Origin of the sequence: Segetibacter koreensis DSM 18137 (genome assembly GCF_000374045.1) — a bacterium.
GTDB lineage: Bacteria > Bacteroidota > Bacteroidia > Chitinophagales > Chitinophagaceae > Segetibacter > Segetibacter koreensis.
The window spans coordinates 1-57671 of record NZ_KB893386.1 but is presented as its reverse complement, the minus strand read 5'-3'; the positions used below and the strand labels follow the sequence as shown (position 1 = coordinate 57671).

Here is a 57671-nt window from a genome sequence, read left to right as displayed (position 1 = left end):
AAAGCAGAGTTTGGTACAGAAAATATACCAAAACCTCCGCACTGGGGCGGATATATAGTGAAACCAGTAAAAATTGAATTTTGGCAAGGACGAAGAAGTCGTCTGCATGACAGGATACAATACACCAAACAAAAAGAAAACTGGAAAATAGAAAGGATAGCTCCCTAAACGTATCAATGTAAATACAATTTAGTAAGGGGTTGATTGAGCATTTCAAGTTAAACTGTACTCAATCAACCTTCCATTCAAATTAAGCTTCTTTCTTTTCTTCAACAGGTTTAGCTGCCTTTGTTACTCTTGCCGGACGGCTTTTACCAAAAGAACCTTTAAAAATTTTACCTTTTTTAGTTTTTTTATCACCTCTGCCCATAATATTTATTTTAATTTTTTTATTTAAAACGTACAAACCTACACCAAGAAGTGTAATCTGCCAAGCCTCATATTAATTTCAGTTCAAATATTTAGAATATCCGATAGCTGTATATAAAAATTTCTTGATCGATTTTATACTTATATTCTTGCAGAAAGTTCTTTGCCCGCTTTGAACTTAGCTACTTTTTTAGCTTTGATTTTGATTGTCTCTCCCGTCTGTGGGTTACGACCATTACGTTCGATTCTTTTTGATACAGAAAAGGTTCCAAAACCTACTAAAGTAACTTTGCCACCTTCTTTTAAAGTTTTAGTAACATTATCAACAAAAGCATCTAATACAGCATTTGCCTGTGTCTTTGTTACTTCTGTGTCTTCTGAAATCTTTGCAACCAGTTCAGCTTTATTCATTTTATTATTTTTAATTAGAAATATTCCGCGGCAAATTTATTAGCTTTTAACCATCCGAAAAATTTTTCTAAGATTCTGATGAAGCCGGTGTAGAGATGTTAATTAAAAAATTATTTGCATTCTGACAATTTTTATAAGTGTTCACTCAACTACCTGCATTAAAGTAGGAAAATCAATATATTTTTCACCCCATTTATCTTTTATTTGTTTTTTAAACGATGCTGCGTGGTGCTGCAAATAATAATCATATTTACTTAAGGCCGATGTATAGTACTGCGATGCATAGGTAGGGCCTTCTGTTTCATCAACCTGAACCAGCCGCACAAACTGGTGTTTTTCAAAACATCCGGTATGTAAAACACCTGGTACATAAACCTCCTGCATCCATTGAAGCCACTCTTCTGCAACCGACCATTCTATTTTTATTGTTATATTATAAATAATCATTTCTTTGTTTTTATAAGCAATTTAATGCTTAATATTATTTAAGATTGATTTAAAAGCGACCGAGACATTTTAATAGAAATGAGTAAGATGTTCAAAAGTTTTATATGAATTATACAATTCCGTATGATTACGTACTTAGGTTCCTATATCCGGTAAGGCCGCAAATTAAAAAAATGCTCGGCTGTTATGGCCTTTTTGCCAATAAAAAACTGCTGATGCTACTGCGTGAAAGGGAAAATCAACCTGAGTTTAACGGGGTTTTTGTTGCTACCCAACCTCAGTTTTTTGATGCTTTACAAAATGAGATTCATACATCCAATATGATCTTTGATATTGATGGAGCAGCACACACATGGATTTTTTTAAGTGAAGACCTGGAAGATTTTGAAGATAAAATTAAAAAAACGTGTGAAATGATTAAAACAGGTGACGAAAGAATTGGGAAGTTCACCGTTTTATAAAATGAGGCAATTCTTTTATAAAAATTATCGAAAGCAATTGGTTGAATTGCTTTCGATAATAAAGAAACATATTTATCTGATATAAGGTATTCTTTAAAAGTTATTCCTTGTTTTTATTTTGACGTTTTATTATTTACTACAAATTTTGTAGTTGCAAAATTATTACCTTGTTTCACTCTTATAATATATATCCCGGCAGGAAGATCTCTCACAGAAAAATTAAAACTATTTAAACCGTTATTTGCCAACTTCATATTTTTAAAAGTTTTGCCTGACATATCCATTAGTTCCATATTTATAGGAGCAGTAGACGAAGTGGTCATTAACAACCTGACATTTCCGGAAGCGGGGTTTGGCGAAACATAAGCTTTTAAAGAATTAGATCCATTAAGAATAATGCTTTTATCGGCTGGAGTCCTGTTAGCCATTTGAATAGTAGTGTCGCTGATGGTAAGACAATCAATATTTGGCCCACTAGACCAAGTAGCTGTAAGTTTTACTGTATTGATGCCTGTATTTAAGTTAACTGCAGTTGTAACAGAAGACCATTTTGACCATGAACCAGTCGAAGGAAATGAAAGACCAGAAGAGACAAGAACTCCATTTACTTCTAATTTTAATGGTCGGTCAGTTGTCGCACCATTTGCGTATCGAAAGTTAAGTAAAGTTGCACCAGCCATTAGTTTATTTAAAGACCATTGAACATAGTCTCCTGTTGAATTTATATAATCAGCAAAGCCGGTTCCGGTAAAGCCCGGATTATTAGAGGCAACCCTAGCGCCATATAAAGTAGCTGATTCTGCCTGTAAAGTATTGTCGGTGGTGATAAGATAATCAATATTTGGTCCACTAGACCCCATAGCCGTTAGCTTAATTGTATTTATGCCTGTATTTAAGTTAACTGTAGCTGTGACAAAGGACCATTTTGACCAGGAACCTGTAGAAGGAAATGCAAGGCTGGAAGATAAGACAACTCCATTTACTTCTAGTTGCAAAGGTCGGTTAGTTGTTGCGCCATTTGCATACCGGAAGTTAAGTAAAGTTGAGCCACCAACAGGCTTATTAAGAGACCATTGAATATAATCAGCGGATGAATTTATATAATCGGCAAACCCGGTTCCGGTAAAGCCGGAATTATTAGAGGCAACCTTTACACCGGATAATGTAGCTGTTTCCGCTTGCAGGGTATCTGAGGAAGAATTAATACTATTAATCGTTTTAACTGTTAGATTAACACAATAAGTGGCTGCAGTATAAGCCTGGCCAGCACCTGTACCGGTTGCTGTAATCGTACCATTATAAGTACCGGGAGCAAGGCCGGAAGTATTAGCGGTAACTTCAACATCAACTGCATTTGGAATTGCTAGACCAGATGCATTTTTAGTGACTGTTAACCATGCTGCATTTGAAGAAGTTGTGTAACTTTTGCTGCTATCAATTGTAAAAAGAAGAGTTTTCCCTTTAACTATTTGTTCGGTATCTGTAGTTAAATTTAAGCAACCTGAAGAAAAACCAAGTTTATATACAGGATTGCGCGCTATTGTTCTGCTATAAGTTTCTTTCCTTGTGTTTGCGCTCGAGCCTTCTCCGCCATGAGAATAAATAAAAGTATTATTAATTACTTTAGATGAAACCCCCTCATAGCTTTGACCCAGGGTCAAAGAAAGATCATCGTGCCAGCTTCCTGCTCCATTATTTGCAGCAGGATCAAATATGGTTACTTTATTTGTAGAAGCCCCATTTGTTCCTTGTCCTGCAACTACATATATTTTTCCGTCCATAGCAAATGTGCCTCCTTCTATATGAGATCTGGGTGTTGGTAACAGGGGCAGCTCTGTCCAAGTATCAGTAGCTGGATTATAGACATGTGAGTATGGTTTATCTTGTCCACCGCCACAATCATGACCAAATTGTCCACCTATAACGTATATTTTTCCTCCAAGTACTACTGTTCCAAAATGATTTCTTTTAACTGGAAGCGGAGCAAGAGTATTCATCCATTTGGCAGGCTTGGATGTATCGGCAAGCCAGGAGTCGACATCAAGGGTAAGATGATAAGTAGATTGATCATTATTACATGCGTTAATAATAAAACCGCCAATAATGTGTAGTGTTCGCCCTAATAAAGCAGCTCCTCCAGCTGCCCAAGGTATAGGTTCGCCCGTGGCCGGATCTGTTATTTGAGGACCACGATACCAAATGTTCTTACTAATATTATAGATCCATATACTGCTTGTAAGAGGCCCGGGGTTTTTACCTACTCGTCCACCGATATGCCACACAGTGCTGTCTACTAAAACTACTCCCTGGTGGGTCCTTGATTCATTGGTAGGAATAGAAGTAAGCAATTTCCATGTATTTGTTGCGGGATCATAGACTTCTGAACTTGGCTCAGTTTCAAGACTAGAGTTGCTAAATCCAAGAAAGGTGTAAAGCTTAGAATTATAAACTGTACTTGGAACCTCAGACCTTGTTTTAAAAGCATCCGGTTTTTGTATCCACTGGCTATAAGATGAAATTGAGATCAGAAGAGTAATTGAAATAAATACAGTAGCGGGTAAGCGATGAGTATATCGAGTTTCTTTCATAACATTTATATATAAGAATAGTAAAAAAACAATAACATAAAAGATTGAATGTTAATTGAGCTTTATATCTCATATAATTGAGAAATCGATAGAAGATTGGAAGTTTCGGAAGAAACAAAACAAAAAAATAAGATATTTTCTATTTACAGATTCATGCCAGTTGATGTCTAACACAAAGAGTGCAGTACGACATAACAGGTAACGTAAATTTATTTAATTATAAAAGTTTTTTAAAATTTATTTTGCACAGCGCACAATTGTAGATCCTTGTAATTTATTTGTTGATTGTGCCACTCGATAAGTCTGTTGATGTAGACACAAGACGAAAGATGAATGAAGATGGTTGCAGATAAAATTATTTTCTGAAAATCTTGGTTTATTACTAAAGGGTTTGGAACCCTTATCTTTTAATGAAAAGCCCTGAAAAGCAGTAGCTCTTCAGGACTTTTTTATTAACTTTTTTTAAAAAATGATACTAATTCTTAATAATTAATTTAGTTGAATTATAGTTATTTCCCTGCTTTACTTTGATAATATACATGCCAGTCTGAAGACCTTTGACTGAAAAGTCAAAAGAGTTTGAACCGTTGTTTACAAATTTTCTTTTTTGATAAGTTTTCCCTAGCATATCCATTAATTCCATCTCAACAGGAAGTTTTGAAGAGGTAGTTAATATAAGTTTTGCATTTTCTGAAACTGGATTCGGTGTAATAAAGGCTTTTAATACATTATTTGTTTGCACCAAGTTTTTGTCTGCCGAACGTTTAGCCTCTTGTGTATTATTATTACTAATTGCCACGTAGTCAATATTTGGACCACTCGAACCTACAGCAGTTAGTTTGATTGTGTTCATTCCTGCGTTTAAATTTACGGTAGCTTCCGCTATCCTCCAGTCTGTCCAGGAATTGGTAGATAGAAACGATATGTTTGTACCTACGTCAACTCCATTAACTTCCAGCTTTAAAGGTCTATCATTTTCTCTGCCATTAGAATACCGGAATTGAAGAAGAACGGAACCTGCTTCGGATCTGTTAACCGACCATTCGATAAAATCATCATAAGGTTGTTGATAATCGACAAAGCCAGTACCAGCGTAATTAACATGATTTGAGGCCACTACTCCTCCATATATTGTTGCTTCTTCTGCCTGTAAGGTGTCAGTTGTAGAAGGAGCTGTTCCGGTAACTGTTAGATTTACACAATAGGTTGTCTCTGTATATTCGGGACCATCTCCCGCTCCGGTGGCAGTAACAGTGGCATTATAATTTCCCGGAGCAAGGCCTGTGGTATTGGCAGTAAGTTCAATATCTACGGCACTTGGAACTGCGGTGCCAGTAGCATTTTTACTAACTGTTAACCAGCTTGCGTTTGTAGAAGTTGTATAATTCTTGCTACCGTCGATAGTAAAAAGCAGCGTTTTACCTTTAACAGAAGTGCCGGCAGCAGCACTTAGGTTTAAACAACCTGAAGAAAATCCCAGTTTATATACAGGATTTCGGTCGATATACCTTGTATAGGTAAATCTTCTTCCCATATAACTCGAGCCCTCGCCGCCATGAGAGATAATAAAAGTATTGCCAATTACTTTAGCTGATACGCCTTCATAACTTCTGGGCAGAGTTAATGACGGTTCATCTTCCCAAATGCCCGCACCACCATTGCCCGCAGGATCAAATACTGTTACAGCATCGCTGGATCGACCGCCATTTCCCTGCCCTGCAACTACGTATATTTTTCCATCCATCGCAAATGTTCCGCCTTCTATATGAGATCGGTCAGTTGGCAATAAAGGCAGCTCAGTCCATGTATCAGTAGCAGGATCATAAACATGGGAAAACCTTTGATCTTGTCCTCCGCCGCAATCATGACCAAATTGTCCTCCAATTGCATAAATTTTGCCACCTAAAGTTATTGTACCAAAATGATTTCGTTTTATTGGAAGTGGGGCAAGATTATTTTCCCATTTAGCAGGCTTTGATGGATCTGCAAGCCAGCTATCGACATCGAGAGTCAAATGATATGTTGACTGATCGTTATTACATGCAGTTTGTACGAAGCCGCCGATGATATGAAGGGTCCGACCTAACAGCACTGCGCCCCCTGCTGCCCAAAGCAAAGGTTGTCCTGTCGCCGGGTCTGTGATTTCAGGTCCGCGAGACCATGAGTCTGTACTGATATTGTAAATCCATATATCACTGCCTAAAGGACCGGGATTTTGGCCAACACGGCCACCTATATGCCAAACAGTATTGTCTATTAAAGCTACACCCTGGTGAGTTCTGGCCGAAGCCTCTGGTATAGAAGCAAGCAATGTCCAAGTGTCGGATGCCGGATCATACACTTCAGCGCTTGGCTCTGGTTCCAGCCTGGAATTACCGAATCCAAGAAAAGTATATACTTTGGAGTCATATACAACCCCCGCTACCTCAGACCTTGCTTTAAAAGCTTTTGTTTTTTCAATCCATTGCGCAGAAGCGAAAGTGGAAATTAAGATAATACATGTTAAAACAAGAGTAAACTTTTGTTTAAGAAAAAGTCGATTTCTTTTCATAGTGTAGTTTTAATTTATATGTAAAGCGCTGTAAGAAATTTAAAATGAATAGTTAAACCATTTGATAAGGTATAGAAATAACCAAAATAAATCTTTTTGCGCTGAGGCAAAATTATTATTTTTTTAGCAAGCTCTTTATATTGCCTTTACTAATGCCAAATGCTTCTCAAATTGCTATAATTTAATTTTTTTAGCTGAGTGCTTGCAGGGGCCTGTAAATTGATATGGTTAAAGGGCTGACTGGGAAAGTATATTTCACTCATAACTGTTTTCCCGTTGTCTGCAAATAACTCGACGGAGCTAACATCAATAATAAGCGACATATTCATTGTACTGCTATCACTAAAGCGAGGTGCAAAATGCGTGGCAGCAAAATCTTTGTAGAAGTCAGTTTTACCAGAATGTGTTCTGTCTATAAAAAAGTGCTTTTTACTATTATCAAATCCGATTATTACTTCTTCATTCAAGTCATTAGATAAGATAATTGAAAAATCAACGGGTTTATCAAAATTGAGCTCGATTTTGCAAGGGAAACTTACCTGGCCAACCTTTGAGGATATATCTAATTTTTTGTTTACTTCAACATTATCTAGACTAACAGAGTTTAAACGAATATTATCTAATTCTGCTACAGGCAGAGATGTTACCAGCAGATCATTCTGCACGTGTGAAAGTTTTAATTCCCGTGGTATGGTCATTGCGTTTCTCCATGCAACTGTAGGAACAAGATTAGCGTACAGCCAGTTACTCATCCAACCTAAAAATATTTTTCGGTCTCCTGTGTTAGACCATGTTACACCTGCATATTCATCCGGTCCGTAATCTAACCATCTTGTTTTTGTGTCATAAGAAGTGAAATTTTTACCATCAAAATCTCCTAAAAAATATTGCGTGGCAGAGCCTCCGTTTGGTCCACCCGGATTTAAATTTACTATCAGTACCCACACTTTTTTTCCATTGTCTTCTAACGCAAATAAATCTGGACATTCCCATACGCCGCCATGCGCCCCAACCTCTTTTCCAAATTCACTCTCTTTTGTCCAGCTTTTTAAATCGGGGGACGAGTAAAATGTTATTCTGTCTTTTGTAGCAAGAGTCATAATCCATTTTTTTTGAGCTTCGTACCAAAAAACTTTAGGATCACGAAAATCAGTTATTCCTGGATTTTTTAAAACCGGGTTTTTTGCATATTTTATCCATGTTTTTCCCTCATCGAGGCTATAGGCAAGGCTTTGATTTTGAAAATCATTTCTTTTTTGTTTTTCGCCGGCAGGGTCATGATGTGTAAAAATGGCTACTAAAGGCGCCACTCCGTTTTTACCAAAACCTGACGTATTATTATCATCGACTACTGCGCTTCCTGAAAAAATATAACCTAAACTATCAGGATATAATGCAATCGGTTGCTGTTGCCAATGTATCAAATCTTTGCTGGTTGCGTGGCCCCAATGCATGGGGCCCCACACAGTACTATCAGGATAATATTGAAAAAATAAATGATAAATACCATTAGAGTAAACCATACCATTAGGATCATTTACCCATTTTTCTTTGGGAGAAAAATGAATCTGCGGCCGATATGGTTCGTTATAACTGTCGGAATTTCGTTGCTTTTTTATACTGCTGCAGGAAAAAAGAAGAATAATAAGCGAAAAATAGGAGAGTTTAAGCATTGAATTTTCTTTTAATAGGCAATGTATTATTCTTTTTGCTTATTAATGATAAATTTATTTTTACCATTGGCAATTTTTAAAAATATAATTAAACTGCCTTGCAGAAGTTTCAGAAAGCAGCGGTAGAATTATCAGAAAAAATCGTGGCTGCGAATTCTAATGTAACAACAGATAAAGTGATTTTTGAAAAAAAAGAATTTTTATTAAAAAAAATAAAAAATAAGTTTTTCCCAAGTCATTTTGAGTATTAATGTAATCAATCCCTTATTTTTAATAATGAAAATTTTTTTTAAGCTATTTCTTTTAATCTTATTTATATCCACAGGGGCAAATGCACAACATCCTGCGCAAACAATTCCGAATTTTACTTTTTATAAACTAGATAAAACCGTATTCACAAATAAAAGCCTGCAGCCGGGTAAATTATTGCTTATCGTTTTTTTTGATGTTAGTTGTGACCATTGCCAGCATGCAATGGAAGCCTATAACCAGCATTACCAGGAATTGAATAAAGCAGCTATTTATTTAGTTACTCTCGACAACGAGGCAAATATTAATTACTTTATGACAAAGTATGGTAATAATTTATACGGCAGTAAAAATGTAACGATCGTGCAGGACCTGAAGAATGAATTCATTAGCAAATTCGGACCCCGGAAGTATCCGTCGATGTTCCTGTATTCGCCACAAAAAAAATTGTTGATGTATGATGATGAACCAAAAAATGTTGGAAATTTTTTGCAAAAAATAAAGTCATATTCAAAATGATAAATCCTGCGTCTTCCTCCATACTTCAGCAGGCTCAGGAAGTTATGCAGCTTTTTCAAGCAAAAGATATTGATTAATAAATTTAGGGAAAGCTAAGTTTGTCAAATCTTCTTTTTTTACGGCTTGTAAATGTTTCAGCCCGACAGGTATTTTATCTATACTTACAGTTACGAAACGACCTTTTAAAGTTTGGTGTGTTAACTGTTGGCTAAACGTTTTAGAGATATTATCTATTTTAAATGTTGTGACGCCTAATTGACCGTACAGCCATTTTTGTATTTCGTCAGATTTGCATTCCCATTCGTTTTCTGTTTCTAATAAATAAAATTCATACAGGTTTTCCCATATGTCTTTTTGCAACCTTTTATTCACTAAAACCTCATTTTTTAATGAAAATATAAAATACGTAAACCAGCGCTTTTTTTTCACGAGCTGTTTTTCTTTTATCGGCAACATATTTACCATCCCGTTATTATAGGCACGGCAGGATTTATGAAGAATACAATGCTCACACTCGGGAATTTGAGGTTTGCAAACAGTTGCGCCAAAATCCATTATTGCCTGGTTATAGACTGCTGAATCTTTTTTAAACAATAACTCGTTTGCCAGTAATGTAAAATATTCCTTTCCCTTTGTGGAATCGATAGGAAGCTCTTCCCCAAAATATCTGGCCAGCACCCTAAAAACATTGCCATCTACCACAGCATGTGGAAGTCCGTACGCAAAAGAAGAAATTGCCGCAGCAGTGTACGGGCCAATTCCTTTTAGCGCAATAATATTATTATAAGTAGAGGGAAAGTGCCCATTTTGATTGTTAACAATATTTCTGGCAGTAACTAAAAGATTTTTGCACCTGGTATAATATCCCAATCCTTCCCACGCCTTAAAAACCATCTCATCTGGCGCTACAGCGAGACTTTTTATAGTTGGAAATTTCTCAATAAAATTATTGTAATATGAAAGGCCCTGCTTTACACGTGTTTGTTGAAGAATAATTTCACTTATCCAAATTTTATATGGCTCTTTTTCTCCCTTCCATGGCATGGTTCTTTTATTATCTTTAACATGCCATTCCATTATTTTTTGGGTAAATAATTTTTTCATTTTTACTTATAATATAGAATGTGGAGCGCAAATAACATTAATTAACAGTTGTTTTATATAAAACCTATATGTAAAACCCGATTTGCTACTGTGAAAAATTAAATGAATACAAAAAAATCAGCTAAATTCATAAGTTCTATAAAATCATTTAGATAAGTGTGCAGAAACGAAAATACAAATACCCATGAGAAAGTCAGACTTAATAAATCAAATATCAGAAAAAACAGGCATACCGAAAGTTGATGTATTGGTAACACTAGAAACCATGTTTAAAGAGGTAAAAGACAGTCTTTCACACGGGGAAAATATTTATATACGTGGTTTTGGAAGTTTCATTACCAAGAAGAGGGCAGCCAAAATTGGAAGAAACATTAAGAGAAATGTCGCGGTAGAGATACCAGAGCATTTTATACCTGCTTTTAAACCGGCAAAAGAATTTGTAATAGAAGTAAAAAGCAAAAGAAAAGGAGAAGGTACAGCAGATGAAGGACAATTAGATGAAGAATGATGGTTGTGTGAAAAATACAATTTATACTTCTTACTGCTTTTTAACTAACTTACTTATTATCCTCAATGCCAATGTATTACTTTTGCGGGATAATAAGTAATTGTGAGAAAACAACAACTAATATTGGTCGGCGGTGCGTTTATACTGCTCATTTTATTATTCTTTTTCGGAAATACAATTCCTCCTAAAAAAACTGAAGCTGTTGCGGCCGATGCGCCACACGTACAAAAAAAGATAGATACAGAAAAATTACTGACACACGCAAAAGAAAGATTAAACGCGCAGCAATTAGAGAAAGTAACATCTTTAGAAAACAGCGTTAAAAGAGGAGACGTTAAAAATCAGCAACTTAGTGTATACAAACAGCTGGCTTCCTTTTGGGGAGACACTATAAAATTGTTTGAACCTTACGCATTTTATACTGCCCAGGCAGCTAAGTTGGAAAATTCTGAAAAAAACCTCACCTTTGCAGCCCATTTGTTTTTAAACAATTTAAAAACGGAGACAGATCCTCCGATGCAAAATTGGTTAGCTACGAATGCAAAAGATCTTTTTCAACAGGCCTTAAAGGTTAATCCGTCTAACGATAGCAGCAAAATAGGACTGGGTGCATGTTACATTTTTGGTAATATCTCAGATAATCCTATGGAAGGGATAGCTGCCATAAGAGAAGTGGTACAACGAGACCCTGGTAATGTGTTTGGCCAGATGATACTGGGATTAGGCGGTGTTAAAAGCGGGCAATATGACAAAGCAATTGAACATTTTGCAATTGTAGTTGAAAAACAGCCTGATAATCTTGAAGCAATTTTAAACCTGGCCGAAGCATATGACCAAAAAGGTGATAAAGCAAATGCTACAAAATGGTATAAAGTTGTAAAAGAGAAAATAACCAATCCTGAAGCACAGAAAGAATTAGATGCGAGAATAAAAGCTTTACAATAACATTGATTTCATAAACTAAATTTATTAGAACATGCCTTGCGGAAAGAAAAGAAAACGACATAAAATAGCTACACACAAACGTAAAAAGAGATTGAGAAAAAATCGTCATAAAAAGAAGAAATAGGCTTTATCGTCTTATCCTGTCATTATAGGCAATGCCGGAAAATTTAAAAATTGTCCGGCATTTGCAACTTTCTACTGGTCTGCCAACCATCTGTTTTGCAACTTTTACCTTTACCTTATCAATAAAAAAAGTGGCAGGATAAATCTGTGTTGGTTCAACACGGTTTAAGTGATATGCTCCGTTTTTGGAGTATTGTATGAATTTTTTAAAAGTTGCAATTTTGAACAAAGAATTGATTATAAATTCTACCCCACAGGGGGTAGAGATAGCCTTACTGGAAGATAAAAAACTCGTAGAGCTACATAACGAAAAAACTGATGCTACTTTCGGAGTAGGGGATCTGTATCTGGGGAAAGTTAAAAAATTAATCCCAGGTTTAAATGCTGCATTTATAGACGTAGGTTTTGAAAAAGATGCTTTTTTGCATTACACTGATTTAAGTCCTTACGTCAAATCCATTTTAAAATTTACTCAATTAAGTATTGCGGATAGATCAGAAAAAGGTCTTGATTTTACCAAGTTTGAAGTTGAACCAGAAATTGTAAAAACAGGTAAAATAAACGAGGTACTAAATGGTAAGCCAAATGTTTTAGTACAAATCTTAAAAGAGCCGATTGCGGCTAAGGGCCCAAGACTGAGTTGCGAAATTTCATTGCCTGGTCGTTTTGTTGTACTTACTCCTTTTAATAATATAGTTGCAGTCTCAAAGAAGATTCATAGCGGCGATGAACGAAGGAGGTTGCAAAAAATAGTTGAATCTATAAAAGAGAAAAACTTTGGTGTAATTGTACGTACCGCTGCGGAAGGAAAAAATACTGCTGAGTTACACGAAGATCTTACAGCTCTCATAAACACTTGGAAATTAATTCAGAAAAATCTTAGGGGAGCCGAAGCGCCGGCACGAATATTAAGCGAGCAAACAAAGGCAACAAGTATGTTGAGAGATCTTCTTACAGAGGACTTTAACAAAATTGTTGTTAACGATAAAAATATTTACGATGAAACAAAGGGTTACATCGAAAAAATTGCTCCTGAGAAAGCAGGAATTGTAGGAATGTACCAAAATGGTGTATCTATATTTGACCATTTTGGAATTACAAAACAAGTAAAAAGTGCATTTGGCAAAACCGTTAACCTTTCCAGCGGAGCCTATTTAATTATTGAGCATACAGAAGCATTACATGTAATAGACGTCAATAGTGGATACAAAAGTGTAAGTAATAACCAGGAAGAGAACGCAGTGCAAACCAACCTGGAAGCGGCAGAAGAAATTGCCCGGCAATTGAGGCTGCGGGATATTGGAGGTATTATTGTTGTTGATTTCATCGATATGAAACTTCCTGAAAATAAGAAGAAGCTACAGGAAGCAATGGATGAGTTTATGCGGACAGACAGGGCAAGACATGCGGTTCTTCCTGTTTCAAAGTTTGGGTTGATGCAAATAACACGGCAACGCATGAGACCCGAGGTGAATATTAATACTTCTGAAGTTTGTCCCGCATGTAACGGTACTGGTAAAATCACTTCAACAGTTTTGCTGGTAGATGAGATAGAGAAAAAACTATCATACCTCGTTACTAATCAACATAAGAATCTTACTTTATTTGTAAATCCGATTGTTCATTCGCACCTTACAAAGGGGTGGTTTTTTAACTCTATTAAATATAAATGGAACAAAAAGTTTCAAACCAAAATAAAGATCTTACCTAATACCAATTATCACCTTATTGAATTTCACTTTTTTGACCAGAATGAAGAGGAAATTAAAATTTGATTAGATGCCCGGCTAAAAGCCGGGTATTTCTTTAAACGGTATTTCTTTAAATAGGATATATTGAATAAAGTCTTTTTATCATATCTCTATAGCTGTTGTGAACAATTTTAAAGCCTTCTAAATTTCCGCATATTTTTTTCATCTCTGCTTAGTGGATCAACATTTAATGATTTATAATTCAACCTTTTGCTATTAGAAGTTGTTTCATAAGAAAAAATACGAAAATTTAATTATTTTCACTTAACGCTTATTGCCTCAACAAATCTTTGTTTATTTAACCATACTTATGTTTCTGATAATTATCAGCCGTTATTTTTTAATAGCTGGTATGTTTCATCTTTGGTTTTATGTCTGGAAAAAAGACAAGTGGGTAAAAAGAAGCTTAAGCAGGAAAGTCACAGATAAAAAGCAATTTTATACAGAGGTTAAATGGTCGATGGTCACTTCCATTATTTTTGCGGTTGCAGCTTCCTTTACTTTCGTTCTTTGGCAAAAAGGCTACACGCGTTTGTATGTAGATGTAAATAAATATTCCCTATGGTACTTACCTGTAAGTTTATTAATATCTGTGCTTATTCACGAGACGTACTATTACTGGCTTCATCGCTGGATGCATAAACCAAAAGTTTTTAGAGTATTACACAAAGTGCATCACGACAGTAACATAACAAGTCCATGGACAGCTTTTTCATTTCATCCGCTCGAAGGGTTGCTTCAGGCAATCATCTTGCCGCTGACGATCATTATTATTCCAATCCATGTTTTTGTGCTGTTGTTTCAGTTAACTATTATGACCTTTAGCAGTGTTATCAATCATCTTGAAATAGAAACGTATCCTGCTAATTTTTATAAACATTTTATTGGTAAGTGGATAATCGGAGCGACCCATCACTCTTTGCATCACAAACAATTTAGGTACAATTTTGGATTATACTTTACTTTTTGGGATAAACTGAAAAAAACAGAAAGCCCAAGATTTCTATCTCTTTTCGAGGAAAAAACGGCCAAGTCACTCAGGACAGAAGCCAAAAGAGACCAGGAGTGAGCCGGTCTCTTTTGGTTGCAATAACCGTAATATTAGTGCTTAAAAAGTTTTTACTTCCTTTTGTAACGTTTATCGTTTAATTCCTGTTTCTATGACCTAAGAAGATGAATATGTATTGTATCAGGATAACAAGGGAGGCAATTGCAGCTACCACATATGTCATTGCACCCCATTTTAAAGCATCTTTTGCTTTATCGTGTTGTTCTCCATAAGCAATATTAGTAGTGTTTAGCCAAGCCAAAGCTCTTTTGCTCGCGTCAAGTTCTACAGGCAAAGTAATGAAAGCAAAAAGCGTAGTCATTGCAAACAAAGCAATCCCTAACAACAATAATGCGGGGAATACATTTATCAGCAGGATGCCTGCAAGCAAAACCCATTGAACAATATTACTGCTAAATTGAACTACAGGTACAATTGCGCTTCGCATTGTTAACCATTGATATGCTTTTGCATGTTGCACTGCGTGCCCACATTCATGAGCAGCTACGGCGGCGGAAGCAATGCTTCTACCACTATATACCCCTTCACTTAAATTTACAGTTTTGTTTGCCGGGTTATAATGGTCGCTTAACTGGCCGTCAACAGAAGTTACTTTTACATCATAAATTCCATTGTCTCTTAGCATCTTCTCAGCTACTTCGCTACCCGACATTCCGTTTCTTAATGGAATGCGACTGTATTCAGCAAACTTTCCTTTTAACGTTGAAGAAACCAAAAAGCTTATTCCTACAAAAATTAGTGATATTAAAAATATAGAAGACATTTTTTATTCTTTTATGTATATATTATCAAATTATCATCCAAAGCCTCACCAATCAAACCGAGTGTCTGGAAGACTTGCGGCTTTAGGACATGTTGGCTGATTTGCTGAGGTGGGGAGACATTCTGTCCTAAAAGGACTATTTTTATGTGTAGAATTTAGCAATTTTGTTGATTTTAAGCGAATAAAAGCAAGTAAAAGTTATTCACACGGTCAAAAATTATTTTTGAAATGTGAGTCATATTTGTAATTTAGTGTCAGAATTTAATGGGTTAGTAAGTAACAGGGTTGGTATTCTTACCGACCCTTTTGTGTTTTTTATACGTTTTATCTATTTCTCTTTTGTTAAAGCTTATTCTTTACATCGTTCAAAACTACCTTTAGGGCATGAGCAAAGTTAAGACAGCTTATTTCTGCAGTAGTTGTGGGTATGAAAGTGCAAAGTGGCTTGGAAAATGCCCATCATGTAATTCCTGGAACACGTTTGTTGAAGAAGTTATAACAAAAGGAACAGAAAAAAATGACAATGATTGGAAGGATTATACTGGTGGCAAACGTACCTCAAAAACGATTTTATTAAACAATGTAAGTGCTAAAGAAGAAGACCGTATTTTAACCACTGATACAGAATTGAATCGTGTTTTGGGAGGTGGCATTGTTCCCGGTAGTATTGTATTGGTCGCAGGTGAACCGGGTATCGGAAAAAGCACTCTTTTTTTACAAATCGGCCTTCACCTTAAAAATATAAGCACATTATATATAAGTGGGGAAGAAAGTGAGCAGCAAATAAAAATGCGGGCAGACAGGCTAAAAAGTTCAAACCATGATTTTTACCTTCTTACCGAGACAAATACAAATGTTTTATTCCAGGAAATTAAAAAACTAAGACCACAACTGGTCATTGTAGATTCTATTCAGACGTTGCAATCTAACTTTATAGAGTCATCACCGGGAAGCGTTTCACAAATAAGGGAGTGTGCTGCAGAGTTTCAAAGATTTGCCAAAGAAACAAATACCCCGGTTTTTTTAATAGGGCATATAACTAAAGACGGAAGCATTGCCGGGCCAAAAATACTTGAGCACATGGTTGATACAGTTTTGCAGTTTGAAGGAGACAGGCATTACGCATATAGAATTTTAAGGACTATAAAGAACCGCTTTGGAAGTACAGCTGAGTTAGGTATTTATGAAATGACAGGCGATGGAATGAGAAGCGTAACTAATCCTTCCGAAATTTTAATTACTCAAAAAGAAGAACAGTTAAGCGGAAGTGCCATTGCAGCAACGCTTGAAGGCATAAGACCTTTATTAATAGAAGTGCAGGCCTTGGTAACCCAAAGTGTTTACGGTACCCCACAGCGAACAGTAAGTGGATTTGATCTGCGCAGGTTGCAGTTATTACTGGCAGTTTTAGAGAAACGTGGAGGTTTTCATTTTGGTATAAAAGATGTCTTTGTAAATATAGCGGGTGGGCTTAAAGTGGAGGACCCCTCGATCGACTTATCAGTTATCTGCGCGTTATTAAGCAGTTTCGAAGACGTGCCTCTACCTCAAAAGATTTGTTTTACAGGAGAAGTCGGATTAAATGGAGAAATAAGAGCTGTTAATAGAATTGAACAAAGAATAGCAGAAGCAGAAAAACTTGGATTTGAAAAAATTGTCGTTTCGAAATATAATAAAAAAGGATTTGATAAATTAAAATTTGGGATACAGGTATTGCCCGTAGGCGAAGTGCAGGAAGTCTATAGGATATTGTTTTAAAAACAGAGGCAGGAATGTAAATTAAAGCATAACAAATTCTGCCTTTTCACAATAAAGCTTGAATTAAACTTCTCATGCTAAATCTTAAATCATCTATACCTGATTTTGTTCATCTATTCTTCCCGCATGTGTGCATTGGTTGCGGTACTGATATTTTAGATGATCAGCATCAGTTGTGTTTAAGATGTCTATCTGATTTGCCAGTCACTAATTTTTTTTCACAACCTAATAATCCGGTCGAAAAAAAATTTTATGGAAGAATGCCGGTAAAAAACGGCGGGGCAGGGTATTTTTTCACAAAAGACTCTTTGCTGGAAACACTTATTTATGAATTGAAATACAAAGGCAATAAAGATATAGGAATTTACCTTGGCCAAATCCTTGCAAAGTTTCTTACCGCAAGTAGCCGTTTTGATGAAGTAGACGTTTTGGTGCCCCTGCCATTAAATCCTAAGCGTGAAAAGAAAAGAGGATATAACCAGGCATCTGCTATATGTACCGGAATCTCATCAGCCTGGAAAAAACCGGTAATTGACAAAGCGGTAATAAGAAAAGTTTATACAGAAACACAAACGCAACGGGGGAGAGTTACAAGGTGGGAAAATATGGAAGGTGTGTTTGCCATATCAGATTCGTCTGCAATCAAAAACAAACATATTTTATTGGTCGACGATGTAATAACTACTGGCGCATCACTGGAAGCGTGTGGTTCAGAAATATTAAAAGTTGCAGGTACTACACTTAGCATTGCCACTTTGGCCGCGACCGTATAAATGTTTTTAATTTACTTTTGAAAGAATGAAATACATGCAAAAAAGCATTGTTGTCGTTTTACTTATTCTTATTGTATTTTCTTGTAGAAAAATATCTTTTATTAACAGCCCCAATGCATCCCTTAGCTTTTCAACAGATACGTTGCATTTTGATACCGCTTTTACAACAACAGGTTCGGTTACACAATCGTTCAAAATATTTAATCAGAACGATCAAAAGCTGCGTCTGTCTCAAATACAGTTGATAGGAGGCTCTGCATCTCCTTTTAAAATAAACGTAGATGGAACTGCCGGTGTAAACTTTTCGGGTGTAGAACTTGAACCCGGCGATAGTATTTATGTTTTTGTTTCAGTAACAATCAATCCAAATACATCCAACTTACCTTTTGTTGTTACTGACAGTATTTTAGTTAGTTATAATGGCAATAATAAATATTTACAATTGCAGGCGTATGGACAAAATGCGCACTTCTTTCGTAATAAAAGAATAACTGCTGACACCATTTGGAACAATAATTTGCCTTTTGTAATTCTTGGTGGCCTATCAGTTGACAGCAATGTTACACTAACGATTAATAAAGGATGTAAAATTTATACTCATGCCGATGCTCCTTTAGTTATAAATGGATCTTTAAAGGTAAATGGAGGAGTCGACGACAGCACCCGAGTCGTTTTTAGCGGAGATCGTTTAGACCCTGTTTACCGTGACCTTCCTGCTGGGTGGCCAGGTATTACTTTCACTACCTCCAGCATAAATAATGTGCTTACTTATGTAATTATTAAAAATGCTTACCAGGGCATAGTAACTCAATCGTCTGTTGGTGACTCCCCGAAAATTACCTTAAACCAATGCATTATAGATAATATTTACGATGCAGGAATCGTAAGCGTGGCCAGCAGCATCAAAGCTGTTAATTGTTTAATCAGCAATTGTGGAAATAATATTTCAATTGCAGGCGGAGGCCTTTATTCTTTTGATTTTTGCACTGTCGCAAGCTATGCAACAGATTATATTGACCATAAAAAACCTGTACTTTTCCTGAGTAATAGTTACAATGAAAATCTTGTATTTGCTTTAATTGCGCATTTTCGCAACTGCATTTTTTATGGAGATGGAGGGATTGTGCCTAATGAATTAATCGTGGATAAGAAAGCCACTGCAGCGCCTTTTGATGTAGCCTTTGAAAATGTTCTTTATAAAAATAAAGATGACACAATAGATTCTCTTTTTACGAATAGCATAAAGAACCAGCTGCCTGAGTTTGACAGTATTGATGCAGGAAGAAGAATTTTTAACTTTCGCCTTAAACCAACGTCTCCCGCTATCAATAAAGGTGTTTTTACCGGTAATACCATTGATCTTGATGGCAAAATGCGGGGAACGTTAAACTTACCGGACTTAGGTTGTTATGAACAATAAAATAGTAGATTTGATTAAACTTTAATAATTATTTGTTGTTAAATACATAAACCTACCTTTTATGAACAAATTTCTTCTGCTTGCAGCATTATTTATCGCCTGCACCTCAGGAACACCAAAAGATAAACCAATGGAAACAAAAGCTTACCCAAAAAGTATATATGAATTTAAAGTTCCGTCAATAGAAGGAGGTACAATAGATTTTTCAAAATATAAAGGGAAGAAAATTTTAGTAGTAAACACTGCAAGCAAATGTGGTTTTACACCACAATATGAAGGCCTTGAAAAACTATATAAAGATTACCAGGACAAATTAGTTATTGTTGGTTTTCCGGCAAATAATTTTGGCCAACAGGAGCCTGGTACAAATGAAGAAATTCAAAAGTTTTGCAAAGTAAGATATGGAGTAACATTTCCATTGGCAAGCAAAGTTGATGTAGTAGGAGAAAGTGCTGATCCGTTGTTTAAATGGCTTACAAGCAAAGAAGAAAATGGTGTTTTAGATGCGACCATTGCCTGGAATTTTACAAAGTTTCTTTTAGATGAAAATGGAAAATTGATAGCTTCATTCCCAAGTAAGGTAACGCCTGATTCGGAAGAAATTTTAAAATATCTCAAATAATAAAAAGCCTCTCAGGATATTTTTATCATCAAATCCTTTTAGTCAAATTTGTCTGAAAGGATTTTTTTTATGTCCTCAGCCAAAATAACTTTTTAGTATTTTTTATAGCACAATATTCTCTACCAGCGCACTCTTTTCAGGATAGTCAGTATTGAAATGCAAACCGCGGCTTTCTTTTCTAAAAGATGCGCCTTTTACAATAAGGTAACCAACGGTTATCAGGTTTCGCAGTTCGCACAATTGCGGAGAAACCTTTGTAGAGCGATATAATTCTTCTGTTTCTTCAAATAGCAAATCTAGTCTTTTAGATGCCCGGGCTAAACGTACGTTTGTGCGTACGATACCAACGTAATCACTCATTATTTGTTGCAGTTCTTTCAGGCTCTGGGTTATCAAAATCATTTCTTTTGGCTCCCTGGTACCCTCCGCATTCCAGTCAGGAATATTATTGCCAGCCCAGTTATTACCTAACGACAAATAATCATCTACCTCTTCAAACCTTTTTATTGAATCAAGATAAGCACGATGACCAAAAACCATTGCCTCAAGCAGGCTGTTACTGGCTAAGCGATTCGCTCCGTGTAATCCTGTACTTGCACATTCGCCGCAGGCGTACAAATTTCTTATTGAGGTTCTCGCATGCTCATCAGTTTTAATGCCACCGCAACTGTAGTGCGCAGCAGGAGCTACGGGTATCATATCTTTTGTAACATCAATTCCTATGCTTAAGCATTTTTCATAAATGTTTGGAAAATGATGAATGAACTTTTCTTGTGACATATGCCGGCAATCGAGGTAAACATGTTCGGTACCATTTTTTTTCATCTCACTATCAATAGCGCGGGCAACAATATCGCGGGGAGCAAGATCTTTACGGGCATCATACTTCTCCATAAAAGCCTCGCCGGTTTTATTTCTCAATATGCCACCATCCCCTCTAACAGCCTCTGTAATTAAAAAAGAAGGAGAAACACCAGGTTGATATAAAGCTGTAGGATGAAATTGGATAAACTCCATATTCTCGATCCTGCCTTTTGCACGGTACACCATCGCAACTCCATCGCCGGTTGCAATGATAGGATTGGTCGTAGTTCTATATGCCTGTCCATTTCCGCCTGTTGCCAATACGGTAACTTTTGCAGTTATTTTTTCAATTTCATTGTTTACAAGATTTAAAACATATACGCCATAACATTCTATATCTAAAGTTGATTTAGTTACGAGATATCCCAGGTGATGCTGGGTTAGCAGGTCTATTACAAAGCAATGAGTAATTAATTGAATGTTTGGCAGAGCCTGAATGGTTTGCAGCATAGCTCTTTCCATTTCCTTGCCGGTCACGTCTTTATGGTGCAAGATGCGGTTTACACTGTGGCCGCCTTCTTTACCCAGTGAATAATCTCCTGTTGCATCTTTGTCAAACTCGGCTCCCCATTTGATTATTTCCCGTATTCGTTCAGGGCCTTCCTTTACCACTATTTCAACAATCTTTTCATTACACAGGCCGTCGCCTGCTATTAATGTATCTTCTATATGTTTTTGATAGCTGTCATTTACGTCATCCCAAACTCCCGCTATGCCACCCTGTGCATACTTTGTATTTGTTTCATCAGATTGGGCTTTTGTTATTACAACAACCTTTTTATCAGGTTTTGCTTGTGCTACCTTGAGTGCATAAGTAAGACCTGCTATTCCAGAGCCAATGACAAGAAAATCAGTTTGCATGAAATGTCTTTTTATAAAAAACGATGCGTAAAGATATAAAGTACAAGAGTGCGACGCAACGTCAGTATTATAGAATTACGAAATGCCAGGTTCCAAAAATAAAAAAGCACCCTTGATAGAGTGCCTGAAGAAATAGTATTGAAAACCATTTTACGATTCCTCATCTTTTGCCTGCGCTTCAAGGCCTTTATTCAGTTCAATATCTCCATATGCTTTTCGCTCTGCTGTGCCCGCTCTGTCAGTTCCTGCAGCACCATCACTGTTAGATTGCAAATCATCAATACCTGATGAAGTTACTTTATTGTCTTCCTTTGTGTGATCGCTCTTTTTGTTTTGCTCAAACTCCGACTTCGTTTGCAATCTGCTATCTCCAAGGTAAAGTGCACTCGTATCAAGGTTTTCATTTTTATCTTTCTCTTCTTGCCCTTGCTGGTTTAGATTGTTTTGTTGTTCGTCATTCATTTCAGATAATTTATACTAATACTGCTAATGTTGTGCCAACAAGACATATAACAGGGAATAATGATTTGGTTTGCTTATAACCCCGGTTCTTTTCTTTTTACAACTAAAAGCCAGTCGCCTTCAAGTATTAAATAACCAAATTCGTAGCAGAAATAATAAATATTTCCTTTTTTATTTGTGTATGTGTGCGTAAAATATTTGAACTGAAATCCTTTTTCCAGCATTTTCTGCTTTGTAATTTTTGCCATTTCTTCTGGTCCCGCAAGTGCTTCTTCTAAAATTCTCCTGTTGCGCCTAAGTATATTATTTATATTTCTGACGTAGGCATTTGAGTCGCTGTTTAATTTATTGTTGTAGCTGTTGCGGCACAAGTCATCGCAAAACTTTTTATCGGCCCTGCCTTTTAATGGTTTGCTGCATTCCATGCATTTTTTGTCAATGCTATCCATAAACAATACTTATGGTTTTTAAACTATTCAATTTCTTATTATCCGTTTATAAATGCTTAAAAGTAACTATATACGAATATAAGTGGGCAACTACCAATTGTCTCTTTTGCACGCATTCATATTTGCATCATTATAAAATAGAATTTGGTAACAGAAAATAATCAAAAACATTACAATTAAAAAAAATGAAGAACAAAGTACAACTGATTGGTCATTTAGGTGCAAATCCTGAAATTAAAACATTAGAAGGGGGCAAAAAAGTTGCGAGAATTAATATTGCAACAAATGAAGTTTATACAAATGCAAAAGGAGAAAAGGTAACAGAAACTCAATGGCATAACGTGGTTGCATGGGGAAAAACGGCTGAAATTGCAGAAAGAATTTTTAGCAAAGGTTTGGAAGTTCTGATTGATGGTAAACTTGTTAACCGAAGCTATACTGATAAAGATGGCCATAAGAGATTTGTAACAGAAGTACAGGCTAATGAGTTATTGGTGTTTTCGAAAAAATAAATGTATCCAAATGCCGCTGATGATTTTACCAACGGCGGCATTTATTTTAAATCGATACTTTCAGCATAAATACCTAAATCCGATATGCAAGTATAATTTACACTCATTTGATTTTTACTATAAACGAATAAATTGCAATACTCGATGTTTTTATTTGATTAAAAATGCGCTGTTCGGCAATTTAGCATTATGCTTTTATCTTTGCGGCCATGGATAAAAAACCTACGTTGTTCACTTGTCTTTCACCCGCATTGCTTCATTTGTTTGATTTGCACAACGCAGTAGTGGTAATAATAGATGTTTTTCGTGCCACTACAACAATTGCAACTGCTTTGTACAATGGCGCAGCAAGGGTAATACCTGTTGCCGAAGTTGAAGAATGCAAAAGACTTGGAAATGTAATTAGTGGCTCTATTACCGCGGGTGAACGTGATGGAAAGGTAATTGAAGGATTACAATATGGAAATTCACCTACAGAATATCCTCGTGAATTCATTGAAAATAAAACACTTGTTTTAACCACTACAAATGGTACAAAGCTTTTACATATGGCTTTTGCAAAAGGCTGTTCTGAAGTAATCACAGGTGCCTTTGCTAATTTAAGCTCAGTTTGCGATTACCTCGTCAGCCAGGAAAAAAATGTAATACTAGGCTGTTCCGGCTGGAAAGATAAATTTAATCTCGAGGACACCTTGTTCGCAGGCGCTGTTATTGACAAGGTAAAGGAACAATTTGTTATACACGACGACTCGAGTCTTATGGCCAGAGAAATCTTTAGGCAGCAGCGGAATGATCTGTATAGTTTTATTCAGCACACAACACATTGGCACCGGTTGGCAGCTTATGGATTGCATAAAGATCTGGAGTATTGTGTTTCTACCGATGTTGCAAACGTGCTGCCTATTTATAGAAACGGTGAACTGGTTGTAGCGTAGTGTTCAATCTCTTTACCTGGAAAAAGAATTGAAAGTTAAAATTTAGCACGTGTTACCTAAAGTGGAAATACTTATAAAGGAATTTCCATTGTAATGCCAGTTTATAGTTTACATGTGCCGGAGATACTTTTATCATTTCATATTGAGAAACATGGCGCAAAATTATTTTTACTCCCCTATTTTAATAAGAAGTTTTGCCTTTTTAGAAACATGTCATCCGTCTTGTGCAATCAAAAATTTAAATATTTCTAATAGCTATTTGTAAAAGCTTCTTTTTATTTGAACTACCCAGTCTTAACAAGATTTTATTACATCTTTTTCATTCCATTTCTTAACTGGGTGGTTTTTGTTTACTTTTGCAAATTGCCCTTTTCGGTAACGATGGCTACCGGTAACAACCAGGGTGATAGTATTTTTAAAGATAGAAAAACTATTAAATTCATTAATACTGTTATTTGTCATCGGTCAACAACAAAGAATATACATGGCTTTACCGCATCTAATAAAACATATTTACAATAACGGCACAGACGAAGTTATACGTCGGGGAAAGAAGATTCACGCAATTGGCAATGTAGAGTTAATGGAATATGATGACCTTATGTCCTCCGTTACATTTCGTGTAAAAGATGACATTTATTCTACCTATTATAAAGTTCTGATAAATAAGTTTAAAGAATCTTCTACTTTATCTCTCAGGTGCAGTTGTCCTTACAATCTTGGTGAGATATGTCGTCATGAATCTGCTGCATTGTTTCAATTGCAGGAATTGCTTGATCGCAATATGCTTAATGAAAAAGACCTTGTATATGACCAGAAGCATACGGTTGTAAAAATGAAGCAGCTTGACCTGAAGATGATACGGGTTCTTACTTCTCCCCAATCTTATACAGAAGCTGAAGAATACCTGCGAAGCAATAAAGCAACCATTATTGAGGCTAAGGACGAAAGGGTTAAAGCGGAGGTCGAGTTCGATCAGGTAACTTATAAGGTAGTTATTCAAAAGAATGAGGAAAGAAATTTCGATACAAGTTGTAATTGCGACAGCGATGACAAACACCCTCTATGTGTACATAAAACGATCGTGCTTGTCCAGTTACTTTCAAGGTATGGTGTAAATTATTTTGACAGTATTCGTAACTGGGATAAAGAAAAAAATAAACTTCTCGAGGCATACGGCTACTCATTGACCGATAACCTGAAAGGAAAGTTTGAATTTGCGTATAAAGACGGAAAACCCTTTTTAAGGGTGCTTGATTCTTCTATTAAACGGATAGCTCCCTCGGGAATTGGTTTACAGAAAAAGCCTGCTTACGAATCTCCTGTTGCAGAAGTTGAAGTGGCAGAAGAGTTGGCAAAACCGGCAGAAATGCAATTAGGACTCGTTTTTATTCAGAATAATGATCAATATCCTTTTGTACAAGTGGAAGGTGTGCAGGGTGAAGTGAATGAAGAGAGAAATGCTTTTACAGGAAAGACTGAAAAGCTAGACCTTAATAAATATATCAATACGGAAGTTTTTAGCGACGACGATAAAATGCTTGTACAGCAATTAAGAAAGCTGCAGTCTACAGAAATAACCCGTCACTTAAACCGAAATTCCCCTTTTAGTGGCATTTGGGAAAATATTGTACAACAGCACAATGATGAACTACCTGAAGAAACACGAAATCTTATTATTGAATTTTTGCTTCCCCGGTATAAAAAGATTTTTTCCGATGCAAGTCCATACTTCTCTTTTCGTTTGCCCGATAGAAAAGCTTTCAATACTGCCAATCTAAAAAAGATTCACTTAAGTGAAGAAGCCGCAGTTCTCAGTTTCAATATTACTTATATTAAACCTTTCTATGAAGTTCAATGCTTCGTAAAGCTTAATCATATTGAAGTTCCGGTAACAGAAAGTGAGATGACTTCTCCGCTCCTTTTCTGCTACAACGATACTTTATTCCTCTTTGAAAAACCAAAGGATTCCCTTTTAGTTGAAAAGTTTTTGCCCTCAGGTAAAATAGTGATTGAAGAACGTGAGTGGAGCCGGCAATTGCAGGAAATGATTTTACCATTGGCAAAAGAATACAATGTACAGTTTAACAATGTTAAGCGGGAAGATATAAAGGATTTGAAGCCTGAGGTCAAACTATTGTTGAAAGAAAAAGGTGATTATCTTTTGTTTCAACCGGTTTTTATGTACAAAGGCTATGAAGTAAAACCGCAGGATAAAGAAAAAATCATTATTCCTCAGCAAGATCGTTTACTGGTGATTCAACGGCAGACGGAAGAAGAGAAGGCTATTGTAAAGAAAATAGAAAGTCTTCATTCACAATTCATTCGCCCTGATGAGTCTGATAATTTGGTTTTGAAAGGTGCAGAAGTGCTGAAAAACAATTGGTTTTTTCTTTTTATAGATGCAATGAAGGAAATGGAAATCCCGGTTTTTGGATTTGAAGCATTAAAAAACTTTCGTTTCAATACTGCCAAGCCTTCTACAAAAATTTATATCAGTAGCCATACCGATTGGTTCGATGCGAAAGTGGAAATATATTTCGGCGAGCAAAAGATCACTGTGGCTGATGTAAAAAAAGCCTTCGCAAACAAGCAACAGTTTGTGCAGTTGCAGGATGGATCTTTGGGTATTTTGCCAGAAGAGTGGATTAAGAAATACTCTTTGTTATTTAGGGTAGGCGAGGGCAAAAGCGAAAAGATGAAGCTAAGCCGCTATCATTTTAGCGTCATTGAAGAATTGTACGAAAACCGTAACGAAGAAGAATTGTTTTTTCAGCTGGAAGAGCGTTATGATAAGCTGAAAGACTTTAAAAATATTGATCCCATTGAAGCTCCGGAACATCTTAAACCGATCCTCCGTCCTTATCAGGAGTCTGGATTCCAATGGCTGAATTATTTGCATGAAGTAAATTGGGGTGGCATACTTGCTGATGATATGGGTCTTGGTAAAACTATCCAGGCACTTTCGTTTATTCAGCATGTAAAAGAAACAAAAGGTTCTTTAAAAGCACTTGTTGTTTGCCCAACAACGTTGATGTATAACTGGGAAAATGAGATAAAAAAGTTTACTGATTCTCTTAGTTATTATATACATCACGGGTCAGTAAGGGATAAAAAACTGGTATCACATCCACAGGCCGATATTATTATTACCACATACGGAACATTAAGAAGTGATATAAAATCTTTTGTAGAACCAGAGTTTGATTATATAATTCTTGATGAGAGCCAGGCAATTAAAAATCCTTCAAGCAAGGTAACAAAAGCAGCGAGCCTGCTAAAAGCCAAAAGCCGTCTTTGCCTAAGTGGTACTCCGTTACAAAACAACACTTTCGACATTTTTGCCCAAATGAATTTTCTTAATCCCGGAATGTTGGGGACCATGGAATTTTTCAAGCAAGAGTTTGCAGTTCCTATTGATAAGTTTGGCGAGCAGGAGCAAAAAGAGCATCTTAGAAAACTGCTTTACCCGTTTATTCTGCGTAGAACCAAAGAGCAGGTTGCGAAAGATCTTCCGGATAAAACAGAGATGATACTCTTCTGTGAAATGGGTGATGAGCAACGCAAGATTTACGATGCGTTCCGAAATGACTTCCGCGATAAAATTCTGGGTGTGGTAGAAAGTCAGGGAATAGGAAGGTCTCAGTTAACTATTTTACAGGGCTTAATGAAACTGAGGCAGATTTGCGACAGTCCTGCGATTATGAAAGATGAGGAAAAATTTCCGAACGTTTCCATCAAATTAGATGAGCTGGTACGTGAGATCACAGAAAACATAAGTGACCACAAAGCATTAATATTTTCTCAGTTTCTTGGTATGCTAGCTTTAATTCGTGAAAGGCTTGACGAGATGGGCGTAAAGTATGAATACTTTGATGGAAGCACTTCTGCCCCCGATCGGGAAAAGGCAATCCAGGGTTTTCAGAATGATGAAGATACCAGGGTGTTCCTGATTTCTTTAAAAGCAGGTGGAGTAGGTCTTAACCTGACTGCAGCAGATTATGTTTACATAGTTGACCCCTGGTGGAACCCTGCCGTGGAGCAGCAAGCCATTGACCGTACTCACCGCATAGGTCAGACAAAAAATATTTTTGCCTACCGTATGATTTGTAAAGACACAGTGGAAGATAAGATACTTAAACTACAGGAAAAGAAAAAAGCACTGGCTGCAGATCTTATAACTGATGATGCGGGTTTTGTTAAGAATTTAACAAGAGAAGACCTGGAGTATTTATTCAGCTAATAAAAGAAAAAAGTAGAGAGATTTTGTAAGATTAAAAATTCGGATGTTTTGTAATAATACTGTGTCAGATTCGTTATAATTAAAGCAATTTGACTAAATAAAAAAATTTTACAAAAAAATATTGCTGAAAAAATTCAAAGTATTATACTTTTACATCTTTAAATCATTATTTCACTTTTGATTGTATAAGGAAGTTGGAAAATTTTACCACCCATACACACATTTCTGCAAGGCATCCCTTACTAAAGGGTACTGTAAATATTTTGGGTTCTGATAACTTCTTATTTTTAATCCGACGACCACGCATCTGATTCTGCCTATCACAACACGTATAGGTACAGGTACGACGCGTACCTGTTTTGGCACGATCTTCTTTACAATACTCTTTTAATTTTTATCATAGTGGATCAGCAAATTATCATTAGGGTAGCCAATAGTGGCGATGTTCATTATTCTACAATTATCACAGACGAAATGGAAGCTTCGGCTAAAGCCAGGGGTACTGGCATAGCTAAGCGAAGTCCGGACTATATAGCCCAGAAAATGCAAGAGGGAAAGGCCGTGATAGCGCATTTGCCTGATGGAACCTGGGTAGGATTTTGTTATATAGAGGCGTGGGGACATGATCAGTTCGTAGCAAATAGTGGTTTAATAGTAGCTCCGGCATTTAGAAAAAGCGGCGTAGCAAAGCAGATAAAGAAAAGAGTTTTTGATTTGTCGAGAGAAAAATATCCTCATGCAAAAATATTTGGATTAACCACTGGTCTCGCTGTTATGAAAATAAACAGCGAACTGGGATATGAGCCTGTGACTTATTCTGAATTAACAGATGATGACCAGTTCTGGGCGGGATGTAAGTCATGTGTAAACTACGAGACTCTTATGAGCAAAGACAGAAAGAATTGTTTTTGTACTGCTATGCTTTATGACCCTGCCGATCATTATGAACCGGAGGAGACAGCAGCGGATTTTAAAGCTCATTCCAAGCTTTACGAAAGATTTATGAACGTTAAAAAAAGCCGTTTATTAAAGCTTTTAAAGAAAAAAGAATCGCAGTCAAAATCTAAATCGAGCCTGTTGTTAAGTCCTTTTATCATCCTGTAATTCTCTCTAAAAAACTTTTTAAACCTAATTGTGAAATGTCAAAAAAAGTAGTTCTTGGCTTTAGTGGCGGATTAGATACCTCGTTCTGTGTGAAATACTTTACCGAAGAATTGGGGTACGAGGTGCACAGTATTATTGTAAATACCGGCGGATTTACCAAAGATGAATTAAAGCATATTGAGCATCATGCATATGCTTTAGGGGTAAAAACACATAAGGCGGTCGAAGCTGAAGAAAGTTATTATAATACAATCATTAAATATTTGATTTTTGGAAATGTCTTAAAAAACAATACCTATCCGTTAAGTGTAAGCGCAGAGCGCCTTATCCAAGCGCTTCATATTTCTGATTATGTAGAAGAAATAAATGCTGATGCTGTTGCTCACGGCAGTACTGGTGCCGGCAACGACCAGGTAAGATTCGACATGATTTTCAATATTATGATCCCCGGCATAGAGATAATTACTCCCATTCGTGATCTTAAACTTAGTCGTGAACAAGAAATCGAATATCTCAAGAGTAAGAATGTAGATATGAATTTTGAAAAGTCAGTCTACTCAATCAATAAGGGCCTGTGGGGAACAAGTGTAGGAGGCAGAGAGACCCTTAACTCCTATGGAATGCTACCCGAAGAAGCATGGCCAACCCAGGTAACAGAAGCAGGGTCAGAAGAAATAAAGCTGCATTTTGAAGAAGGCGAGCTGACTGAGGTAAATGGTGAAACTTTTGAAACACCGGTAAAGGCCATTAAATACTTACAGGAAGTAGCAGGACCTTACGGAATAGGAAGAGATATACACGTAGGTGATACCATTATAGGCATAAAAGGTCGTGTAGGTTTTGAAGCAGCGGCACCAATGGTTATTTTAAAAGCGCATCATGCTCTCGAGAAGCATGTGCTTACTAAATGGCAGCTTAGCTGGAAAGACCAGCTTAGCTCATTTTATGGTAACTGGTTGCATGAAGGCCAAATTCTTGACCCTGTAATGCGCGACATAGAAGCTTTTCTTAGAAACAGTCAAAAGCACGTAACAGGAGATGTTTTTATACTATTAAAACCATATCATTTTCAAATAATGGGAATTGAATCAAAATTTGATTTAATGAGTAGCCGGTTTGGTAAATATGGAGAAATGAACAATGGCTGGACGGGTGAAGATGTAAGAGGTTTTAGCAAGATTTTCGGTAATCAGACTATGATCTGGCACCAGGTAAAAGATAGTGCAACTAACAGTTAGACTTTTTTGTAGCCAGCTGCAGATCTCAGTTCTGCTTCTGTTGCGTCGCACTCTTGTACTGGGTTCATTTATTTCAGCAAACAAGTCTTTTGAAATAAAGTATGTTTTTTCTTTTAAACCATAATCTACAACAATGAGTACTCCTTTGGTTGTTTCAAAATTTCATCCGTTACAACAGTACAAGTGGGGTAATAATTGTGAAGCCTGGAGCTTTGTTGACAATACAGACATCAGTATAAAGCTTGAAAGCATGTCTGCCGGTGCTGAGGAAGTTTTACACTATCATAAGCAGGCGCAGCAATTTTTTTATATAATCGAAGGCAAAGCCGTTTTTGAAGTAGATGACGTTATATTAATTGTTCATCAAAATGAGGGATTGCATATTAAAGCAGGTCAAAAGCACAGGATAATGAATAAAGAAGAAAAAAGCCTTGAATTCCTTGTTTATTCACAACCATCTACGCAAGATGACCGGTATAATCTAGTGTAAATGCAGCGGTAAAAGGAAGAAGAGAGATCTTAAGAGATACAAATTCGAAGAATGATGCTTAAAAATAACAAGTTTTAATGACAAATTTTGATACTTCCCTTTCTGAGGTTGGGGTCTCAAGCTCTTCTTTAGGGGCGGCGGGGCTTAAAGTTGGAATAATTGGCGGTGCAGGTTATACAGGCGGAGAGCTAACAAGAATTCTGATCAATCATCCTGCTGCCGAAATTGTTTTTATACATAGTAAAAGCAATGCCGGTAAGCCTGTAAGTTCTGTTCATGCAGATTTGCTTGGAGATACTGACATTACTTTTGCTGCTGACCTTCGTAGTGACGTTGACGTTTTGTTTTTGTGTGTTGGCCATGGAGATGCTAAAAAGTTTTTAGAGCAGGAAGCGGAAAAATTTAAGGGTGTAAAAATAATTGACCTAAGCCAGGATTTTCGTCTTGCCAAAAATGCAAACTTTAATGATCTAAATTTCGTTTATGGCTTACCTGAATTGAATAAAGAAGAAATAAGGTCAGCCACAAATATTGCCAACCCTGGATGCTTTGCTTCGGCGATTCAACTTGGATTATTGCCATTGGCAAAAGCCGGATTACTAAAAGATATTTATACAACCGGCATTACTGGTTCTACCGGGGCTGGGCAAAGTTTATCTGCAACGACTCATTTTAGCTGGAGAGCAAATAATATATCAGCTTATAAAACCCTAACGCATCAACACTTAAAGGAGATAACTCAATCATTACGGCAATTACAACCTTCTTTTGCCACTCAAGATGCGGGAAGCGGAGATATCTATTTTGTTCCCTGGCGCGGTGATTTTCCCCGAGGTATTTATATAAGCTCAACTATAGACTGCAATCTAACTTTGGAAGAGGTGAACAAGTTGTACCAGGATTTTTTTGCTGGGCAGCCATTTACCCATGTAAGTGATAAAATGATTGATTTAAAGCAGGTAGTAAACACAAACAAATGCTTAATTCATATTGAAAAAGCAGAAGATAAAATTGTTGTTCATTCAGCAATTGACAATTTACTAAAGGGCGCAAGCGGGCAAGCAGTTCAAAATATGAATTTAATGTTTGGTCTGGAAGAGACTGCAGGATTAAAATTAAAGGCGGGTTATTTTTAAGGTGGAAGGAGTAGGGTTAAGGGTATAAGGAGAAAACAGCACGGTTTATAAGAGAGGTATTATAAATGAGAGATTATAAGAAGTTGGATGTTTGGAAGAAATCACACGAGATGTATATGTTCATTAAAAAGGAAATTGCACCTAAGTTTCCGAGAGAAGAACGATACGAAACAACGTCGCAATTATTAAGAGCAGCTTTATCTGTTCCTTTAAATATTGTGGAAGGTTGCGGAAGATTTACAGATAAAGATTTTGCTCATTTTCTTGATAATGCTCTTGGCTCAATTAATGAAACTGATTATTGCTGTTATGCTGCCTCTGAGTTAGGATTTATAACCATTGAACAATATGAGTTGATAAATCAACTCGTTAATGAAGTACGAGCTATGCTCATTTCATTTATAAAATTTTTAAGACTTAAGAAATAATTAAAGTATTGGTATAAGTCCTTAAACCTTATGCCTTAAATCTTAAAACTAATGAATCTATTCGACGTTTATCCCCTCAATAACATTACCATCACCAGAGCCAAAGGTTCTTATGTATGGGATGAAAATGAAACGAAATACCTGGATATGTATGGAGGGCATGCCGTAATCAGCATTGGTCATACTCATCCTTACTGGGTTAAAAGAATTGAAGAGCAATTACATAAAATAGCTTTTTATTCTAATTCAATTAAAATTCCAATCCAGCAACAGTTGGCTGAAAAGCTTGGAAAAGTAAGTGAAAAAGAAGATTACCAGTTATTTCTTTGTAACAGCGGGGCTGAAGCAAATGAAAACGCTTTAAAACTTGCCTCTTTTCATAATGGTAAAAAGAAAGTTATCGCGTTCAGCAAAGCTTTTCATGGAAGAACTTCTTTGGCTGTAGCTGTTACAGACAATCCTGCTATTGTTGCACCTGTTAATGAGAACGGCAATGTAATTTTCCTCCCTTTTAATGATGAAAATGCTTTAGAAGAATATTTTGCAGCGTATGGAAATGAAATATCTTCTGTTATAATAGAAGCCATACAGGGTGTCGGAGGAATTATAGAGGCTACGGAAAGTTTTCTTCAAAAAATTCGCTCTTTGTGTGATAAGTATAATGCTGTTTATATTGCCGACAGTGTACAGGATGGATATGGCAGAACCGGACAATTTTTTGCTCATGATTATTCCGGCGTACGGGCAGATATTTATACTATGGCTAAAGGCATGGGTAATGGTTTTCCTATAGGTGGCATTATAATAGCTCCTCACATTAAACCAAAACACGGTATGTTGGGAACAACCTTTGGCGGAAATCATTTAGCATGTGCAGCGGCGCTTGCAGTGCTTGAAGTAATAGAACAGGAAGGCCTTATAGAAAATGCAAAGGATACAGGTGAATACTTATTAAATTGTTTGTCACGGATAAGTGGAATTGAAAACGTTCGCGGGCGTGGATTGATGATTGGTTTTGATGTTCCTGAAGAATTGAAGAACCTTAAAAAAAACCTGTTATATAATCATCATATCTTTACAGGAGAAGCAAAGCCAAATATCATAAGATTATTGCCATCACTTGCATTAACACGTGAGCAGGCCGACATCTTCATTGATGCATTACAACAAGAAATTGAAGCCCTTACGGTAAAGGGAGAAGAGAGCAACGCAAGCGGCATAAGGTAGTGACCCGATGAATAAGTGATAGCATATGATTTTGTGGTGAGAAGAGAAAAAGAAGTACAAGAGTGCGACGCAAGAGAAGGATAATAGTAGCAGGAAAGCTGATAACAAAAAAAGAATCAATTGATGAATGAAACTTCACAAACTATCTTAAAGCCTTCAGGAGGCTCAGCCAATTTTATTTCCGTTTCAGATGTCAGTGATATTAATGCCCTTGTTGATAAGGCGCTTACATACAAAACAAATCCTTACAAGGACAAGCATTTAGGTACAAATAAAAGAATTGGTTTATTATTTCTAAACCCCAGTCTACGCACAAGACTGAGTACGCAAGTGGCAGCACAAAACCTGGGAATGGAGACTATTGTTTTTAATGTTGATAAGGAGGGTTGGGCTCTCGAATTTGGAGAAGGTGCAATAATGAATGGTGCTACTGTTGAACATGTGAAAGATGCTGCCCCTATTCTTGGTAATTACTTTGATATTTTATGCATTCGCACATTTCCCGCCCTAAAAAACAGGGAGGATGATTACAGCGAGATGTACATTAACCAATTTATAAAATATGCAGGAGTTCCTGTAATAAGCCTGGAAAGCGCCACATTACATCCTCTACAAAGTCTGACAGATATTATTACTATAAAAGAGAGTCTCCTTAATGCTCCTTTAGAGATGAAGGATAAACCAAAAGTTGTATTAACCTGGGCACCTCATGTAAAACCATTGCCGCAATGTGTTGCAAATTCATTTTCAGAATGGATAAATGCATGGGGTGAAACTGATTTTGTTATTACACATCCGCAAGGGCTTGAGCTTGCTGATAAATTTACAAAAGGCGCAACAATAATACATAACCAAGACGAAGCATTGAGCGGGGCAGACTTTGTGTATGTTAAGAACTGGAGTAGTTATAATGATTATGGAAAGATGCATAGCAACGATGCAGACTGGATGCTTACAAATGAAAAATTAAAACTAACTAATAATGCTAAAGTGATGCATTGCCTGCCGGTGCGCCGGAACGTAGAACTTAGCGATGAAATTTTAGACGGTGCAAATAGCTTAGTAACAAAGGAGGCATCAAATAGAGTTTGGGCAGCACAGGCGGTTATTAGTGAGCTTTTAACCTTATCTTAGGCAGAAGAGAGAAAAAATTATTAATTGTAATGTCGAAGTTATTCGTTATTAAAATTGGTGGTAATGTAATTGATAATCAGGATGCATTACAATTATTTTTAAAAGATTTTGCTGCAATTCAGGAATATAAGATTCTGATTCACGGAGGAGGAAAAATTGCCACTAAAATCGGCGAACAATCAGGTATTCAATCAAATTATATAAACGGAAGAAGAATAACAGACGATGCAACAATTGACCTTGTAACAATGGTGTACGGAGGATTGGTTAACAAAAAAATAGTTGCACAACTTCAGGCACTTCTATGTAATGCAGTTGGTTTAACGGGCGCTGATGGCAATATTATTCCAGCTACTAAAAGACCGGTTAAAGATGTTGACTTTGGTTGGGTAGGTGATATTGAAAATGGAAAGTTACAAGTGGAAAATTTGAAAATGTTACTTGATGCAGGTTTTGTTCCTGTTTTTGCCCCTCTTACGCACGATGGAATCGGACATATTTTAAATACCAATGCAGATACAATTGCTTCATCTCTCGCTGTTGGTTTGTCAAAATACTATGATGTAAGACTGATCTATTGTTTTGAAAAAAAAGGCATTTTGCAAAATGTTGATGATAACAATTCGGTAATTAATGTAATAAATAAGGAAACTTACCAGCAGCTACTTGACGATGAGAAATTATTTGCAGGTATTTTGCCTAAAATTGATAATGCTTTCGCCGCTATAGATGCCGGCGTAAAAGAAGTACTGGTAGGCGATGCAAAAGACCTTATACAAAATACAGGAAAAAAAACTATAGGAACACTTTTTATTAAATAATGTCAATCGAATTATTATATAAAGAGGCAGTTGATTTATTGCAGGAATTGATATCAATTGCTTCATATTCAAAATACGAAGATGGAACCGCTGCTGCAATAGAAAGTTTTCTTAAGCAACGAGATGTTGAGATCCAACGCACTCTTAATAATGTATGGGCAGTTAACCGATACTTTGATTCAGCAAAGGCTTCTATTCTTCTTAATTCGCATCATGATACTGTAAAACCTAATCCTCAATATAATAAAGATCCTTTTACTCCAATAATTGAAGATGAAAAGCTATTTGGTTTAGGTAGTAATGATGCCGGTGGTAGCCTGGTGAGCCTCATTGCAGCTTTTCTTTATTTTTATAACAAAAATAATTTAAAATATAATCTTATTCTTGCAGCAACAGCAGAAGAAGAAATTAGTGGATATAATGGTATTGAACTGCTACTGGGAAATAAAGATTTTCGAAGTACATTAAACGGTAAGGAACCTGATTGTGCACTTGTAGGTGAACCTACTAAAATGAATTTAGCCATTGCAGAAAAAGGATTAATGGTGTTAGATTGCGTAGCACATGGCAAAGCAGGGCATGCAGCGAGAGAAGAAGGTGAAAATGCAATATATAAAGCTTTGCAGGATATCGATTGGATCCGTTCTTATAACTTTCCGCGAGTAAGTGAATGGCTTGGTCCGGTAAAAATGAGTGTTACGGTTATTAACACAGAAAACAAAGCTCATAACATGGTTCCTTCTACATGTAATTTTGTTGTAGATGTAAGAATAACCGAATTATACAGTCATGAAGAAGTATTTGAAACCATAAGGCAAAATGTAGCATGTGAAGTAATACCAAGAAGCATGAGAATTCGTTCTACAGGTATTGATGTAAACCATCCGCTTGTTCAGGCAGGAATTGGTCTTGGAAAAAGTTGTTATGGATCGCCTACCAGTAGTGATAAAGCATTAATGCCTTTTCCGGCTCTAAAATGTGGACCGGGCGATAGTGCTAGAAGCCATACAGCCGATGAGTTCATTTACCTTAATGAGATTAAAGAAGGTATTGAGGGATACGTGAAGATGTTGGAAAGGGTTTTGTAGTGTTACCGGTTGCACGTTACCACTAACTTACTAGATTTTTATCTGAATCTTTTAAAATAAAGAATCGCTCGACCTTTTTGAAAACGAGTATGATAATTTAAGGAAGTATATATTTTTTTATTCGAGGGGTAGTAATCAGTTGTAATGACTTTACCAACCCTGAAACAAGTAATCCCAAATATTTTTCACTTTGAAACTTTGGCAAAAAAACATAACAACATCTGAAGCGGTAGAAACGTTCACAGTAGGAAACGACCGTGAAATGGATATGAATCTTGCACCCTTTGATGTACAAGGTTCTTTAGCTCATATAAAAATGCTTGAAAGCATTGGTCTGTTGACAACAGAAGATTGGACTGTTTTGTCTGCAGAATTGAAAAAAATCTATAAAGAAATAGAATTAGGAGATTTTTCGCTTGAAGAAGGTGTCGAAGACATTCATTCGCAGGTAGAATTATTACTTACAAAAAGATTGGGCGAAGTCGGTAAAAAAATACATAGCGGCCGCAGTCGTAACGACCAGGTTTTGGTAGACCTTAAATTGTTTTTCCGAAGTGCAATAGAACAACTTGTTCAAAATATACAGCATGTGTTTCAACTTTTACAACAAAAAAGTGAAGCCTACAAAGATGAGCTACTGCCAGGCTATACACATTTACAGCTTGCTATGCCTTCGTCTTTTGGACTATGGCTGGGTGCTTATGCCGAAAGTCTTGTAGATGATGTTATTACTTTGCAATCAGCTTATAGAGTCGTTAATAAAAATCCCTTAGGTTCTGCTGCGGGTTATGGTTCCTCATTTCCTTTAAACCGTACATACACAACTGAACTGCTCGGTTTTGAAAATTTAAATTATAATGTCGTTTACGCTCAGATGAGTCGTGGTAAAAGTGAACGTATTGTTGCCCAGGCTTTAAGTAATGTGGCCGCCACACTTAATAAGCTAAGCATGGATTGTTGCCTGTATATGAATCAAAATTTCGGCTTTATTTCCTTTCCTGATGAATTGACGACAGGGTCTTCTATAATGCCGCATAAGAAGAACCCGGATGTATTTGAACTGATAAGAGCAAAATGCAATCAGTTGCAGGCCCTACCTAATGACGTTTCTTTACTTACCACAAATCTACCGTCAGGTTATCATCGAGATTTTCAATTGCTGAAAGAATACTTGTTTCCTGCATTTGCTACGCTCAATAGCAGCCTTAACATGATGCATCTTATGATCAGTAACATGAAAGTTAAAAAGGACTTGCTAAGCAATGAACAATACAAATATTTGTTTAGCGTGGAAGAGGTAAATAAGCTTGTATTGCACGGAATGCCTTTTAGAGATGCTTACAAAAAAGTAGGATTAGAAATTGAAGCCGGCAACTTCACTTATTCAGCTACTGTCAATCATACTCATGAAGGAAGTATTGGAAACTTATGTACAAAAGAGATTGAAGAAGCAATGAATAGCGCAATTGATTCATTTCATTTTGAAAAGTATCATGCTGCAATACAAGAGCTATTAGTATAGCAGTTTATCTTCTTCTGCCTTTTCCACCGGCAATAAGGTGATCTATCGAAAATTTACCTGCGCCTATGAGTAAAAGACCCAAATAGATCAGCAGGTACATCAGAGCTAATTCTTTTTTTGCAAAAGGCTGTCCGCCATGAGCAATAAATATTGCAGTAAACATATTTATGATAAGCGGAATGGCTGCTAGTCTTACAGCGAGGCCGAGAATTAGTAAAACAGAACAAATAAATTCAGCAAAGACAGATAATATCAGTGAAGGGGTAGCACCTATTCCAAACGGGTCGGCAAATTTTACATGCCCCGACATTAGAGATTGGAGCTTTGGAATTCCGTGTGTCAGCATAAATAAACCTATTGCTACTCTTGCTACAAATAACCAAAAATTTACCGCATTACTATTTATATTTGTTGACAGTGTTCTTTTCATAAGCATCTATTTATAATGATAACATTACTAGCAAAAAAACGAGTTGCGCTAAAATAGGGCCAATTGTTAGTTTTTTAATTTTTTTAAATCAAGTTGTTATGATTATAGCCCCTTCTTTAGGGATAAAAAACCGCATCTTCTTGTAGAGCTTCACTTTGTCGTTAAGAAGATTTGCCGATGAACTGAGCGTAGCAACAATATGTAATTATTATTCAATGGCTGGTTTAAAAAATAAATTCTTGTAAAAATATTGCAGTCAGGAAGCAAGGCCAGCATTTACTTTGTTTTTTTAAAACAAACCAATAAAACTGTCATCCAATTAAACTTTTAACTTTGGTTTAATGTAATACTTCTATTATTTTCAGCTTTGCAATTTATATTCACCTTTTATGTATTTAGGATGCTTCAGGCATTTCAGCAGCTCTAAAACCATTCTTTATCTTAGGAGGCGCATTTCACTGCAACTAATTTTTTTGGCAAATGAAGTCTATTTTACCCATAATGTTCTTTACAGGTTTTATTGCATTTTCGTGCAAACAGAAAAAAGAACCATCGGCGCGAAGAGCAGATGGCCCTACCGTGGTGGATGTTATTGTGGCGACTGCACAATCAATATCGAGTACTGTTGAGGCCAATGGAACTATAGTTGCAGGAGAATATGTTGAATTGCATCCTGAGATAAACGGGCGGCTGACTTATCTGAATATACCGGAAGGAAAGTATGTAACAAAGGGAACAATAATTGCCCGGATAAATGACGCAGATCTTCGAGCTCAAATGGGTAAACTAAAAGTGCAGCTTGACCTTGCAAAAACTACAGAGCAGCGATATGGGAAGCTGTTAAAGATAAATGGTATAAACCAGGCAGACTATGACGTGGCGCTTAACCAGGTAAATAGTTTAGAAGCTGATATAAATGTATTACAGGCCCAAATTGATAAAACTATTCTTAGGGCTCCTTTCAATGGCATTGTCGGTTTAAGACAAACAAGTCCTGGTGCTTATGTAACGCCGACCAGTGTACTTGCAACTATACAGCAGGTTAACAAGGTGAAAGTAGATTTCACCGTGCCGGAAGAATATGGAAATATTATTCGTAAAGGTGATTATGTAACTGTAGAAGTTGATGCCGCCAGGCACAAAAAACAAAAGGCGTTGATAGTGGCAACTGAGCCACAGGCAAACACCACTACGCGAAATCTGCTTGTACGAGCGCTTTTAGAAGACGGAACAGCTAACCCCGGGGCATTTGTAAAGGTTTACATAAAAGCGGGTACAGATAAAAACAGCGTACTTGTACCTGCAACCGCCATTATTCCTGAGGATAAAGATAAAACACTGGTAACCGTAGTACAAGGTAAAGCAAAGTTTGTAAAAGTTGAAACCGGTGTAAGACAAGCCAGTAATGTAGAAATAACCAGCGGAATAAAAGAAGGCGACTCTGTTGTTGTCAGCGGTGTGTTATTTACAAGGCCAAATGCGCCTGTAAAAGTTAGGTCAGTTAAAGAATTGGCTGATTTGACTCTATAAATTACTTGTGATCCTTGTTCTTATTATTTATGTATAGTTAACATTCGATGAATATATCAGAATTATCATTGAGAAGACCGGTACTGGCAACTGTAATGAATATTGCTATTGTATTGTTTGGTGTCGTGGGATTTACGTTTCTAGCCGTTAGAGAATATCCTGCGATTGACCCACCCAATGTCAGTGTTTCTACCAATTATACTGGTGCCAATGCTGATGTGATAGAGAGCCAGATAACTGAACCGCTCGAAAAGCAAATAAATGGAATACCAGGTATCAGGTCCATTTCATCTTCAAGCCAATTAGGGTCAAGCCGCATAAATGTTGAATTTAATCTTGATGTAAACCTCGAAACCGCCGCGAATGACGTCCGGGATAAAGTTAGCCAGGCGGCGCGAAATCTCCCACAAGATGTAGATGCACCGCCGGTAGTAAGTAAAGCGGACGCAAACAGCGATTTCATTATATTATTGGCTATACAAAGTCCTTCAAAGGGCTTGCTGGAACTCAGCGATTATGCTGAAAATGTATTGCAGCAGCAGGTACAGACTATTGATGAAGTAAGTGCTGTAAATATATTCGGGCAAAAGCGGTATGCAATGCGTATATGGCTACAACCTGATAAACTCAATACGTATAATGTTGCTTTCAATGATATACAAACTGCTCTTGAAAAAGAGAACGTAGAGATACCTGCCGGTAAAATATATGGCAATAACAGTGAACTTACCATTAGAACATTGGGCAGATTAACTACCGAAGAGCAGTTTAAAAACTTGATAATAAGGGCGGATAGTACCGGTATTGTAAGAATGGGCGACGTAGCCAAAATAGAACTTTCCGCTGAAAACCTCGAACAAAGCTGGAAATACAACGGCGTATATGCGGTGGGTCTTGCAGTGATACCGCAGCCAGGAGCTAATTATATTAACATCGCCAATGAATTTTATAAACGGCTTGACGAAATAAAAAAGTCAAATAAATCAGATATTCAATTTCACGTATTAATTGATAATACAAAAAATGTAAGGCGGTCTCTGACAGAAGTTGAAGAAACTTTAATGATTTCGTTTGGACTAGTTGTTTTAGTTATATTTTTCTTTTTTCGGAATTGGCTTATTGCTATTCGTCCCTTAATCGATATTCCTATTTCGTTGGTGGCTACTTTTTTTGTGATGTATGTAGCGGGATTTTCAGTAAACGTGTTAACCCTTTTAGGTATAGTATTAGCAACGGGGCTGGTGGTAGATGACGGTATTGTAGTAACGGAAAATATTTTCCGAAAAATTGAAGAAGGACTTTCTGTAAAAAAAGCCGCTCTTGAAGGCAGTAAGGAAATATTTTTTGCTGTTATTTCCACCTCTATAACTCTTGCTGTTGTTTTCCTGCCTGTGATCTTCCTCCAGGGTTTTACCGGAAGTCTTTTCCGTGAATTTGGAGTGGTTGTAGCAGCGGCGGTTTTAATTTCTGCTTTTGTATCGCTTACCATAACACCTGTTTTAAACGTTTACCTTACAAAGACGAACAGCGGTCACGGAAAATTCTATGAGAGAACGGAGCCCTTCTTTCAAAATATGGAAAATGGCTACCGGCGTATCTTAACAGGCTTTATGAAAGTAAGATGGCTTGCGTGGGTTATAGTAGCCGTCTGCGGAGTGATGATTTACCTGCTGTATAAGTCCATACCCAGCGAGTTAGCACCTTTGGAAGATAAAAGTTCTATTCGGGTAAACCTTACTGCTCCCGAAGGTTCCAGTTATACATTCACCAAAAATGTAGCAGAAAATGTAGTTCGTTATTTACAGGATTCTATTCCTGAAAGAGATTTTACTTTTGTTGCCACTCCGGGTTTCGGAGGCAGTGGCTCCAATTCTGCAAGTGCCAGGATCGGTTTAATAGAACCCGGAGAGCGTACCCGTTCTCAGACTCAAATAGCCTCCGAGTTAAACCGTAAACTTGCCAGGTATAATGATGTGAGAATTTTTGCAGTTGAGGAGCAGACGATTTCTGTCGGCTTAGGCTCCAGGGGTTCACTGCCAGTGCAGTTTATTGTTCAAAATCTTGATTTTGATAAACTAAAGGATGCTATTCCTAAATTTCTGGAAGAGGCACGAAAAGATAAAACTTTTCAAAATGTAGATGTTAATCTTAAATTTAACCGGCCAGAACTTGAGTTGACGGTGGATAGATTGAAGGCCAGAGACCTGGGTTTGTCTACCACTGATGTTGCCGGGGTAGTGCAGGCGGCTTTTAGCGGAAGGCGGCTTGCATATTTTTTGATGAATGGAAAACAATACCAGGTAATAGGGCAGGTAGAAAGAGAAGATAGAAATAAGCCAACTGATATAGACAGACTGTATGTAAGAAATAACCGCGGAGAAAACATACCCTTGTCTTCGGTGATACATCTCCAGGAAACCAGTAGTCCTCCAACTCTTTTTCATTACAACCGTTTCAAAGCAGCCACATTTTCGGCATCCCTTGCAGAAGGTAAAACAATTGGGGATGGTGTAAAAGCAATGGACGCAATTGGCCGAAGGGTACTCGATGAAAGCTTTCAGACATCTTTAGGTGGTCCTGCGAGAGATTATGTAGAAAGTTCTTCTAATACTGCATTTGCTTTCTTCCTGGCATTAGGGCTCATTTACCTTGTATTAGCAGGACAGTTTGAAAGTTTTACAGACCCTTTTACCATTATGATTACTGTACCGCTGGCATTGGCGGGGGCGCTACTAAGCTTGTGGCTTTTTGGGCAGACAATTAATATTTTTTCAGAAATTGGGATGATTATGCTAATAGGACTGGTTACAAAAAACGGTATTTTAATAGTAGAGTTTGCGAACCAGAAACGAGAGCAGGGCATGAAAAAGCTTGACGCAGTAATTGAGGCTGCCCAGCAACGTTTGAGACCAATACTTATGACGAGTCTTGCTACCTCACTAGGCGCCCTGCCTATTGCACTTAGTCTTGGTGCTGCCGCTACCAGCCGTGTTCCATTAGGTATAGTGATCGTAGGGGGGATTATTTTTTCTCTTATTCTTACCTTGCTGGTTATACCTGCGGTGTACACGTTTATATCAGGAAAACATAAAAAAGATGTAAACAAAGAGTACGATGAGGTAAGCAGTCACAGCCGTGAAAATCATAAAGATGGAATAAATTATGATGGAACACAAAGTGGTAAAACAGAAAAAAAACCTTTAATTATAACCGAACTGTAAATAATACTGAGCGCAGCTTCTGTTTCATAAAAAAATACGGATGAAGAGAGTTTTAGTTTTAGTTGTTCTTGTGCTTACTGCGGCCGAAATAAAAGCACAGGTACTTACCCTGGAAGAAGCTGTTAATATAGCATTGAAAAATAGTCTTGATATTCAAATTGCTAAAAATAACGAGCAGGCAAGCCAAATTAGTAATCATATAAGTGTTGCAGGAGGCTTACCAGTAATTAGCGGCACGCTTTCCGATAATCAATCGCTTACTAATTTAAATCAGAAATTAAATTCGGGAACTGTTATCAAACGACCTAACAACGTTAATAACGCTGTTAATGCAGGTATCAGCGGTAGCTATTTGCTTTTCAATGGCTTTCGTGTGTATGCTTCAAAAAACCGGCTGGCAGCTTTAGAAAGACAAAGTACGCAGGTGATAAATACTCAGATACAAAATATAATATCAGATGTAATGGTAAAATATTATGATATTATCCGGCAGGAAAGCTATATGAAAACCATACAGCAATCCATTGATGTAACACTTAAAAGAAAAGAAATAGTAGATGCAAGAAGAAGTGTTGGTCTCGCAAATAATGCTGATACATACCAAGCTCAGATTGATCTGAATGCAAGCCGGCAGGAATTACAATCGCAGCACCTTGTCTTATTACAGGCAAAAGCCGACTTAATGAATTTATTAACTCAAAGACCCGATAGCAGTTTTGCAGTTCATGATACTATTATAGTTGACAGTGCGTTAAATTTTGAAACAGTTAAGGAGAGTCTTAAACGCAATCCCCAACTGCTGTCAGCGGAGCAACAAATCAGGATAAATGAATGGATTGTGAAAGAAGTAGCTGCTCAACGATATCCATCAGTCTCACTAAATGGAGGTTTTAACTTTTCCCATAGTCAAAGCAGTGCGGGAAATGTTATATTAAATCAGAATTACGGACCTTTTGTCGGGGTTAGCGTTGCAGTACCTATCTTTAATGGTGGACTTTCAAAGCGACAGCAACAAGTAGCCGAAATAGATACAAAAAATGCAATATCATCACACACCATAATTAGCAATAGCCTAGAAACATCTGCTGTAAAATCATGGCAGGCGTATCAAAACAATTTACAGCAACTAAAAACTGAGCGTGAAAATAATAAACTCGCCAACGACCTTTTGCAGTTAACCCTTCAGCGGTACCAGTTATCCCAAGCAACAATAATTGAAGTAAGAGAAGCCCAAAGAAGTTTCGTTGAGGCAGGTTACAGGCTTATAAACTTGGCATACGCAGCAAAAACGGCAGAGATTGAATTAAAACGTTTGTCAAGTCAACTAGGAATATAAATTTAAGATTTCAACCTGGAGTCGGCTTAAAACAAGAAAGATTGATTAGTTCCATTTTTTATTGTAACCTGCTGTAATCTTAATAATCCTTATAAACTTTTCTTTTTTCTCCCCTCGTATTTACTCAGCAATAAAGCAAGCCCTTTATATTATTTTTGGCAAAATGGCTAAAAAATGAATATGGAAAGTAAGCTTCCAAATATGGGTACTACAGTTTTTACTGTCATGAGCCAACTGGCTTTACAATACAATGCAGTAAATCTTGGGCAAGGCTTTCCTGATTTTGATATGAGCGAAGAATTAGTGGAGTTGGTAGACCAGGCCATGAAAAAGGGATATAATCAATATGCTCATATGAACGGCTTGCCTTTGCTCCGCGAACGGTTAGCTGAAAAAATGAGGAGTTTGTATAATGCTAATATAAATCCGGAAACCGATATCACCATCACACCGGGTGGCACTTATGCTATATATACAGCATTAACAACGGTGCTGAAACCCGGAGATGAAGTAATTGTGTTTGAACCTGCTTATGATAGTTATATTCCTAACATTAAAATCAATGGAGCTGTACCGATTCTTATTCATCTTAAATTTCCAGGCTATTCTATACCATGGGATGAAGTAAGAAGTAAAATATCGGTGCGTACAAAAATGATAATGATTAATTCTCCCCACAACCCTACAGGAAGTGTGTTGACTAAAAACGATATTGAGCAATTAAGACAAATTGTTACAGGTACAAATATTTTTATCTTAAGTGATGAAGTATATGAGCATTTAATTTTTGATAAAATACAACACGAAAGCATTTTGCGATATGCAGATTTACTACAACGAAGCTTTGTTTGTTTTTCGTTTGGAAAAACCTACCATTGCACCGGCTGGAAGTTAGGCTACTGTGTTTCTTCTCCAAACCTAATGCAGGAGTTTAGAAGTGTTCACCAGTACAATTGCTTTTCTTGTCATACTCCCTCTCAGGTTGCTTTTGCACAATATTTAAAAAATGAAGAGGCTTATTTGCAGTTAGGATCTTTCGTTCAACGGAAGAGAGATTATTTCCAGCGCCTTATGTCTGCTACGCCCTTTAAACCTCTACAGAGTAGCGGCAGCTACTTTCAATGCTACAGTTTTAAGGGATTAAGTGAAGAAGGCGATAGAGAATTTGCTATAAGACTGACAAAGGAATTTGGGGTAACATCAATTCCGGTTTCAGCATTTTACCAGGATGAAAAAGACGATAAAGTTATTCGCTTTTGTTTTTGCAAAAAAGAAGAAACTCTTGCAAAAGCAGTAGAAAGGCTGGTTAGATTTAAAGTATAAAAAATAAAAGCGTCAGCGGGTAGAGATATGCAGCGGAGCGTTATAATCGTTACAATCAATTCATTAGAGTATCTATTATTCCTTCCATTTTTTATAAATCATCGTGCAACGCCAAATTCTAGACCACGGTTTCAAAAAGTTTTTTTTAAAGGCTTAGGGTGAATTTTTGAATTTAGGCGAAAAGGAAGAGTGTTTTTTAAGTCTGGCAAAGGTAAATTGAGAAGATTATTTTTATTATTAAAGTTTGATTAAAAAATAGGGGAAACAATTAATAAAAGTCTAATTAGTCGCAATTACAAAGGCAAGCGTTCGACTACTTTTTCTATTAAAATTCCCAAACTCGATTTATACTTTAGATCCGTCCGTCCTTGTATTTTACCGCTCATCACATTCTAAATAAATTTCTTTTTTTGTTATTTCTTCTAAAACCCTTTCTGGTACTGGCTTTCGTGCTATAACTACTAATGTCCTCTACCTACTACTAAAAAAAATATGGTACTTTATATTGCATAGTACTAAAAAATGTTGCATCTTTGTATTGTTAATGAGAAATAAAGCAATTAGAAGACAAAATAAAGAAGTGAAATAGGAGGAAAAAAGGGGTGAGTGAAGTGATATAAGTACAAGTGAGTGACACAACGATGTTCAATAGAACAGATATGGTTGAATAAAAAAAATAAAATTAAAAGACGGTTGCTTTTATACGCAGTTCTAAAAGTGACCAATAAAAACTCCGGTTATGAATATAGATAACACACAGAGCCAGATGCGAAAGGGGGTATTGGAGTTTTGCATTTTGTCCATCATTCGACAGGGTGAGGTTTACCCGAGTGATATTGTGGAGAAAATGAAAAATGCTAATCTCAATATTCTGGAGGGGACTCTTTACCCGTTATTGACAAGATTGAAAAACGCTGATTTTCTTACTTACAGATGGGTGGAAAGCAATAGTGGCCCTCCCCGCAAATATTTTAGCATGACAGAAAAGGGTCTTGCTTTTTATGGTGAGCTTGAGGCTACCTGGAACGAACTCGCTAACGCGGTAAATACGCTGACTGCAAGAAGTGAAACCATAAAAACAACAGAAAACCAACTTTAACCAACCAGGCTAACATAACGGGTAGCCGTTATACAGCATCAAAAATACAATTATGAAAAAGGTAATTAATATAAACTTCCAGGGCAGGGTGATACCGATAGAAGAAACTGCCTACGACATATTGAAAAGATATGTCGAAAGCCTCCGGTTGTTTTTTGCAAATGAGGAGGGCAAAGAGGAAATTATAAATGATATAGAAAGCCGCATAGGCGAATTGTTTGGAGAAACATTAAAGAAAGGCAGCACCTGTATAACTGATGCAGATGTAAATACCATTATAGATAGCATGGGTCGGCCTGAAGATTTTGAAGATGACGAGGCTAAGGTTCACGCTCGGTTAGGAGGCGAAAGTACGGGTCAACAATCTTACGGTTATGAGCAACGTGCCACAGAGGGCAGACGCTTATACCGCGATGAAAATCACAAAGTAATTGCAGGTGTATGCAGCGGTATAGCTAATTATTTCAATATTGATCCTGTAGTTATAAGAATTTTGTTCCTGGTAACGCTTGGTGTAACTCTTGTACCCTATTTAATATTGTGGGTAGCCGTGCCAAGTTCTGCGTCTACAGTTATCGGCTCTCAACGCAAGCGCTTGTTTCGCGATGCTGATGATAAAATAATTGCCGGTGTTTGTAGCGGACTGGCTAAATATTTCGCTATTAATGTATGGATACCCCGGTTACTTTTCTTAATTCCATTCTTTTCTTTTGTTTTTAACTCTGACCATTGGGGCTGGTGGAACTTCCCACACATATTAGGTTTGTCTTTTAGCCCGGGTTCTTTATTTGTGTATGTAATACTGTGGCTGGTGTTACCTGAGGCAAAAAGTGCAGCTGATAAACTGGAAATGAAGGGTGAAAAAGTCGATTTAAATAACATTAAAACAACAATTCAAAGCGACTTAGAAGGTTTCAAAGACAGGGCTCAGGTATTAGGAAGTGAAATAAAAGAAAAGGCGCAGGAGTTTGGAGAAACAATTGGAAAGAAAGGAAGGCAAATAGGTAGTGAAGCTGAAGCAGTAACAAGAAGAAGCAGGCGCGGATTAGGTGATATAATTGTTTTATTGGTTAAAATCTTTGCTTATTTCATTGTTGGATGTATAGTAATTTCACTTGTTATCGCGTTATTTTCTCTTGGTGTTGTTTTAACTAGCTTCTTGCCTACTAAAGATTACATTTTACGGAGTGGCTGGCAAAACCTGTTTGCATGGGGCACGCTTATTCTGTTTATCTGGGTGCCTGTTGTAGGTATTGTTACATATATTATTCGTCGCATTGCTAAAAAAAGGGGTAACAGTGGAATTATTCGCTCAACATTTATTTCTTTATGGCTGGTTGGTTTGTTTTGTTTAATTGGTTTAATTACATCTTTAAGCAATGATTTCAAGTATAGAAATTATCCGACAGAACAGGTTATTCCCTTATCAAATCCCGGGGTAGGCAAGCTTGAAATTAAAACCTTTCCTTTTGGCAGGTATTACAATCATAACTGGTTTAGAATGGAGCCCTTTGCATTTTTTGATGAGGACACAGTTTATGTAAGAAATATCCGATTGAGGATAGTAAAGGCAGATAACGATAGTTTTAAGGTAATGATGGTAAAGCTTACTAACGGCAGGACCAGGCAGGAAGCCGAACAAATAGCGTCTAACATAAACTTCAGTGCAACTCAACGAGACACTACTTTACTTCTTGACAGGGGAATAGCCATTACTACCCGGGATAAATTTAGAAACCAGCGATTAATAGTTACAGTAGCAGTACCGGTAGGTAAAAGAATATATATAAATGAAAAGGAAGGTTGGGGTGAGGGTTTTAGTTTTCATATGGGTAATGACAATAATTACTGGGATTGGGAGAATAATACGGAAAGTGGATCACAATGGTGGAGGCCGAACGTCGAGTATGTTATGACCGCGAAAGGCTTGGAGAGAGTTGATAAGAAAACAGATGAGGATAACAATGACAACGGGGATAATAGTGATGAAACTATAGAACAATACCGGAAAAGCAAAGAGCAGATGGAGAGGGAAAAAGAACAAAAATTAAAAGAATTGCAGGAAATAGACAGAGAGCTTCAAAATGCAACTGATAGTGGCAGGTATCATTATCAACCTGCAACCCCTGAAGTTCCGCCTGCAGCGCCGGTAGAGAAGAAAACAAAAGTAACAGCAATGAAAAACACCGCTGTTGCCGATGTGCCTAATGGAATACATGACGCACTTATGATAAAATTTGCGCTTTAAACTTGGTTGAAGTTGGGAATAAAGGCGCCGCCGCATGTATTGGGTAGCGCCTCCCCTCTTAAAGAAGCCTCTCTATTTATGAGGGGCTTTTTGTTTTTACCGTGCCGCCATTGTCAGTGAAACAAGTGGAGGCAGAAAAAATTTTAATTATTTGATCCGAACGACTTTTTATTGATATTAAAATAATCAGTTTCGACATTAATAAAGCTCTTTAACGAGTGATGGGAAGCTACTGCATTTCAACTCACGCCAATGCAAAAGCTTTCTCCTATTTTTGCCGCTTAAATTTCATGTATGAAGAATACTCCTTTTACAGAGAAGCATAAGGCGTTAGGGGCGAAAATGGCAGAATTTGCGGGCTACGATATGCCGATTAGCTATACAGGTATTAATGACGAACATGCGGCTGTAAGAAACAATGCGGGCCTCTTTGACGTGAGTCACATGGGTGAATTTATATTAAAAGGCGATAATGCCTTAGAATTGATACAAAGGGTAACTACGAACGATGCCTCTAAGCTAACATCGGGTAAGGCCCAGTATAGTTGCATGCCTAATGAAAGCGGTGGAATTGTGGATGACATTATTGTTTACTGCATCGAGGAAAATAAAACATATATGATTGTAGTAAACGCTTCCAATACAGATAAAGACTGGAACTGGATAAGCCGTTTTAATACCAATAATGTCGAGATGCACAACATAAGTGAAAAAACTTGCCTTTTAGCAATTCAAGGACCAAATGCTACTAAAATACTTCAGCCTCTTACACCAATAGACATTATAAACCTTAAATACTACACCTTTGAAAAAGGAACATTTGCCGGTGTTGAAAATGTATTGGTGAGTGCAACAGGTTATACTGGCAGCGGAGGGGTTGAAATATATTTTGAAGATAAAGATGATAATGCAGACAAAATCTGGAATGCGATATTTGAAATTGGTAAGCCACAAGGTTTAAAACCAATAGGACTTGGTGCGAGAGACACTTTGCGGCTTGAAATGGGGTACTGCCTCTATGGAAACGATATAGATGATACAACAACTCCTTTAGAAGGAGGATTGGCATGGATCACTAAGTTCACTAAAAATTTTACGGCAAAAGAAATATTAGAAAGGCAAAAGGCAGAAGGTGTAAGTCGTAAGCTGATTGGTTTTGAAATGATTGATAAAGGAATATCCAGGCACGGTTATGAAATTGATGATGAAAACGGAAATAAAATAGGAGAGGTTACCAGCGGAACACAATCTCCATCTTTGGGGAAGGCAATAGGTTTAGGATATGTTTCAAAAGACTATTCGGCGATAGGTTCAATCATTTATATTAAAGTGCGTGAAAAAAATCTGCAGGCTAAAGTGGTAAAATTGCCTTTTGTGCGATAAAGAGTAAACCAGGTAAAAAATTTTAAAAATGAATTTAAGATTAATAATATTCTTATTTATTGTTATCCTTACTACTTCCTGTGCCCGTAAAATAACTGAAACGGGGGTCGCGTCTTATTATGCTGATAAATTTCAAGGCCGGAAAACAGCAAATGGAGAAACTTTCAGGCAAAGAAAAAAAACTGCTGCTCACCGAACGCTGCCGTTTGGAACAAAAGTGACTGTAAAAAATTTATCAAACGGCCGAACAGTGAAAGTGCGGATAAACGACCGGGGACCATTTGCGAAGGGAAGAATAATTGATCTGAGTAAAAAAGCAGCTAAAAAAATAGGTATGGTTGATGCTGGCGTTTCAGATGTGGAGATAAGATATAAAGGACATGCTGGAAGGTAATAATAACCACGTTTAGGCCTGTTTCTTACAGTTTTAAAATATTACAATATCATCTGCATGGGCTGCCAACGCATTTTTTGCTGATAGCTGTTCAGCCATTTCCACAGCATCCAGTTTTACTTTTGCTACCCCAATTATATTTTCTTCTTCATTTATGAGCTGCACAACTTCGCCTGCAGAAAAAGAACCTTTTACGTCGTGTATGCCTACAGTAAGTAAACTTTTTCTGCTAAGCAAAGCCTTTTCGGCTCCTTTATCAACCCGTAAGCTGCCAATCGTAATAGATCCGCTAGCAAGCCATTTTTGACGCGCTTTTAAATTTGACTTTTTAGGTGTAAATGTGGTTCCTTGTTTTCCTGCTAAAGCAGCTCTCAGCGGGCTTTGACCTGACAGTCCGCTCATAACTACCTTTATTCCAAGAGAAGTAGCAAGTCTTGTAAAGGTGAGTTTTGAAACCATGCCACCAAGGCCAACCGAGCTCTTTTCTGTGTTTACGTAACCAAGTATTTTGTTGTCAATTTTTTCAACTAAAGGAATTATCCGTTTATCTGAATCTAAAAAGCCGCCAACAGAAGTGCAGATAATAAGTGTTTCTGCATCAAAGCCTATGGCTATTAATGTAGACAATTCGTCGTTATCAGAAAATTTTAACTCTACGTTACTTACAAGGTCATTTTCGTTTACTACAGGAACGATATTATTGTTCCAAAATTCATGGAACGTTTGTTTCAGTTGTAAAAATTGAAAACGGTTAGAGAAATGATGCCGCTCGCACAATGCCTGGGCAACCGTGAGATCATAGGCTGAGAAATATCTATGATACAATTGAATGAGGATCGGGTTGCCAACAGCAGCAGCCGCTTTTCGCTCTATAAGGGTTCCTTTGTAGTTTTTAATAAAAGATTTCCCGCTTCCAACCGCACCGCTTGATACCAATACTATGTTATGAGTTTTAGCCAACGCTGCAATTTCTTCTGCCAGTTTTTTAATAGTAGTTTCATCTATTTTGCCATCATCGCTGGTAATAACAGCAGTTCCTAACTTAATAACTAATACCGGTTTTTGCATGAATCAGGTTTTGTAAAAATGCAAATTTAACTACTGGCCTGTAAGCAAAAATATTTTGATTAAAAATGGAAATTGCATCGGCCTGTATTTCTACTTTGTATCTTGATTTTTTTTAAGGATGATAAAAGTGAGAAAAAAAATCTTCATGAAGAAAAAAATGGCATCGCGAAAGAATAAAGAAAATCGGTAACCGGTTACTGTTGTTAGATAATAATGAAAATAGAATAAGAATTAAGCAAGTAAAATTACAAGAAACAAATCAGTCGGCTGTCGTACTAAGGTAATTTGGTAAGAATAAATGCGCATAAAAATCCTATTACTGTTATAAGTCCTGCAAAGTTATGAGCTGTTTCAAAAGCTTCAGGAATCATGGTATCTGCAAGCATGGCAAGTATAGCGCCGGCAGCGATGGCAGTGGTAGCGGCGATAACATCTTTGCTAAATCCGTCGAAGATGACATAGCCACATAAAGAGGAAATACCGGAGATAACTGCTATTGCTGTCCAAAGTAAAAAAACATATTTTACAGACCTTTTGGCTTTTTTCATGCCAGCAGCGCTAGACAAACCTTCGGGAACATTAGAAAGAAAAATAGCAATAACAGCTACCATACTCACCGTGCCGCCTTTTATCATACTTACCCCAATCACTATTGATTCTGGTATTCCGTCAAGCAATGCTCCTACAGCTATTGCAGTTCCGCTTCCTTCTTGTTCACTTTCAGATGGCTGCTGTCCTCCAGATCGTTTTCTATGTTTTCCACCGCGTTTCGAAATAATAATATTTGCAATGGTATATATCAAAGCCCCACCGATAAAACCAATAGAGGTAGAGTCAAACCCTCCACCTTTATATGCCTCATCCATAAGGTCAAATGAAAGGGCAGAGATGAGAACGCCACTTCCAAAAGCCATAATACCAGCAATGAGCCGTTGAGGAATTTTTGAAAAATAGCCAACGCCTGCACCTATAATTAAAGCAGAGCCGGAAAGTAATCCCCAAAGACCTGCCTGTAACCAAAGAGGCATATTTTCTTTTTATATTAAGCTGAAAAAACTATTCCAATGTTTAGTATGGGTAAGAGTCGCATTATTGCAAAGAATAAACAAGATAATTTTAGTTGGAGAAATTAATATTTATACCGGAATGACCGCTACGAACGATATTATAGAAACTGACCTTCAGCACTTGCTAATTGTCTCCAAAACTTCTTCTATATAATGGAAATATATTGATAAGTGGCCTTCATTTTGTTTATAATGCATTGTATGGTTTGCCACTTGTTGTTCCACCGCTTCAGCATGTAGTCTTATTACAACATTGTCTTCATTGCCCCACCAGAAATGGACAGGTTGTTGAATGTCTTTCAAATGATAGCCGTAATCTTTAAAATATAATTGTGCCTCATACACAGCTCCTTTGCTTCCGTTCCTGCAGCCTTCTTGCAAGGTTGTTGCAGAAACATGCCTAAGGGTCTTAACATTAGTGATTAGTTGATGATCTGCCGCAGGCAATTTTGAAATTATTTGAGGAATAGGTTTAGAAGGTTTTTTACGCGAAACCAGGTTCATAAGAATCCTGCTAACAGAAGGAATATACCTGGCAGCTCCAAAGTAAAATTTGTTTCGATGCATTTTGCTAAAAACACTATCTGATGAAAAGCTAACCGTAAAAGCTGTAATGATAAAAACTGCTTGTATCATCTCTTTAAATTGATCAGCTATTGCTAAAGCAAAAGGCCCACCCCCGGACCAACACATAACCTTGCACTGTTTTATTTTTAAATGCTGTAATAAAAGGTTTACATCTTGGGCAAAAGAAATAAAATCGCCTGAAGGATTGAAAGTTGACAAACCCATTCCTGGTCGGTCTATAGCTATTAACTGTACCTTATATTGTAATAATAAAGTTTCTATATCAATACCATAAGCCGCCGGTAAGGAAGGTTCTAAACGTGAACTTGGAGTTCCATGAAAATATAAAACAGGTTGTCCATCTCCCGGACCGTATAGACAGTAACATAAGTCTCTCTCATCCGGCAGTTGAAAAATATGGCTGACATTGGGCGAACTGAGTTCTGTGTAAGAAAAAATGCAGCAATCCAATTTCAAGTTAAATATTAATACCAGGGCTAAGTAATTGCGACGCTTTAGATACATTTAGTGCCCAATTCGAAATTAGTCTATAAAAAGCCATGTGAGTATTATTTTAGAATAAGTTTTAAAAAATCTGTGCACTATACTTTCAAAACAAAATTGACGCCAGTGGTCTGCCTTTTGAATAAAGAACATAAAACTATTGTAAATGCCTGAAGGCCCTTCTATTGTAATTTTAAAAGAACTCGTTCAGCGGTTTAAAGGAAAAGAGATAGTTAAAGTTGAAGGAAACAGCACACTTGACATTCAGGAAATAGCAGGACAAACAATAACTGATTTTAAAAGCTGGGGAAAGCATTTTTTGATCTGCCTTACCAATTTTACCGTTCGTATACATTTTATGTTGTTCGGCTCATATCGTATAAACGAACAAAAAGAAACAAAACCCAGGTTATCTCTTCAATTTCAAGAAGGACAAATTAATTTTTATACATGCTCTGTTCAATTTATTACCGAAAATTTAGATGAAGTGTATGATTGGAGCAGCGATGTTATGAGCGAATTGTGGGATGCAGAAAAGGCGAAACATAAACTAAAGCAACAACCGGACACGTTGGTTTGTGATGCATTGCTGGATAAGCGTATTTTTTCAGGTGTGGGAAATATTATAAAAAATGAAGTTTTATTTAGAATAAGAGTTCATCCTGAAAGTGATGCCGGCGCTTTGCCTGAAGAAGTGCTGGAAGAAATGATTAAGGACGCCCGAATCTACAGTTTCGATTTTTTCGAGTGGAAAAAAAACTATGTTTTAAAGAAGCATTGGCTTGCTCATACTAAAAAGATTTGTCCCAGGTGCAACATCCCGTTAATTAAAAAATATGCTGGCACCACTAAAAGAAGAACTTTCTTTTGCAATAACTGTCAGGTGTTATATAAAAGAATTTAGCATTTTTGCCACTTTATTAAAATTATAAAAGGATGGTATAGTTAAAAAACTATTTTTAATATATAAATTAAAAGTAGGTTAAGTGACTACAAAAAGACTACCACTTGCGTAGATATTTTTGTAATCACTTTATAATAATGTTTATTTCTTTTGTTTACTAGTATCCTGACCTGCTCCGTAACTTCTGTTGGTTCCTTGTGTTGATGAATTGGAATTTTCTTTAGATGTCGCAGGGCTGGCCGAAGTATCAGGTTTTTCTGCCTCACTTTGACTGCCTGGGTCAGTAGGACCTGGCCGGGAATTTAAAACTTTGTTTTCATTTGAATTAAATCTTGTTGAATCAGAATTGCCTGTTGCTTTATCTTCAGGATTGGAGCACGAAGTAGCATATAATATTACCGTTAGCAGCATTAGTCTTTTCATAAAAAATAGGTTTATCTTTTTTCAATTATGCAATATTCAGTATCTGCAATAGTTTTGCCATAGCCTTTAATACATCTTCTGCTCATATAAAGATTACATGTTTACATTTTTCTACAAAACCCGCTGGTTCAAAAAAAGCTTCACAACGAAAAATATTAGTTATTAATACTAAAATTATTAGTGTTAATAACTTAATTATTATACCTTTGCCTATTCAATAATTTTGACAAAAATAAACTTGCATGAGCAATATTGAGAAGTTGAAAGCGCTAAAGCTTACAATGGACAAAATAGATAAAGATTTTGGTAAGGGAAGCGTGATGATGATGAATGAAAGGGCAAATGATGAACAGGAAGTCATATCGACCGGGTCAATAGGTTTAGATGTGGCACTGGGAATTGGAGGCTTGCCTAAAGGCAGAATAGTTGAAATTTATGGTCCGGAAAGTAGTGGTAAGACTACGATAGCAATACACGTAATTGCTGAAGCGCAAAAAAAAGGCGGTATGTGTGCCATTATAGATGCAGAACATGCTTTTGATAGTTCTTATGCACAAAAGCTGGGTGTTGACGTAGATAACCTCCTTATATCGCAACCCGACTATGGCGAGCAGGCTTTAGAGATAGCTGACAGGCTAATTTTATCAGGTGCATTAGATGTAGTGGTAATTGACTCTGTTGCAGCCCTGGTGCCAAAAGGGGAATTGGAAGGTGAAATGGGTGATAGCAAAATGGGATTGCAGGCAAGGCTGATGAGCCAGGCTTTGAGAAAACTTACTGCCACCATTAATAAAACAAACACTATTTGCATTTTTATAAACCAGTTGCGTGAAAAAATAGGCGTGATGTTTGGTAATCCTGAAACCACGACTGGTGGAAATGCGCTTAAATTTTATGCATCTGTACGTTTAGACATTCGTAGAATGACTCAGATTAAAGATGGTGATGAGGCTGTAGGTAATCACGTAAAAGTAAAAGTGGTAAAAAATAAAGTAGCGCCTCCTTTTCGTGCCGCTGAGTTTGATATCATTTTCGGGGAGGGTATCAGCAAGATGGGTGAAATAATAGATATGGGTGTAGAGCTCGGAATTATTCAAAAGAGCGGAAGCTGGTTTAGTTATGATGGCAATAAACTTGGACAGGGACGTGATACAGTAAAACAATTAATAACCGATAATCCTGAACTTGCTGCAGAACTGGAAGGTAAGATAAGGGGCAAAATAGCTGAGGCTAAGGTTGCTTAAATTTTTTGAAGCTGAATGCAAAGCCATTTTGACTGACCTCCTCCCATACAACTGGACCAATCTAAATTAGAAAAATCGGGTAATTACTGATAGATTTAAGAGCAGATTAATTACCATGAAAAAATCAAAGTTTACCGAAGCTCAAATTGTTTTTGCCATTAAGCAATCAGAGACTGGAGTTAGTGTGGAAGAAGTATGCAGAAAGATGGGTATTACGCAAGCTACTTTCTACAACTGGAAGAAAAAATATGGTGGCTTAGGCATTAGCGAACTTCGCAGATTAAAGCAATTGGAAGAAGAAAATAGCAAATT

At 36.9% G+C, this 57671-nt stretch carries 51 protein-coding genes (1 of these 51 running past the window's edge); 35 read left to right on the top strand and 16 right to left on the bottom strand.

Going from position 1 to position 57671, the window contains the following annotated elements:
• Nucleotides 1-168: the 3' portion of a pyridoxamine 5'-phosphate oxidase gene (gene pdxH, locus B154_RS0126490; RefSeq protein WP_018617384.1), read on the top strand. Its footprint begins 474 nt before the window's first position; the window shows 168 of its 642 coding nt (coding positions 475-642); its start codon lies beyond the left edge, outside the window; its stop codon occupies nucleotides 166-168.
• A gap of 82 nt (nucleotides 169-250) precedes the next feature.
• On the opposite strand, the gene B154_RS31705 is transcribed toward pdxH, so the two are convergent.
• From B154_RS31705 to B154_RS0126475, 3 genes are all read right to left on the bottom strand, one after another.
• A complete protein-coding gene (locus B154_RS31705) occupies nucleotides 251-370 on the bottom strand; it encodes a 30S ribosomal protein THX (protein WP_018617383.1) in 120 nt (39 codons plus the stop codon).
• Nucleotides 371-510: 140 nt separating this feature from the next.
• Nucleotides 511-780 carry an HU family DNA-binding protein gene (locus B154_RS0126480; protein WP_018617382.1) on the bottom strand — a complete coding sequence of 90 codons (270 nt, stop codon included), beginning with the start codon at nucleotides 778-780 and terminating at the stop codon, nucleotides 511-513.
• A 141-nt stretch (nucleotides 781-921) separates the two neighbouring features.
• Entirely contained in the window at nucleotides 922-1227 is a 306-nt protein-coding gene (locus B154_RS0126475; RefSeq protein WP_018617381.1) for a DUF4286 family protein, read from the bottom strand.
• Nucleotides 1228-1331: 104 nt separating this feature from the next.
• Here B154_RS0126475 and B154_RS0126470 point away from each other — a divergent pair, with 104 nt between their 5' ends.
• Nucleotides 1332-1688: a PIN domain-containing protein gene (locus B154_RS0126470; RefSeq protein WP_018617380.1), complete on the top strand. Its 357-nt coding sequence runs from the start codon at nucleotides 1332-1334 to the stop codon at nucleotides 1686-1688.
• A 113-nt stretch (nucleotides 1689-1801) separates the two neighbouring features.
• On the opposite strand, the gene B154_RS0126465 is transcribed toward B154_RS0126470, so the two are convergent.
• The 3 genes from B154_RS0126465 to B154_RS0126455 form a co-directional block, all read right to left on the bottom strand.
• Nucleotides 1802-4276 carry a Kelch repeat-containing protein gene (locus B154_RS0126465; RefSeq protein ID WP_018617379.1) on the bottom strand — a complete coding sequence of 825 codons (2475 nt, stop codon included), beginning with the start codon at nucleotides 4274-4276 and terminating at the stop codon, nucleotides 1802-1804.
• 475 nt (nucleotides 4277-4751) lie between these two features.
• Nucleotides 4752-6827 carry a T9SS type A sorting domain-containing protein gene (locus B154_RS0126460; protein ID WP_018617378.1) on the bottom strand — a complete coding sequence of 692 codons (2076 nt, stop codon included), beginning with the start codon at nucleotides 6825-6827 and terminating at the stop codon, nucleotides 4752-4754.
• Nucleotides 6828-6976: 149 nt separating this feature from the next.
• On the bottom strand, nucleotides 6977-8500 hold the full coding sequence (locus tag B154_RS0126455; RefSeq protein WP_018617377.1) for a glycoside hydrolase family 32 protein: 1524 nt from the start codon (nucleotides 8498-8500) through the stop codon (nucleotides 6977-6979).
• A 276-nt stretch (nucleotides 8501-8776) separates the two neighbouring features.
• On the opposite strand from B154_RS0126455, the gene B154_RS0126445 reads away from it, so the two are divergent.
• Nucleotides 8777-9268 carry a peroxiredoxin family protein gene (locus B154_RS0126445; RefSeq protein WP_157580977.1) on the top strand — a complete coding sequence of 164 codons (492 nt, stop codon included), beginning with the start codon at nucleotides 8777-8779 and terminating at the stop codon, nucleotides 9266-9268.
• Between the two features lie 42 nt (nucleotides 9269-9310).
• Here the strand turns inward: B154_RS0126445 and mutY are convergent, their stop codons facing one another.
• Entirely contained in the window at nucleotides 9311-10372 is a 1062-nt protein-coding gene (gene mutY / locus B154_RS0126440; protein ID WP_018617374.1) for an A/G-specific adenine glycosylase, read from the bottom strand.
• Nucleotides 10373-10556: 184 nt separating this feature from the next.
• Between mutY and B154_RS0126435 the strand changes: the two genes are divergently transcribed.
• The 4 genes from B154_RS0126435 (at nucleotide 10557) to B154_RS0126415 (ending at nucleotide 14768) form a co-directional block, all read left to right on the top strand.
• Entirely contained in the window at nucleotides 10557-10880 is a 324-nt protein-coding gene (locus B154_RS0126435; RefSeq protein ID WP_018617373.1) for an HU family DNA-binding protein, read from the top strand.
• A gap of 102 nt (nucleotides 10881-10982) precedes the next feature.
• Entirely contained in the window at nucleotides 10983-11825 is an 843-nt protein-coding gene (locus B154_RS0126430; RefSeq protein WP_157580976.1) for a tetratricopeptide repeat protein, read from the top strand.
• Nucleotides 11826-12169: 344 nt separating this feature from the next.
• Complete coding sequence (locus B154_RS0126420; protein WP_018617370.1) at nucleotides 12170-13723, top strand: Rne/Rng family ribonuclease; 1554 nt, start codon at nucleotides 12170-12172, stop codon at nucleotides 13721-13723.
• A 286-nt stretch (nucleotides 13724-14009) separates the two neighbouring features.
• Nucleotides 14010-14768, top strand: a complete 759-nt coding sequence (locus tag B154_RS0126415) for a sterol desaturase family protein (RefSeq protein WP_018617369.1) — start codon at nucleotides 14010-14012, stop codon at nucleotides 14766-14768.
• A gap of 76 nt (nucleotides 14769-14844) precedes the next feature.
• Here B154_RS0126415 and B154_RS0126410 read toward each other — a convergent pair whose 3' ends face one another.
• Nucleotides 14845-15531 (bottom strand): zinc metallopeptidase, encoded by a 687-nt coding sequence (locus B154_RS0126410; RefSeq protein ID WP_018617368.1) that lies wholly within the window; start codon nucleotides 15529-15531, stop codon nucleotides 14845-14847.
• 384 nt (nucleotides 15532-15915) lie between these two features.
• Between B154_RS0126410 and radA the strand changes: the two genes are divergently transcribed.
• The 4 genes from radA to B154_RS0126390 all read left to right on the top strand — a co-directional run bounded on the left by radA (nucleotide 15916) and on the right by B154_RS0126390 (nucleotide 20104).
• Complete coding sequence (radA, locus tag B154_RS0126405) at nucleotides 15916-17289, top strand: DNA repair protein RadA (RefSeq protein WP_018617367.1); 1374 nt, start codon at nucleotides 15916-15918, stop codon at nucleotides 17287-17289.
• A 74-nt stretch (nucleotides 17290-17363) separates the two neighbouring features.
• Nucleotides 17364-18062 (top strand): ComF family protein, encoded by a 699-nt coding sequence (locus B154_RS0126400; protein WP_026260466.1) that lies wholly within the window; start codon nucleotides 17364-17366, stop codon nucleotides 18060-18062.
• 34 nt (nucleotides 18063-18096) lie between these two features.
• The gene (locus B154_RS0126395) at nucleotides 18097-19482 is read left to right on the top strand and encodes a hypothetical protein (RefSeq protein WP_018617365.1); all 1386 of its coding nucleotides are present in this window, start codon (nucleotides 18097-18099) and stop codon (nucleotides 19480-19482) included.
• Nucleotides 19483-19543: 61 nt separating this feature from the next.
• Nucleotides 19544-20104, top strand: a complete 561-nt coding sequence (locus B154_RS0126390; protein WP_018617364.1) for a glutathione peroxidase — start codon at nucleotides 19544-19546, stop codon at nucleotides 20102-20104.
• Nucleotides 20105-20206: 102 nt separating this feature from the next.
• Here the strand turns inward: B154_RS0126390 and nadB are convergent, their stop codons facing one another.
• The 3 genes from nadB to B154_RS0126375 all read right to left on the bottom strand — a co-directional run bounded on the left by nadB (nucleotide 20207) and on the right by B154_RS0126375 (nucleotide 22740).
• Nucleotides 20207-21829, bottom strand: coding sequence for an L-aspartate oxidase (gene nadB, locus B154_RS0126385; RefSeq protein WP_018617363.1), 1623 nt, complete (start codon nucleotides 21827-21829; stop codon nucleotides 20207-20209).
• Between the two features lie 150 nt (nucleotides 21830-21979).
• Nucleotides 21980-22291 carry a hypothetical protein gene (locus tag B154_RS0126380; RefSeq protein WP_018617362.1) on the bottom strand — a complete coding sequence of 104 codons (312 nt, stop codon included), beginning with the start codon at nucleotides 22289-22291 and terminating at the stop codon, nucleotides 21980-21982.
• 74 nt (nucleotides 22292-22365) lie between these two features.
• Nucleotides 22366-22740, bottom strand: coding sequence for a hypothetical protein (locus B154_RS0126375; protein ID WP_018617361.1), 375 nt, complete (start codon nucleotides 22738-22740; stop codon nucleotides 22366-22368).
• Between the two features lie 185 nt (nucleotides 22741-22925).
• On the opposite strand from B154_RS0126375, the gene B154_RS0126370 reads away from it, so the two are divergent.
• From B154_RS0126370 to argH, 13 genes are all read left to right on the top strand, one after another.
• Complete coding sequence (locus tag B154_RS0126370) at nucleotides 22926-23252, top strand: single-stranded DNA-binding protein (protein WP_018617360.1); 327 nt, start codon at nucleotides 22926-22928, stop codon at nucleotides 23250-23252.
• Between the two features lie 209 nt (nucleotides 23253-23461).
• Nucleotides 23462-24187, top strand: a complete 726-nt coding sequence (locus tag B154_RS0126365; RefSeq protein ID WP_026260465.1) for a 2-phosphosulfolactate phosphatase — start codon at nucleotides 23462-23464, stop codon at nucleotides 24185-24187.
• A gap of 484 nt (nucleotides 24188-24671) precedes the next feature.
• The gene (locus tag B154_RS0126355; protein ID WP_018617357.1) at nucleotides 24672-28430 is read left to right on the top strand and encodes a DEAD/DEAH box helicase; all 3759 of its coding nucleotides are present in this window, start codon (nucleotides 24672-24674) and stop codon (nucleotides 28428-28430) included.
• A gap of 402 nt (nucleotides 28431-28832) precedes the next feature.
• Nucleotides 28833-29534 carry a GNAT family N-acetyltransferase gene (locus B154_RS0126350; RefSeq protein WP_018617356.1) on the top strand — a complete coding sequence of 234 codons (702 nt, stop codon included), beginning with the start codon at nucleotides 28833-28835 and terminating at the stop codon, nucleotides 29532-29534.
• A 35-nt stretch (nucleotides 29535-29569) separates the two neighbouring features.
• Nucleotides 29570-30772, top strand: a complete 1203-nt coding sequence (locus B154_RS0126345; RefSeq protein ID WP_018617355.1) for an argininosuccinate synthase — start codon at nucleotides 29570-29572, stop codon at nucleotides 30770-30772.
• Nucleotides 30773-30905: 133 nt separating this feature from the next.
• Complete coding sequence (locus B154_RS0126340; RefSeq protein WP_018617354.1) at nucleotides 30906-31262, top strand: cupin domain-containing protein; 357 nt, start codon at nucleotides 30906-30908, stop codon at nucleotides 31260-31262.
• A 77-nt stretch (nucleotides 31263-31339) separates the two neighbouring features.
• The gene (argC, locus tag B154_RS0126335) at nucleotides 31340-32398 is read left to right on the top strand and encodes an N-acetyl-gamma-glutamyl-phosphate reductase (protein WP_018617353.1); all 1059 of its coding nucleotides are present in this window, start codon (nucleotides 31340-31342) and stop codon (nucleotides 32396-32398) included.
• 65 nt (nucleotides 32399-32463) lie between these two features.
• A complete protein-coding gene (locus tag B154_RS0126330; RefSeq protein WP_018617352.1) occupies nucleotides 32464-32826 on the top strand; it encodes a four helix bundle protein in 363 nt (120 codons plus the stop codon).
• Nucleotides 32827-32877: 51 nt separating this feature from the next.
• Entirely contained in the window at nucleotides 32878-34053 is a 1176-nt protein-coding gene (locus B154_RS0126325; protein WP_018617351.1) for an aspartate aminotransferase family protein, read from the top strand.
• Nucleotides 34054-34176: 123 nt separating this feature from the next.
• On the top strand, nucleotides 34177-35187 hold the full coding sequence (locus B154_RS0126320) for a Rossmann-fold NAD(P)-binding domain-containing protein (RefSeq protein WP_018617350.1): 1011 nt from the start codon (nucleotides 34177-34179) through the stop codon (nucleotides 35185-35187).
• 29 nt (nucleotides 35188-35216) lie between these two features.
• Nucleotides 35217-36008, top strand: a complete 792-nt coding sequence (gene argB / locus B154_RS0126315) for an acetylglutamate kinase (protein WP_018617349.1) — start codon at nucleotides 35217-35219, stop codon at nucleotides 36006-36008.
• On the top strand, nucleotides 36008-37096 hold the full coding sequence (locus tag B154_RS0126310; RefSeq protein WP_018617348.1) for a M20 family metallo-hydrolase: 1089 nt from the start codon (nucleotides 36008-36010) through the stop codon (nucleotides 37094-37096). The genes argB and B154_RS0126310 overlap by 1 nt, the downstream gene beginning before the upstream one ends.
• Nucleotides 37097-37286: 190 nt before the next feature.
• Nucleotides 37287-38618 carry an argininosuccinate lyase gene (gene argH, locus B154_RS0126305; RefSeq protein WP_018617347.1) on the top strand — a complete coding sequence of 444 codons (1332 nt, stop codon included), beginning with the start codon at nucleotides 37287-37289 and terminating at the stop codon, nucleotides 38616-38618.
• Between the two features lie 4 nt (nucleotides 38619-38622).
• Here the strand turns inward: argH and B154_RS0126300 are convergent, their stop codons facing one another.
• Nucleotides 38623-39048: a DoxX family protein gene (locus B154_RS0126300; RefSeq protein ID WP_018617346.1), complete on the bottom strand. Its 426-nt coding sequence runs from the start codon at nucleotides 39046-39048 to the stop codon at nucleotides 38623-38625.
• 480 nt (nucleotides 39049-39528) lie between these two features.
• Between B154_RS0126300 and B154_RS0126295 the strand changes: the two genes are divergently transcribed.
• The 8 genes from B154_RS0126295 to B154_RS0126260 all read left to right on the top strand — a co-directional run bounded on the left by B154_RS0126295 (nucleotide 39529) and on the right by B154_RS0126260 (nucleotide 51582).
• Entirely contained in the window at nucleotides 39529-40578 is a 1050-nt protein-coding gene (locus B154_RS0126295; protein WP_157580973.1) for an efflux RND transporter periplasmic adaptor subunit, read from the top strand.
• Nucleotides 40579-40625: 47 nt separating this feature from the next.
• Entirely contained in the window at nucleotides 40626-43799 is a 3174-nt protein-coding gene (locus B154_RS0126290; RefSeq protein ID WP_018617344.1) for an efflux RND transporter permease subunit, read from the top strand.
• Between the two features lie 40 nt (nucleotides 43800-43839).
• On the top strand, nucleotides 43840-45135 hold the full coding sequence (locus B154_RS0126285; RefSeq protein WP_018617343.1) for a TolC family protein: 1296 nt from the start codon (nucleotides 43840-43842) through the stop codon (nucleotides 45133-45135).
• 180 nt (nucleotides 45136-45315) lie between these two features.
• Entirely contained in the window at nucleotides 45316-46458 is a 1143-nt protein-coding gene (locus B154_RS0126280) for a methionine aminotransferase (protein ID WP_157580972.1), read from the top strand.
• Nucleotides 46459-47197: 739 nt separating this feature from the next.
• On the top strand, nucleotides 47198-47557 hold the full coding sequence (locus B154_RS0126275) for a PadR family transcriptional regulator (protein ID WP_018617341.1): 360 nt from the start codon (nucleotides 47198-47200) through the stop codon (nucleotides 47555-47557).
• A gap of 52 nt (nucleotides 47558-47609) precedes the next feature.
• Nucleotides 47610-49805 (top strand): PspC domain-containing protein, encoded by a 2196-nt coding sequence (locus tag B154_RS0126270; RefSeq protein ID WP_018617340.1) that lies wholly within the window; start codon nucleotides 47610-47612, stop codon nucleotides 49803-49805.
• A 294-nt stretch (nucleotides 49806-50099) separates the two neighbouring features.
• Nucleotides 50100-51188 (top strand): glycine cleavage system aminomethyltransferase GcvT, encoded by a 1089-nt coding sequence (gcvT, locus tag B154_RS0126265; protein WP_018617339.1) that lies wholly within the window; start codon nucleotides 50100-50102, stop codon nucleotides 51186-51188.
• A gap of 28 nt (nucleotides 51189-51216) precedes the next feature.
• A complete protein-coding gene (locus tag B154_RS0126260; protein WP_018617338.1) occupies nucleotides 51217-51582 on the top strand; it encodes a septal ring lytic transglycosylase RlpA family protein in 366 nt (121 codons plus the stop codon).
• Nucleotides 51583-51615: 33 nt separating this feature from the next.
• Here the strand turns inward: B154_RS0126260 and proB are convergent, their stop codons facing one another.
• The 3 genes from proB to B154_RS0126245 all read right to left on the bottom strand — a co-directional run bounded on the left by proB (nucleotide 51616) and on the right by B154_RS0126245 (nucleotide 54761).
• Nucleotides 51616-52650, bottom strand: coding sequence for a glutamate 5-kinase (gene proB, locus B154_RS0126255; RefSeq protein WP_018617337.1), 1035 nt, complete (start codon nucleotides 52648-52650; stop codon nucleotides 51616-51618).
• A 275-nt stretch (nucleotides 52651-52925) separates the two neighbouring features.
• Nucleotides 52926-53678: a ZIP family metal transporter gene (locus B154_RS0126250; protein ID WP_018617336.1), complete on the bottom strand. Its 753-nt coding sequence runs from the start codon at nucleotides 53676-53678 to the stop codon at nucleotides 52926-52928.
• Between the two features lie 153 nt (nucleotides 53679-53831).
• Complete coding sequence (locus tag B154_RS0126245; protein WP_018617335.1) at nucleotides 53832-54761, bottom strand: alpha/beta hydrolase; 930 nt, start codon at nucleotides 54759-54761, stop codon at nucleotides 53832-53834.
• Nucleotides 54762-54954: 193 nt separating this feature from the next.
• Here B154_RS0126245 and B154_RS0126240 point away from each other — a divergent pair, with 193 nt between their 5' ends.
• On the top strand, nucleotides 54955-55692 hold the full coding sequence (locus B154_RS0126240; protein ID WP_018617334.1) for a DNA-formamidopyrimidine glycosylase family protein: 738 nt from the start codon (nucleotides 54955-54957) through the stop codon (nucleotides 55690-55692).
• Between the two features lie 141 nt (nucleotides 55693-55833).
• Here the strand turns inward: B154_RS0126240 and B154_RS0126235 are convergent, their stop codons facing one another.
• Nucleotides 55834-56115 carry a hypothetical protein gene (locus tag B154_RS0126235; protein WP_018617333.1) on the bottom strand — a complete coding sequence of 94 codons (282 nt, stop codon included), beginning with the start codon at nucleotides 56113-56115 and terminating at the stop codon, nucleotides 55834-55836.
• 242 nt (nucleotides 56116-56357) lie between these two features.
• Between B154_RS0126235 and recA the strand changes: the two genes are divergently transcribed.
• Nucleotides 56358-57359 (top strand): recombinase RecA, encoded by a 1002-nt coding sequence (gene recA, locus B154_RS0126230; RefSeq protein ID WP_018617332.1) that lies wholly within the window; start codon nucleotides 56358-56360, stop codon nucleotides 57357-57359.
• Between the two features lie 115 nt (nucleotides 57360-57474).
• Nucleotides 57475-57671: transposase (locus B154_RS0126225; protein ID WP_018616370.1), on the top strand; the 197-nt coding region annotated here is incomplete at its 3' end.

Bases quoted from the DNA above. Each gene is read 5' to 3' on its own strand.
- B154_RS31705 (WP_018617383.1), bottom strand. From the start codon at position 370: ATGGGCAGAGGTGATAAAAAAACTAAAAAAGGTAAAATTTTTAAAGGT.
- B154_RS0126480 (WP_018617382.1), bottom strand. From the start codon at position 780: ATGAATAAAGCTGAACTGGTTGCAAAGATTTCAGAAGACACAGAAGTA.
- B154_RS0126475 (WP_018617381.1), bottom strand. From the start codon at position 1,227: ATGATTATTTATAATATAACAATAAAAATAGAATGGTCGGTTGCAGAA.
- B154_RS0126470 (WP_018617380.1), top strand. From the start codon at position 1,332: ATGAATTATACAATTCCGTATGATTACGTACTTAGGTTCCTATATCCG.
- B154_RS0126465 (WP_018617379.1), bottom strand. From the start codon at position 4,276: ATGAAAGAAACTCGATATACTCATCGCTTACCCGCTACTGTATTTATT.
- B154_RS0126460 (WP_018617378.1), bottom strand. From the start codon at position 6,827: ATGAAAAGAAATCGACTTTTTCTTAAACAAAAGTTTACTCTTGTTTTA.
- B154_RS0126455 (WP_018617377.1), bottom strand. From the start codon at position 8,500: ATGCTTAAACTCTCCTATTTTTCGCTTATTATTCTTCTTTTTTCCTGC.
- B154_RS0126445 (WP_157580977.1), top strand. From the start codon at position 8,777: ATGAAAATTTTTTTTAAGCTATTTCTTTTAATCTTATTTATATCCACA.
- mutY (WP_018617374.1), bottom strand. From the start codon at position 10,372: ATGAAAAAATTATTTACCCAAAAAATAATGGAATGGCATGTTAAAGAT.
- B154_RS0126435 (WP_018617373.1), top strand. From the start codon at position 10,557: ATGAGAAAGTCAGACTTAATAAATCAAATATCAGAAAAAACAGGCATA.
- B154_RS0126415 (WP_018617369.1), top strand. From the start codon at position 14,010: ATGTTTCTGATAATTATCAGCCGTTATTTTTTAATAGCTGGTATGTTT.
- B154_RS0126410 (WP_018617368.1), bottom strand. From the start codon at position 15,531: ATGTCTTCTATATTTTTAATATCACTAATTTTTGTAGGAATAAGCTTT.
- radA (WP_018617367.1), top strand. From the start codon at position 15,916: ATGAGCAAAGTTAAGACAGCTTATTTCTGCAGTAGTTGTGGGTATGAA.
- B154_RS0126400 (WP_026260466.1), top strand. From the start codon at position 17,364: ATGCTAAATCTTAAATCATCTATACCTGATTTTGTTCATCTATTCTTC.
- B154_RS0126395 (WP_018617365.1), top strand. From the start codon at position 18,097: ATGCAAAAAAGCATTGTTGTCGTTTTACTTATTCTTATTGTATTTTCT.
- B154_RS0126390 (WP_018617364.1), top strand. From the start codon at position 19,544: ATGAACAAATTTCTTCTGCTTGCAGCATTATTTATCGCCTGCACCTCA.
- nadB (WP_018617363.1), bottom strand. From the start codon at position 21,829: ATGCAAACTGATTTTCTTGTCATTGGCTCTGGAATAGCAGGTCTTACT.
- B154_RS0126380 (WP_018617362.1), bottom strand. From the start codon at position 22,291: ATGAATGACGAACAACAAAACAATCTAAACCAGCAAGGGCAAGAAGAG.
- B154_RS0126375 (WP_018617361.1), bottom strand. From the start codon at position 22,740: ATGGATAGCATTGACAAAAAATGCATGGAATGCAGCAAACCATTAAAA.
- B154_RS0126370 (WP_018617360.1), top strand. From the start codon at position 22,926: ATGAAGAACAAAGTACAACTGATTGGTCATTTAGGTGCAAATCCTGAA.
- B154_RS0126365 (WP_026260465.1), top strand. From the start codon at position 23,462: ATGGATAAAAAACCTACGTTGTTCACTTGTCTTTCACCCGCATTGCTT.
- B154_RS0126355 (WP_018617357.1), top strand. From the start codon at position 24,672: ATGGCTTTACCGCATCTAATAAAACATATTTACAATAACGGCACAGAC.
- B154_RS0126345 (WP_018617355.1), top strand. From the start codon at position 29,570: ATGTCAAAAAAAGTAGTTCTTGGCTTTAGTGGCGGATTAGATACCTCG.
- B154_RS0126340 (WP_018617354.1), top strand. From the start codon at position 30,906: ATGAGTACTCCTTTGGTTGTTTCAAAATTTCATCCGTTACAACAGTAC.
- argC (WP_018617353.1), top strand. From the start codon at position 31,340: ATGACAAATTTTGATACTTCCCTTTCTGAGGTTGGGGTCTCAAGCTCT.
- B154_RS0126330 (WP_018617352.1), top strand. From the start codon at position 32,464: ATGAGAGATTATAAGAAGTTGGATGTTTGGAAGAAATCACACGAGATG.
- B154_RS0126325 (WP_018617351.1), top strand. From the start codon at position 32,878: ATGAATCTATTCGACGTTTATCCCCTCAATAACATTACCATCACCAGA.
- B154_RS0126320 (WP_018617350.1), top strand. From the start codon at position 34,177: ATGAATGAAACTTCACAAACTATCTTAAAGCCTTCAGGAGGCTCAGCC.
- argB (WP_018617349.1), top strand. From the start codon at position 35,217: ATGTCGAAGTTATTCGTTATTAAAATTGGTGGTAATGTAATTGATAAT.
- B154_RS0126310 (WP_018617348.1), top strand. From the start codon at position 36,008: ATGTCAATCGAATTATTATATAAAGAGGCAGTTGATTTATTGCAGGAA.
- B154_RS0126300 (WP_018617346.1), bottom strand. From the start codon at position 39,048: ATGAAAAGAACACTGTCAACAAATATAAATAGTAATGCGGTAAATTTT.
- B154_RS0126295 (WP_157580973.1), top strand. From the start codon at position 39,529: ATGAAGTCTATTTTACCCATAATGTTCTTTACAGGTTTTATTGCATTT.
- B154_RS0126290 (WP_018617344.1), top strand. From the start codon at position 40,626: ATGAATATATCAGAATTATCATTGAGAAGACCGGTACTGGCAACTGTA.
- B154_RS0126285 (WP_018617343.1), top strand. From the start codon at position 43,840: ATGAAGAGAGTTTTAGTTTTAGTTGTTCTTGTGCTTACTGCGGCCGAA.
- B154_RS0126280 (WP_157580972.1), top strand. From the start codon at position 45,316: ATGGAAAGTAAGCTTCCAAATATGGGTACTACAGTTTTTACTGTCATG.
- B154_RS0126275 (WP_018617341.1), top strand. From the start codon at position 47,198: ATGAATATAGATAACACACAGAGCCAGATGCGAAAGGGGGTATTGGAG.
- B154_RS0126270 (WP_018617340.1), top strand. From the start codon at position 47,610: ATGAAAAAGGTAATTAATATAAACTTCCAGGGCAGGGTGATACCGATA.
- gcvT (WP_018617339.1), top strand. From the start codon at position 50,100: ATGAAGAATACTCCTTTTACAGAGAAGCATAAGGCGTTAGGGGCGAAA.
- B154_RS0126260 (WP_018617338.1), top strand. From the start codon at position 51,217: ATGAATTTAAGATTAATAATATTCTTATTTATTGTTATCCTTACTACT.
- proB (WP_018617337.1), bottom strand. From the start codon at position 52,650: ATGCAAAAACCGGTATTAGTTATTAAGTTAGGAACTGCTGTTATTACC.
- B154_RS0126250 (WP_018617336.1), bottom strand. From the start codon at position 53,678: ATGCCTCTTTGGTTACAGGCAGGTCTTTGGGGATTACTTTCCGGCTCT.
- B154_RS0126240 (WP_018617334.1), top strand. From the start codon at position 54,955: ATGCCTGAAGGCCCTTCTATTGTAATTTTAAAAGAACTCGTTCAGCGG.
- B154_RS0126235 (WP_018617333.1), bottom strand. From the start codon at position 56,115: ATGAAAAGACTAATGCTGCTAACGGTAATATTATATGCTACTTCGTGC.
- recA (WP_018617332.1), top strand. From the start codon at position 56,358: ATGAGCAATATTGAGAAGTTGAAAGCGCTAAAGCTTACAATGGACAAA.